Source organism: Parashewanella hymeniacidonis (genome assembly GCF_016900895.1).
Classification (GTDB): domain Bacteria; phylum Pseudomonadota; class Gammaproteobacteria; order Enterobacterales; family Shewanellaceae; genus Parashewanella; species Parashewanella hymeniacidonis.
In genome coordinates this window covers 1-46,141 of record NZ_JAFEUN010000025.1, presented here as the reverse complement: position 1 = coordinate 46,141, position 46,141 = coordinate 1, and the positions used below count along the sequence as shown (strand labels likewise).

Annotated in this window: 43 protein-coding genes and 2 tRNA genes; 16 read left to right on the top strand and 29 right to left on the bottom strand. The window is 39.9% G+C overall.

Going from position 1 to position 46,141, the window contains the following annotated elements; all coding sequences use genetic code 11:
• The first annotated feature begins 128 nt into the window (after positions 1-128).
• Entirely contained in the window at positions 129-542 is a 414-nt protein-coding gene (locus JQC92_RS07200) for a hypothetical protein (RefSeq protein WP_204999013.1), read from the top strand.
• Positions 543-747: 205 nt separating this feature from the next.
• Entirely contained in the window at positions 748-1,860 is a 1,113-nt protein-coding gene (locus tag JQC92_RS07195) for a hypothetical protein (protein WP_204999012.1), read from the top strand.
• A 70-nt stretch (positions 1,861-1,930) separates the two neighbouring features.
• On the opposite strand, the gene JQC92_RS07190 is transcribed toward JQC92_RS07195, so the two are convergent.
• Entirely contained in the window at positions 1,931-2,860 is a 930-nt protein-coding gene (locus JQC92_RS07190; RefSeq protein ID WP_204999011.1) for a flagellar motor protein MotB, read from the bottom strand.
• Between the two features lie 3 nt (positions 2,861-2,863).
• On the bottom strand, positions 2,864-3,631 hold the full coding sequence (gene pomA / locus JQC92_RS07185) for a flagellar motor protein PomA (protein ID WP_129948167.1): 768 nt from the start codon (positions 3,629-3,631) through the stop codon (positions 2,864-2,866).
• Between the two features lie 360 nt (positions 3,632-3,991).
• On the opposite strand from pomA, the gene xseB reads away from it, so the two are divergent.
• From xseB to JQC92_RS07155, 6 genes are all read left to right on the top strand, one after another.
• A complete protein-coding gene (xseB, locus tag JQC92_RS07180; protein ID WP_129948168.1) occupies positions 3,992-4,228 on the top strand; it encodes an exodeoxyribonuclease VII small subunit in 237 nt (78 codons plus the stop codon).
• Positions 4,229-4,233: 5 nt separating this feature from the next.
• Positions 4,234-5,127, top strand: a complete 894-nt coding sequence (gene ispA / locus JQC92_RS07175; protein ID WP_204999010.1) for a (2E,6E)-farnesyl diphosphate synthase — start codon at positions 4,234-4,236, stop codon at positions 5,125-5,127.
• A 20-nt stretch (positions 5,128-5,147) separates the two neighbouring features.
• Positions 5,148-7,013 (top strand): 1-deoxy-D-xylulose-5-phosphate synthase, encoded by a 1,866-nt coding sequence (gene dxs, locus JQC92_RS07170; RefSeq protein WP_204999009.1) that lies wholly within the window; start codon positions 5,148-5,150, stop codon positions 7,011-7,013.
• Between the two features lie 180 nt (positions 7,014-7,193).
• Positions 7,194-7,270, top strand: a tRNA-Ile gene (locus JQC92_RS07165).
• A 360-nt stretch (positions 7,271-7,630) separates the two neighbouring features.
• Positions 7,631-7,870, top strand: a complete 240-nt coding sequence (locus JQC92_RS07160; protein ID WP_204999008.1) for a hypothetical protein — start codon at positions 7,631-7,633, stop codon at positions 7,868-7,870.
• 100 nt (positions 7,871-7,970) lie between these two features.
• Positions 7,971-8,579: a hypothetical protein gene (locus JQC92_RS07155; protein ID WP_204999007.1), complete on the top strand. Its 609-nt coding sequence runs from the start codon at positions 7,971-7,973 to the stop codon at positions 8,577-8,579.
• Positions 8,580-8,615: 36 nt separating this feature from the next.
• Here the strand turns inward: JQC92_RS07155 and JQC92_RS07150 are convergent, their stop codons facing one another.
• From JQC92_RS07150 to rluD, 9 genes are all read right to left on the bottom strand, one after another.
• Entirely contained in the window at positions 8,616-8,858 is a 243-nt protein-coding gene (locus tag JQC92_RS07150) for a hypothetical protein (protein ID WP_204999006.1), read from the bottom strand.
• Positions 8,859-9,335: 477 nt separating this feature from the next.
• Positions 9,336-9,950, bottom strand: a complete 615-nt coding sequence (locus tag JQC92_RS07145; protein WP_338049498.1) for a hypothetical protein — start codon at positions 9,948-9,950, stop codon at positions 9,336-9,338.
• A complete protein-coding gene (locus JQC92_RS07140) occupies positions 9,943-10,167 on the bottom strand; it encodes a hypothetical protein (RefSeq protein WP_204999005.1) in 225 nt (74 codons plus the stop codon). The genes JQC92_RS07145 and JQC92_RS07140 overlap by 8 nt, the downstream gene beginning before the upstream one ends.
• Before the next feature lie 640 nt (positions 10,168-10,807).
• A protein-coding gene (locus JQC92_RS07135; protein WP_420851303.1) for an IS3 family transposase occupies positions 10,808-12,366 on the bottom strand; the annotation gives its coding sequence in 2 pieces (ribosomal slippage) (positions 10,808-11,916 and positions 11,916-12,366; 1,560 coding nt in all).
• Positions 12,367-12,402: 36 nt separating this feature from the next.
• Positions 12,403-13,197, bottom strand: coding sequence for a hypothetical protein (locus tag JQC92_RS07130; protein ID WP_204999003.1), 795 nt, complete (start codon positions 13,195-13,197; stop codon positions 12,403-12,405).
• The gene (locus JQC92_RS07125) at positions 13,157-14,491 is read right to left on the bottom strand and encodes a hypothetical protein (protein ID WP_204999002.1); all 1,335 of its coding nucleotides are present in this window, start codon (positions 14,489-14,491) and stop codon (positions 13,157-13,159) included. Before JQC92_RS07125 ends, JQC92_RS07130 begins: the two co-directional genes overlap by 41 nt.
• 233 nt (positions 14,492-14,724) lie before the next feature.
• Complete coding sequence (locus JQC92_RS07120; protein ID WP_204999001.1) at positions 14,725-16,044, bottom strand: hypothetical protein; 1,320 nt, start codon at positions 16,042-16,044, stop codon at positions 14,725-14,727.
• 154 nt (positions 16,045-16,198) lie between these two features.
• Positions 16,199-16,915, bottom strand: coding sequence for a peptidoglycan editing factor PgeF (pgeF, locus tag JQC92_RS07115; protein WP_204999000.1), 717 nt, complete (start codon positions 16,913-16,915; stop codon positions 16,199-16,201).
• Positions 16,916-16,972: 57 nt separating this feature from the next.
• Positions 16,973-17,944, bottom strand: coding sequence for a 23S rRNA pseudouridine(1911/1915/1917) synthase RluD (gene rluD, locus JQC92_RS07110; protein ID WP_204998999.1), 972 nt, complete (start codon positions 17,942-17,944; stop codon positions 16,973-16,975).
• A 179-nt stretch (positions 17,945-18,123) separates the two neighbouring features.
• Between rluD and JQC92_RS07105 the strand changes: the two genes are divergently transcribed.
• From JQC92_RS07105 to JQC92_RS07085, 5 genes are all read left to right on the top strand, one after another.
• Positions 18,124-18,882 carry an outer membrane protein assembly factor BamD gene (locus tag JQC92_RS07105; protein ID WP_129946772.1) on the top strand — a complete coding sequence of 253 codons (759 nt, stop codon included), beginning with the start codon at positions 18,124-18,126 and terminating at the stop codon, positions 18,880-18,882.
• A gap of 139 nt (positions 18,883-19,021) precedes the next feature.
• Positions 19,022-19,900 carry a hypothetical protein gene (locus JQC92_RS07100; RefSeq protein WP_204998998.1) on the top strand — a complete coding sequence of 293 codons (879 nt, stop codon included), beginning with the start codon at positions 19,022-19,024 and terminating at the stop codon, positions 19,898-19,900.
• A 134-nt stretch (positions 19,901-20,034) separates the two neighbouring features.
• A tRNA-Phe gene (locus tag JQC92_RS07095) sits at positions 20,035-20,110 on the top strand.
• A 520-nt stretch (positions 20,111-20,630) separates the two neighbouring features.
• Positions 20,631-22,049, top strand: coding sequence for a coniferyl aldehyde dehydrogenase (locus tag JQC92_RS07090; RefSeq protein WP_204998997.1), 1,419 nt, complete (start codon positions 20,631-20,633; stop codon positions 22,047-22,049).
• A gap of 74 nt (positions 22,050-22,123) precedes the next feature.
• Positions 22,124-22,537 (top strand): avidin/streptavidin family protein, encoded by a 414-nt coding sequence (locus JQC92_RS07085; RefSeq protein WP_204998996.1) that lies wholly within the window; start codon positions 22,124-22,126, stop codon positions 22,535-22,537.
• Here JQC92_RS07085 and JQC92_RS07080 read toward each other — a convergent pair.
• From JQC92_RS07080 to JQC92_RS07050, 7 genes are all read right to left on the bottom strand, one after another.
• On the bottom strand, positions 22,527-23,879 hold the full coding sequence (locus JQC92_RS07080) for a sensor histidine kinase (RefSeq protein ID WP_204998995.1): 1,353 nt from the start codon (positions 23,877-23,879) through the stop codon (positions 22,527-22,529). The two genes, JQC92_RS07085 and JQC92_RS07080, sit on opposite strands and share 11 nt — an antisense overlap.
• Positions 23,879-25,219 carry a sigma-54-dependent transcriptional regulator gene (locus tag JQC92_RS07075; RefSeq protein ID WP_204998994.1) on the bottom strand — a complete coding sequence of 447 codons (1,341 nt, stop codon included), beginning with the start codon at positions 25,217-25,219 and terminating at the stop codon, positions 23,879-23,881. The genes JQC92_RS07080 and JQC92_RS07075 overlap by 1 nt, the downstream gene beginning before the upstream one ends.
• A 144-nt stretch (positions 25,220-25,363) precedes the next feature.
• Positions 25,364-26,581, bottom strand: coding sequence for an ABC transporter permease (locus JQC92_RS07070; protein ID WP_204998993.1), 1,218 nt, complete (start codon positions 26,579-26,581; stop codon positions 25,364-25,366).
• Positions 26,582-26,594: 13 nt separating this feature from the next.
• The gene (locus JQC92_RS07065; RefSeq protein ID WP_204998992.1) at positions 26,595-27,905 is read right to left on the bottom strand and encodes an ABC transporter permease; all 1,311 of its coding nucleotides are present in this window, start codon (positions 27,903-27,905) and stop codon (positions 26,595-26,597) included.
• Between the two features lie 10 nt (positions 27,906-27,915).
• The gene (locus tag JQC92_RS07060) at positions 27,916-28,650 is read right to left on the bottom strand and encodes an ABC transporter ATP-binding protein (protein WP_204998991.1); all 735 of its coding nucleotides are present in this window, start codon (positions 28,648-28,650) and stop codon (positions 27,916-27,918) included.
• A 15-nt stretch (positions 28,651-28,665) separates the two neighbouring features.
• Positions 28,666-28,848, bottom strand: coding sequence for a hypothetical protein (locus JQC92_RS07055; protein ID WP_204998990.1), 183 nt, complete (start codon positions 28,846-28,848; stop codon positions 28,666-28,668).
• 12 nt (positions 28,849-28,860) lie between these two features.
• Positions 28,861-30,126: an efflux RND transporter periplasmic adaptor subunit gene (locus tag JQC92_RS07050; RefSeq protein ID WP_204998989.1), complete on the bottom strand. Its 1,266-nt coding sequence runs from the start codon at positions 30,124-30,126 to the stop codon at positions 28,861-28,863.
• A 456-nt stretch (positions 30,127-30,582) separates the two neighbouring features.
• Between JQC92_RS07050 and JQC92_RS07045 the strand changes: the two genes are divergently transcribed.
• The gene (locus JQC92_RS07045; protein ID WP_204998988.1) at positions 30,583-31,146 is read left to right on the top strand and encodes a hypothetical protein; all 564 of its coding nucleotides are present in this window, start codon (positions 30,583-30,585) and stop codon (positions 31,144-31,146) included.
• Between the two features lie 201 nt (positions 31,147-31,347).
• Here the strand turns inward: JQC92_RS07045 and JQC92_RS07040 are convergent, their stop codons facing one another.
• From JQC92_RS07040 to cobO, 3 genes are read right to left on the bottom strand one after another with little or no spacing between them, the layout of a single operon-like run.
• Positions 31,348-31,731: an MAPEG family protein gene (locus JQC92_RS07040; RefSeq protein ID WP_204998987.1), complete on the bottom strand. Its 384-nt coding sequence runs from the start codon at positions 31,729-31,731 to the stop codon at positions 31,348-31,350.
• 11 nt (positions 31,732-31,742) lie between these two features.
• Entirely contained in the window at positions 31,743-32,606 is an 864-nt protein-coding gene (locus tag JQC92_RS07035; protein ID WP_420851302.1) for a cobalamin-binding protein, read from the bottom strand.
• Positions 32,606-33,193, bottom strand: coding sequence for a cob(I)yrinic acid a,c-diamide adenosyltransferase (gene cobO, locus JQC92_RS07030; protein ID WP_239480443.1), 588 nt, complete (start codon positions 33,191-33,193; stop codon positions 32,606-32,608). Before cobO ends, JQC92_RS07035 begins: the two co-directional genes overlap by 1 nt.
• A 237-nt stretch (positions 33,194-33,430) precedes the next feature.
• Here cobO and JQC92_RS07025 point away from each other — a divergent pair, with 237 nt between their 5' ends.
• Positions 33,431-34,240, top strand: a complete 810-nt coding sequence (locus JQC92_RS07025) for an RING finger domain-containing protein (protein WP_204998985.1) — start codon at positions 33,431-33,433, stop codon at positions 34,238-34,240.
• Here the strand turns inward: JQC92_RS07025 and JQC92_RS07020 are convergent.
• From JQC92_RS07020 to JQC92_RS06985, 8 genes are all read right to left on the bottom strand, one after another.
• Positions 34,212-35,708: a cobyric acid synthase gene (locus tag JQC92_RS07020; RefSeq protein ID WP_239480442.1), complete on the bottom strand. Its 1,497-nt coding sequence runs from the start codon at positions 35,706-35,708 to the stop codon at positions 34,212-34,214. The two genes, JQC92_RS07025 and JQC92_RS07020, sit on opposite strands and share 29 nt — an antisense overlap.
• The gene (gene cobU, locus JQC92_RS07015) at positions 35,708-36,229 is read right to left on the bottom strand and encodes a bifunctional adenosylcobinamide kinase/adenosylcobinamide-phosphate guanylyltransferase (protein ID WP_204998984.1); all 522 of its coding nucleotides are present in this window, start codon (positions 36,227-36,229) and stop codon (positions 35,708-35,710) included. The genes JQC92_RS07020 and cobU overlap by 1 nt, the downstream gene beginning before the upstream one ends.
• Positions 36,226-37,029, bottom strand: a complete 804-nt coding sequence (locus tag JQC92_RS07010; RefSeq protein ID WP_204998983.1) for an adenosylcobinamide-GDP ribazoletransferase — start codon at positions 37,027-37,029, stop codon at positions 36,226-36,228. Before JQC92_RS07010 ends, cobU begins: the two co-directional genes overlap by 4 nt.
• On the bottom strand, positions 37,016-38,065 hold the full coding sequence (gene cobT, locus JQC92_RS07005; RefSeq protein ID WP_204998982.1) for a nicotinate-nucleotide--dimethylbenzimidazole phosphoribosyltransferase: 1,050 nt from the start codon (positions 38,063-38,065) through the stop codon (positions 37,016-37,018). The genes JQC92_RS07010 and cobT overlap by 14 nt, the downstream gene beginning before the upstream one ends.
• A gap of 1 nt (position 38,066) precedes the next feature.
• On the bottom strand, positions 38,067-39,113 hold the full coding sequence (locus JQC92_RS07000) for a FecCD family ABC transporter permease (RefSeq protein WP_204998981.1): 1,047 nt from the start codon (positions 39,111-39,113) through the stop codon (positions 38,067-38,069).
• Entirely contained in the window at positions 39,110-39,928 is an 819-nt protein-coding gene (locus tag JQC92_RS06995; RefSeq protein ID WP_204998980.1) for an ABC transporter ATP-binding protein, read from the bottom strand. Before JQC92_RS06995 ends, JQC92_RS07000 begins: the two co-directional genes overlap by 4 nt.
• A gap of 19 nt (positions 39,929-39,947) precedes the next feature.
• The gene (locus JQC92_RS06990; RefSeq protein ID WP_204998979.1) at positions 39,948-40,577 is read right to left on the bottom strand and encodes a histidine phosphatase family protein; all 630 of its coding nucleotides are present in this window, start codon (positions 40,575-40,577) and stop codon (positions 39,948-39,950) included.
• 267 nt (positions 40,578-40,844) lie between these two features.
• On the bottom strand, positions 40,845-41,996 hold the full coding sequence (locus JQC92_RS06985) for a hypothetical protein (protein WP_204998978.1): 1,152 nt from the start codon (positions 41,994-41,996) through the stop codon (positions 40,845-40,847).
• Positions 41,997-42,189: 193 nt separating this feature from the next.
• Here JQC92_RS06985 and metH point away from each other — a divergent pair, with 193 nt between their 5' ends.
• Complete coding sequence (metH, locus tag JQC92_RS06980; protein WP_204998977.1) at positions 42,190-45,924, top strand: methionine synthase; 3,735 nt, start codon at positions 42,190-42,192, stop codon at positions 45,922-45,924.
• Positions 45,925-46,141: the final 217 nt, after the last annotated feature.

The window sequence follows — 46,141 nt, the reverse complement described above, 5'->3', positions numbered from 1 at the left end:
TTGTGGAGCATCTTTCTCGAAGCATTTTTTCTTTTTCATGTGTACATAAAAACACCATAAAAAGATCGTTCAAGTAACAATGTTAGATCAAGTGACTTGTTTCACAAAAAACAAGAGGGGCTTGGTGAATGGTTACAAGTGAAGAGCTTAAGGATGTTGAAATAGCATGTCGTGACGTCAAAGGAGCTAAAATACCTTTTCAAGCGTATCAAACTCATTTAGATCAACACATAACTTTTCTACAAACAGACACAGAAAGTGATTCATCTAATAATAGCGTGGCAGCTAAATCACCTTATCAAATAAGAAGAATTGGTCGCGGCGAAGGCTCTGAATATGAGGTAAGCACTTCGCTCCCCCATCCTTATGGACAAGATCACTTACCAATTAGTGACTCAATCGGTCCCGCCCCTGCCATTGATGAACAAGAAACACCATCGGAGAGTGAGTTAATTAACCTGAATAGCGAGGTTACCGAGCAAACCTTAATAGACGCTGCCTCTTTCACTACTCAACATTACTATATGATGTTACGAGGATAATCGTCTGAGTAATAAAAAACCTTAATGAAGGCTTTAACGTAATAAAGCCTTTATTTACTTCGCTAACAAAAGAATTTTATGAGTAGTTATAGATTTACAAGAAGTTAATCTTGCTTAATATAAGGCTTTTTATCAATACACAATTATTTTTATCAGCGATAATAAAGTTAAGTGTTAAGAAGCTAATGAGTTAAGGTGGTAAAGTATGGCTGGATTAACCTTCAATACTAACGAAGCAATTAACTTTCAATTAGGCATCACCAAAGGTAACGTTGAAAAACTCGTATCGTTTGCCGATGAAGCAATCGCTCGTAAAAGTGAGTGGCAAGATGTTACTTTTGAAATGCCAAACGGCAAGGTTAAAAAATTCCAAGTAAAATTTGACGTTGTTGATGGTAAAAAAACCGTATCGACAAGACGCAATTCAAAGCTTGCCACCCTGAGCCGAACATCTTTTATTAATAAGTTCTTTGGGAGATTTAGAAGATCTGATACCAAAGCATTTGATAAAGCAGCTGGTGACGTAATAAAACGTTACACCTTAACTAGACATAGTATTACAAATAACCCAAGCCAAAAAGCAGCCCACGAGCATTTCCTTGGCAAAACTGAATTACAAGCTGTAAAACCTTTTATAAACGAAAATGGATATACTTCAGTTATGGCTCCATCAAACGTTTTAAAAGAGTTAGCCGAAAGTCAACCAAGTGATGAGCATATTGCATTAGTTTTCGATTTAGACAGCACCTTATACACTGAGGGTGACTACATTTTTGATAGCACTCAAAACGTTAAGTCACTAGACCCTGAATTGCCAGAGATGCTAAGAACACTAAAAGAAAAACATAAAAACTTACGTATTTTCATTAATACTCAGACCCCCATAGACGCAGAAGATTTAATGAGTGAGAAGCTCAACAAATGTGGTTATAATCCAGCTCTCTTTGACTTTAAACTTATGAGAGGAGATACGGAACTGAAGTATAATGGGCAACGAGCTCACACTAAATGTGAGCGCTTACTTTCAGCATTTGAGGAATTAAAGAAACAAGGCTGGGAGCCTGCAAAAGTTAAGTTCTTCGATGATAATGATGGAGAATTGAGATGTATGAAAAGTGACCTCGAATCAACGAAAATTCCACTCGACTGTTATCAAGTACACGCTGCTAAACATTTTTCTGATTATGGAAAATTAATATCAAGGAGTGCGCAAGAAACTGTAAAGCGCGGCCATTCAGAAACTCAAGTAAATTGCCAAGACTTAATCAACAAAGCCGAAGCTAAAACTCAGCATTACTATTACATGCTCAGAGGCTAATTTTTATTTCCATTTAAAAAGGCGATATTCAAAACAATATCGCCTTTTCCAATTTTAGAGCAACTGAAACCTAAGGCTCAATCCAAATCTCATCACTTTCATGTGGTTTACCTTGCTCAATAGCAATTTCCACACGGCGATTTCGAGCACGATTAATTGGATTGGTATTTGGAACCAGCGGTGCTGTTGAAGCTAACCCCACAACCTTCAAACGTTGCTCATCAAAACCATCTGCTTTTATCATCTCATGTGCAACAGAAAGCGCACGTTTACTCGAAAGCTCCCAGTTTGAACTGTAGAGTTCATTACTTACTCGATAGTCATCCGTATGACCCGAAACCGTAATAATGCCAGGTACATCCTTCAACAACGAGCCAACCTTTCGCATTATGGGTCTAAATCTTGGTTGTAGAAAACCAGAGCCAGAAGCAAAAGCACCTTTTTCACGAATACGAATAATGATCTGCTGACCAAGCGATTCAAGTTCAATAGCACCATCTTCAATTTGCTGTTCGAGTTGCTTAGCGAGTTTCTTTAACTGCTCATTTATTTGTTCTTGATTCGCAGCTGAATCAGCCGTTTCTTTCTTTTCCGCTTCTTGTTGCGCTGTAGATGATGCATCACCACCACGGCGTTCGCCACGTTGATCTTGCACACCACCAGCGCTGTCTGATTCCCCCTCTTGGAAGTTCAGCATCGGCTCAGTCATTTCGCTGGTTTGTTGGTTAATCACTTCAATTGGAGTTGGATCAGGTCTCCCCGGACGAAATTCAAGCGCAATGACCGAAGTACCTTTAGGTATGTCTTTTACTTCAATTTTATTTTGCACACCAAAAGCATATTTCATAGAACCAGAGAGCTGCTTAAACTTAAGCACGTCCATCTCTGAAAACGCTAATAGCAGTACGAAAAAGCACATCAGTAGCGACATTAAGTCTGCAAATGTTGCCAACCACATTGGAGCGCCCGGTGGCGGGCAGTCGCACCCTTTTTTAGCCATGGGTTACTCCTCAGCGCTGCCTTCGCCGCGTTTTTTCTCTGCCAGATAGCTCTTAAGGAAACCTTCTATCACACGTGGGTTTTGACCATCTTGAATAGCAAGTACCGCATCCATGATCAGGCTGCGATTACGCATTTCTTCGTTCATACGTAAAGCAAGCTTATCAGCAATAGGAATCGCAACCATGTTTGCCACCATTGCACCATAAAGCGTCGTTAGAAGTGCTACCGCCATTGAAGGACCAATGGACTTTGGGTCATCCATATTTTGTAACATGGCCACTAAGCCGACGAGGGTACCAATCATTCCCATCGCAGGTGCGACATCACCTAAGGCGGTGAAAATTTTAACGCCTGATTTATGGCGTTCTTCGGTAAGTGCAATATCTTTTTCTAATGCAGCACGTACCACTTCACCGTCATGACCATCGACCAACATATCGACGGCTTTTTGCATAAATGGGTTTGTGATTGTCGCTTCTTCTAAAGCTAAAAATCCCCCTTTACGAGCAGCATCAGCCATCGTTACTGATTGTTCTATCAGATCTTCAGGTTTATCCAACTTGAAAATAAAGGCTTTAATTGCAATTTTAATTGCGCCCAAAAATTGCCCTAAATTGAACTTCATCATTACCACGAATAATGAACCAAATAGAACAATTAGAATTGACGCTACATCTACAAACGCCCCAATGCCACTTTCAGTGGTCGCCATTGAGCCTAAAACAAAACCAAATGCGCCTAAAATTCCAATTAGTGTTGCTAAATCCACAACTTATCCTCGCCAAAAACTGCGTGATTTCCTTTTGCCTTACTTACGTTAGACTGGTAGAACCACAAAAAACTGCAGCGTATTGTACTTAAAAGCTCGCTGCGAGTCTCAACTAAAAAACAACTCCATGTTCACAATTTGTGCAAACAGTTTACAAATCACGCGACTATTATTGTTATTACTAATTACACCTATCAATCTTTTTATCGGTCAAAATAACCTCAAGTTTAGGTAAAAATCATTAAAACAGCTTTTTTTTCTTTTTTACCTCATTTTGTGATTAAAATTTCTTCGGCTAAATTTGACCCTAAGCACTCGCTGATATACTTTGTGCATCGCATACCATAAGGAAACTTCATCGTGGCAAAGAAAACAGAAAACTTAAGTTTTGAAGAGTCTATTTCTGCACTTGAGCAAATAGTTGCTGAACTAGAAAAAGGCGATATTCCACTCGATAAAGCTCTGTCCCAATTTGAACAAGGTATTGCGCTTGTTCGTCAAAGTCAAAGCAAGCTCGAACAAGCACAACAAAAGGTATCTGTTCTGCTTCAGGAAGATGGCAAAGCTAAATTAAAGCCATTTATCGAAGAGGAATAATTTGAGTGGCTGACACAGAATTAAAAGTTTCACTGGCATCTTACCAACAACGTGTAAATCAGATCATTGAATCTCATATCGATGCGTTACCTAATCATGCGCCAAGACTAAAAGAAGCAATGAAGTATTGCACCGTGCTTGGCGGCAAACGCATTCGTCCTTTTTTGGTATACAGCATTGGTGAAATGTTGAATGTTAAGCTCGAACAGCTTGACGCCTGTGCTGCTGCAATTGAATGCATTCATGCCTATTCACTTGTGCACGATGATTTACCTGCAATGGACGATGACGACTTAAGACGTGGTCAACCAACTGTTCATATTGCGTATGATGAAGCAACAGCAATTCTAGTCGGCGATGCATTACAGTCACTCGCCTTTGAAGCGCTTACCCATGATGACAGTGGGCTTTCAGCGTCTCAACAACTTAGTATGCTAAAAGTTTTATCCAAGGCTGCTGGCTATTCGGGTATGTGTGGTGGCCAGGCCATCGATCTAGCCTCAACCAATAAACGTATTGATTTAGATGAACTTTCTGAACTGCACGCATTAAAAACCGGCGCTTTGATCTCGTGTGCTGTAGAACTGGCCTTAATCGCATCAGACGCAGAAAAAAATACCAAAGAATCACTGAGAACTTTTGCTAAAAAAATAGGGTTAGCTTTCCAAGTACAAGATGATATTTTAGATATCACATCAACAACAGAAGAGCTGGGTAAACCTCAAGGTTCTGACACTGACGCAAATAAAAGTACCTTTCCGTCACTATTAGGTTTAGAACAAGCAAAACTGACAGCAGAACAATTAATTAATGACGCACTATCAGCGTTGGCTGATTTACCCTACAATAGCAAAATTATTGAAGATTTTGCCCAATATCTCGTGGCGCGTCGAGTATAAAAAAGTCAAAGACCCTTTATATGAGTGTGGATATCAATCAATTTCCAGTATTAGCAAAAGCGAATACTCCAGAAGAATTAAGACAGCTTCCTAAAACGCAGCTGCCACAACTTGCGGATGAATTACGTGAGTTTTTATTAAAATCTGTGGGTAAATCCAGTGGTCATTTTGCCTCAGGTCTTGGAACCGTCGAGCTGACTGTTGCTTTGCACTACGTTTACAAAACACCTTTCGATCGCCTAATTTGGGATGTGGGGCATCAAGCATACCCACACAAAATCCTTACCGGTCGCAGAGATAGAATGCACACCATTCGTCAAAAAGATGGTTTGCATCCTTTTCCTTTCCGCGAAGAAAGCGAATACGATACCTTTAGTGTTGGCCATTCAAGCACTTCTATCAGTGCCGCTTTGGGAATGGCCATCGCAGCCGAAAAAGAACAAGCAGGACGCAAAGTCGTTTCTGTTATTGGTGACGGTGCGATTACGGGTGGCATGGCGTTTGAAGCCATGAACCACGCAGGTTCGTTACACAACGATATGTTAGTTGTGTTAAATGACAATGAGATGTCAATTTCGGAAAACGTTGGTGCGCTCAACAATCACCTTGCGCAAATCATGTCTGGTCGTTTTTATGCCAATATTCGCGAAGGCGGCAAAAAAGCCCTTCAAGGCATGCCAATGGTCAAAGAAATGGTTCGCCGTACTGAAGAGCACCTCAAAGGTATGGTGGTTCCGGGGACATTATTCGAAGAGCTTGGCTTTAACTATATAGGCCCAATTGACGGTCATGATGTTGAAGCGTTAGTTGACACCCTCAGTAACATGCGCAACCTCAAAGGCCCTCAGTTCTTACATATCATGACTAAAAAAGGTCGTGGTTATGAGCCCGCAGAGAAAGACCCTATCGGTTGGCATGCTGTACCGAAGTTTGACCCAAGCGAATTTAAAAAACCAGCGTCAGCACCTTCAAACCCAACTTTCTCGCAAGTTTTCGGTAAATGGTTGTGTGATGTTGCTGAAAAAGATGAAAAGCTATTAGCGATTACTCCAGCGATGCGTGAAGGTTCTGGCATGGTTGAGTTCTCTCAACGCTTTCCTAAACAGTACTTCGATGCTGCAATTGCTGAACAACATGCCGTAACTCTAGGTGCAGGATTTGCCACTGAAGGATATGGAGCGGTTGTTGCCATATACTCTTCCTTCCTGCAGCGTGGTTATGATCAGCTCATTCATGATGTAGCAATTCAGAATTTACCTGTTTTATTTGCCATCGATCGTGGTGGTATTGTTGGGGCAGACGGTGAAACCCATCAAGGTGCATTCGACTTAAGCTATCTGCGCTGTATTCCAAACATGGTTATCATGACACCATCGGACGAAAACGAGTGTCGTCAAATGCTTTACACTGGCCACCAATACACTGGTGGACCTACTGCTGTACGCTATCCAAGAGGCAGTGCTACAGGTGCAGAGCAAGTAGAGGAAATGACAAGGTTACCCATAGGAAAAGGCCAGATTGTTCGAGAAGGCCAAAAGATTGCGATTTTAAACTTCGGCACAATCTTAGCCTCCGCTAAAACTGCTGCTGAAGCCTTAAACGCTACTGTTGCTGATATGCGTTTTGTAAAACCACTAGATGAAGAGCTGATTACGCAGCTTGCATCAGAGCATGACGTATTAGTCACCATTGAAGAAAACGCCATCGCTGGCGGCGCAGGTTCGGCTGTTTTAGAGTTTTTAAATAAAAATAAAATTCTAAAGCCAGTATTACAAATTGGTATTCCAGACGAGTTTATTAAGCACGGTGCAACCAATCTAGTGTTAGAAGAGTTAAAATTAGATGCAAAAGGCATTGAGCAACAAATCACTGATTATTTAGCTTAAGTTAATCTATAAAAATGCCTAGGCATTGATTCTAGGCTTTTTTATTTCTAATTTTGAACAAATACTGACTACCTCGTAAGCAGTTGATTCTATATGCTGAAAATCTCGCCAATTCAGGGATGACAACTTAAAGTAAACTTCGTATACTTCAACTCGCTTCGGTAATTCATTATCAAAGTAGGCCCCTTAGCTCAGTTGGTTAGAGCATACGACTCATAATCGTCAGGTCCACAGTTCAAGTCTGTGAGGGGCCACCATTAATTCAATACATAAGAGCCTGCAATAGCAGGCTTTTTTGTTTCTAAAACCTTTCAAATAGTTCACAAGTTCAATAGCCGTTTTTGCTCTGTGCTACCTCTGTGCTACCAATTAATTTAGCACAAATGATCTTCAGAGCACTACCACTCTTTAAAACTCTAATTTTTATCAGCACCAATACTATAAAGTTGTGATTTCTTATGATACTTTCTTGATAAGAATTAGCACGATAGAGTGCTTTAAATAAAATCAGCGTTTCATTACTGCTGATAAAACGAAACTGAGTATTCAGTTAATTCACCCAAGGGGCATATTCCTCTTGGGATGAATATGCCTTAGATACACTAAGGAGTTTTAGAGTGAATAAATCAAGAAAAGTCGAGGCTGTTGGACAATACGTATCATCTGCCTTTCGAGTTTTAGGAATTGGGATATCTTGCATTCCGTTTCTTGCAACACTAATAGAACCAACAAAAGAGTGGGAGAGCCTTGCTGTGCCACCTATTGCACTATGGACTGTTGGTCTTTCCTTAGTCATTTTAGGTAGTTTTATTAGATATAAAACTCTCAGAAGTATCGAAACTGATATTGAAGGTTAATCTTGCCTAATCAGTTTTCTTAACTCAACAATCTCAAAGCCTAGTTTAACTAGGCTTTTTAATCCGTTAGCGAAAAGCAAAAACTAAATGATGAGAATATATGGACTGGTTATTGACAGTAAAATTCATTGCCGCTGCTATAGGTATTTTTACAGCATGGAAGTCTCTACAAGATATTTTTAATAATAAAAAGAGTAATCTAAGAGAGGAATATAAGTTTGCAAAAGCGTTCTTTGAAGACCTAAAAGCAGATGATTTACATCCTTACGTTTTAACTAAAGGTTATCAAGCTATAGCTGGTACTACATCACTTACAAATGCTGAAATAGAGTACATTTTGTCTTTAAAAAATCCTTTACAGTGTCTTAGAGATTTTAATTTGTCCAAGAATATATTTGAAAAGCTAGAAACTACAGGAGACTTAAGCTTGATTTACAAGCCAAAGTACTCAAAAAAATCATCTAGAACTTGGCGCAAAATAATGTACATTTCTCTGTACGGTATTCTAGGTTTTGGTGCCATGTCGCCATTCTTATTTGCAAATTTAACAGAAAGGACATTACAAGAAATTGTATCTCTAATTCTATTCGTTTCACCTATCTGTGCCTTTAATGCTTGGCTAGCCATAAAAGCTTACTTCAAACTGGAACGAGCTGAGTATCTTTTTAGCAATAGAACTCATCACTCGCCCAAAATAATTGTGAATTGAAAACTGACTTTTTTTAGTTTTCAATCTGCATTTAGGTCAAACCGTCACAACAAAACTGGAGCCTCTTCTTTGCAATACCGGATAAGCAATATCATTTCTTAAAACCCATAATTGAAACCGATCACCTGATTTTACTAAGCAGGGTTTATCTGTTGGTGCCACTGTATTCAAGACAATATCGTATTCTCTATTTGTCTCTCTTATTAAATTACAGAAATCAACAACCTTCGCTTTATCTATTAGCTTTGCTAGTTTTGAATCATTAATGCTTTGAGTCATTTCTTTTCCTTTTCGCTTGTGGTGAACAAACGTCTTCAAGCATTCATGCTTGGAGATGTGCGCTTTACCACTACCGACAACGCATTACGAGGGAACAAGGGTGTCAAATAATAAATCGCCCGAAGGGTCGCAAAGCGAGGGGGCCCCATAACATGGGGTTCCGATTTATTATTTGATAGCATTGGTGCGAGTGATTGCTTTTTTGCTCTCACCGTAGATAAGTTAATGTTATCTCTGGCCTAAAATGCCCCATTTCTTGAGAAACAACTTCGAGTGCTGTTAGCTTAACTAGCCCTAGATTTTGAAGTTCGGTCATTCTTTTTTGTGCATAAGAGTGCCGTAAACCGTGAGCTCCTGTAGACCAGCCTAATGCTCTATTTGAAGCTGAACTGAATGAATTTGACCACTTCTGCCCGCCGCCTATGTGATATCGTTATAAGTAATTCACATTCCTATCAACAACTGTAATAGGCGCACTTAATCTATTGACTTCAAGCTGTTCGGATAAAGCTTGGATAATAGAACTTCTCTAATCAATCCTCCCTTTCCATGAACGGTATAGATGACACCTTCTCTCCCCTTCCACTTGCTTGATGATGAAGGGCGTTTTGAAGCTGGCCTTTCTTCAACTTTAGCTAAAGTCAGCAGCTCATGAGCCCTTAATCCTGCATGAAGGGCTATTTCAGTCGCTAATGAATGTTTGGCTGTTTGTGCCTCTGAAATAAGCTGTGATTGTTTATATGTGTATGCTCGACTATTCAAAGACTGGCTTTTCTCTGAACGTATAACCGTAAGCTTCTGTTTATTTTGAAGCTTGCTTGTCACATGAGTCATCATGGCTTGAATTGCTTGGCGCTCCATATCCAGTGCTTTTTGGCCAATAAGTTGACCTCTATATTCTAAATATGTAATAGCCTGATCAGCACTCAAACCAATAAGCCCTCCTTTAACCTGATTTTGCTTACAGTATTCGGCTACTCGATTAAGTGCTTGCTCGTAATTTCTGACTGTACCTACAGAACGTAAATGCTTCCCCTGAAGCTTCTTTATTACAGCGGTAGCTTGAGACTTCGATGATGCGAACTTAGCCATTTTTCTGTACCCAACGGACAACGGTAGAATATGCGACCTTTACTCGCTTACTCCTTAACCACCTATGAAGCTCTGCTAACTTAGCACCTTCATTCAAAAGCGCCTTAAGCTCTCCTCTGTGCTTATCTAACCTTGATTTTCTATAACTGGTTTTACGTATAGTTCGTGTCTGTACTTTTAATTTTGCTAACTCTTGTTTTGCCAAAAACTCTTTCATCTTCTCTTTACCTATTCATAGTTTGTAACCAGAGGCTTCAGTGCCACAATCCAACATCTTTTTGATTTCAATATGATAATAAGGTTTGTTATATCGTGTGTGTTTTGCCACAAAGCTCGACCAATAAGTTTCAAAGATAGACTTAAAGCGCAACAGCTTATTTTTGATACCTTTAAATAGCATGACAACAACACAGATGAATTAATGCTTGATAAACACACTAACGCAGTAGATTAAGCAAGCCAAGAAAAACCATGCAAATCCAGCTAGAGCAAGCATCTCAGGAGGAATTTCCTAGGTGGAAGAACAAACTGGCTGAAAATTCAGCTCAGCGGCAATAGCATATTCGCCCTGTTCACCTTAAAAGGCATGGCTCGGACTGATCTCGCCGTATAGGAATTCGCAAATGCGTATTTTAGGCAGCAGAAATGCGCCTATTTTCAAGAAATGATCTTTGGAAATGCTAGATCGAAGCATCAAATTATGAATTTTTAGATTATTTTGAAGACGTATTGAAGGCAGCAAAGTAGCGCCTATTTTGATATTTATCCCGAAAGGGAATATGCAATATATTCAATCACAAACAATGAGTTGTGACAACCGGCGTTTTTCAAGACAGGTGTCACCCTTTGATTAAAACTTAAGCTACATTATTTGTCGATTTTTCTGTTGTATTTTCATTATCTGGATTTAACATTACATCACCAACGGGTTCGCAGTTTCTGATCTCACCTGACCACCTCATTGGCTTTTTAGCTCTTGCTTCTTCGAGTACCTTTTTACGGTTCATGAGCAGCACATTATCTTGTTTTTTATGCCGTTCTTGAGGAGTCACGAAATTAAGCCGACTGTGCTTATGTTCGTTGTTGTACCAAGTCACAAAATTCTCAACCCAATCTTGGGTTTCTTCTAAACTTGAAAACCCTTTTTTAGGCCAGTCAGGTCGATACTTTAATGTCCTAAAAAGTGATTCAGAGTAAGGATTGTCGTTACTCACACTTGGGCGGCTCAATGATGCCGTTACACCTAGTTCTTCCAACTTTGCTTTCATGGTGTACGATTTCATTGGAGCACCATTATCAGAGTGTAAAACCAACGGCGTATTGAAGCACTGCTCTTTCAGCATGCAACGCTGGATTAGCTCTGCGGCCTTTTGACCGCACTCTTGTTCATGGACTTCATAGCCAACAATTTTACGGCTATAAATATCTTCAAACAGATACAGATAGTAAAACTTCCCTTTGATGACCGAGGCGCAATATGTGATATCCCAAGACCAAACCTGATTAGGCGCTGAAGCCCTGTAACTCTTAGGTTTACTTCTCTTTTGTGGTGTTTTTTCTCGCCCACGACGATTAAGCTGACCGTGCCCCTTTAATACTCGATAAAAGCTCGATTCTGAGGCAATGTATATCCCTTTATCAAGTAATGACGGAACGATTTGCGTTGGTGGCAAGCTCGAATATTCATTTTGATTACACGTATCTAAAATTTGCTGCCGCTCCCTCTCAGTAAGCTTATTCGCTGGCTCTGGCCGTTTAATTTCGGGACGCAAATCGGCTTGTACTTGCCCATCTTTAAACCACAGTCGATAAGTTCGTTTACTTAACGGGATTTCTTTACAGGCGTTATCTAACCTTGCACCACTGTTGCAAGCTTCTTGGATTAACCCTATCAACTGTTGTCTTAAAGGCAGTGGCGTTAATTCTCCTCGTGTTCGTTCTCCCACAAGGCGTTGAGCTTTTTTCTTAACACCAGTAAAGCCGTTGTTTCCGCCAACGCCTTTTCCTTTCTTCTTAAATCGGTTTTAAGTGACTTAATTTCTGCCTTATCGAGCCTAGCCTGCTTTTTAGCTTCTTTTTTTTGAGCGCCACTTGATTGAAAACCCGTAAGGCAATCTCGTTTCCATTGCTGAACTTGCTCTTTAAAAATGCCTTTTTCACGACAATACTGATTGAGTTGAGACTCTGACATTGCTGCGGTTTCAATGATTACGGCTAATTTGGTTTCTGCTGACCAATTATCGGATGAAGCTTTACCGGGCACGACTTTTCCTGCTTGTTTTTCTTTATTGCGCCAACTATACAATGTTTGAACATGAATTCCTTCTTCTCTTGAAATAGCTGCGATACTCATATTTTGTGGCGGAAGCATTTTACTGAGTACAGCTTGTTTTCTTTCGTCTGAATAGTGTGTCATTAGGTTGCCTTTCCTGCCCCCTTAAGCGGTTAATAATTAGTTAAATATTAAGAGTGACAACCATCCTTCTTGCCAACAGCATACATTCCTTGGATTACAAATGATTTTAGCTGCCAAGTCTCTGATTCTCCCTTCATCCTTGTTACATTGGTCAAAACTTTCTTTTGTTACATTACTCTTCAACTTTCCAGGCATTTCGAATGCTCCGTGTTTATCACTAGAACTACTTTCTGATAAAGCGATCACTAGTTTAATACAATCTTCTCCTGATAATTTTTTAAACACCTTTGCTACCGTAATTTCATCACTTATTGTTTTTTCATAGCCTTTACTTCCTAATGTTCGAGTATATTCTTCTCTCTTTTTTGCTTGCTCTTCCTGTTTCAATTTCAGAGCCTGTTCTCTCTTATTAGCTATGGGTAATAAAGACGATAAGCTTACACTTTTACCTTTTCGGTTTTCTTTCGAAAAAACGTGCTGAGATCGCTGATTAGTACTTCCAAAAGCCACAGGCAATGATAACCTCCTAGACCCATTACTAGATCTCTGTGGACGTGAACCTTGTTCAGTTGTTCTCGATTGTTCATTTCCTCCACTGGTGATCAGCCTAGCTCTAGGTATTAATGATCCTGGAACACGTGTTAGTTGAATTTCACCGTCTTTACAGGAACTGAATTTATAAGCTTTATCACCTTCACTTTTTTGCGGTTGTGGAACGAGTGAACCTTCTGAATCTCTAGTGGTTTTCTTAACAGGTATTCTCGAATGGTTTAATCCTGCGCTCTCTTCTTTAATCGCAGCTAAATTGACTGTGAGAAGTAAACTGGCCACTTTCAAGAGTCAACTTTTCTGGCGACTTCGATGCTCGAACATGTGGAGTAAAACTACTTGTTCTAGGCATAAAACCTCTAGTATGATCGGATTTAAGATTCTCCATAAATGCATCTTTAGTTTCTAAGTCGAATGAGTTAACACCATATAAATTGGTTGGCAGACTCAGTGTACTACTGTGAATACCATGTGGACTTGTTGACTCAACTACTTGGCTCCCAACTACTAACGAGAGGTTTGGAGTAACTGTATCTTGTGAAGTTAAGTTTGCTCTACCTTGTAATTCATCTTCCGTTTCAAATAAACATTCTTGGGATCCTCCCCTCTTGTGAATACTCTCGGTAGACACAAAATTTAAAGGATTAGGTGAACTCTGCGAATGAGAATGAATTGTTTGTCCTGTTGGTGAATAAACTGGCTCAGGGGGCAAATGAACAATAGCACTGTTTTCAGGAGGATTGCTTGGAGATGAATTAGAAGCCTGAGTATTTTTTTGATTTATTGCCCTTTGCACCTCAACAGCCTGATGTTTAATCCCTATCAAATCGCCAGTATGTTTTGATAAAAAAACCTTTAATTGCTCTTTAGCTGCATCATATTTTTTATCATTACATTCTGGAAAGACATACTCATCTGGGGTCGCAACACCGACTTTGTAGAGTGCGGATATCAGCTCTTTCCAACTGATACCTTCGAACTTCGAATTTGAGTGCTCCATTATCAAATCAGCTACTGCGTCTTCTGTTATGTCGTTTGTTAATCGCTCAGCGGGAACACCTAAATAGCCTGCAACAAGTCTACTTTTATCACCTAACAGTGTATATGCGCTCCTCAAGGCGGTGCATAAACTACCCCGTTCAGCTATGGATATAGCCCCAGCTTTTACATCGGGGAGAGTTTCTTTTCTATCTTCCCCATTCGGAAAAAGCTTTACAATTCGCTCATTTTGGCTAGAAATACCAGAATCATTTAGCTCAGCATATAAGCTTCTCATGGTTAGACATTTTTGATTTTGTACGACTTGTTTTATCCAAAGCTCTGCCAACTGTTCTTTTGAAAGCTGTTTGTTATAGTCTTCGGCTCCTGAATAGACCAATAATGTATTAATCTCATCTCTGGGTAATTGCTCAAAAATCAATGCTACATCCGGCCAATCTTTAACGCTTAACTGTCTGAATGAAATTTTTTCTATTTCATTGGGGTCGATACTATTTTTTGAAGCTTGAGTAAAAGGGCATGATGTTGCGCTTGTAGGACTTGTAGGACTTGTAGGAATTGCAGATTCACAGCTCACATTTCCACCTAACCACTTTGAAATTAAACTCAATTTTGCCTTCAAACAGAACAAAATCCAGTTAAAATTATTTAATGTGTAATTAATACTGAATTAACAAAAGATAACTTTATTACTCTTATGTGTTTTATATAAAAATCAGATTAAAGCCCCTTAACATCCTCATTGGTTAACAAGTAGTTTGAATATGTAACAGTACATTACTTTCTTAATAACTGACTGTAATACAAAAGTTATCTTGGTTGCCCGTATAAAGCTTTCACGCTATTCATCAAACTTTGTTCATTTATTTTAGCTAGAGCAGAAGCTATCTGATTTGGCGAAACATTATTTCCCTTCAAAGTTATCAACGAAAAAAAATATTCAATAGGCCTTAATCCTAAAGCTTCTCTTTGCTGAATACTTTCAACATGCTGCTCTGTTGTAATAGAACTTCCTGACTGAATAAATTTTTTACCAGAATCCATCTCAAGCTGTTCGATAAGTTTAAGCACTTGGGAAGAATTTATTTCTTGAAGAAGAACCTGTAAATCAGACTTAGATAAAATATGTATTCTAGAATCCCAATACTTTGGGTTCTCCCATGCCTGCTTTAACCTAACAGAATCAATTCTCTTGAAATGTTGTTGATGTTTTTTATCCGACAACCAGAGCATTTTTCCTTGTGGCTGCTCAGACAATTCAACTTTATCCCAAGACTGCATAGTATCTTTAGCTCGTTGTTCTGATGGGTTGAGAGCTTTTATCCTCCCAAAAGAACAATCACTACTTTCTGGTAGCAATCTTAAGTGATACTCGATTTTTGTATTATCTTGTTGACCTTCTCTCAACACAGCTAAAGGTTTTTGGGAGTATGGTAATTTAGCTTCAGCTACTTGCGGCATACCAATAAATGTAGGTAATGAATGTCTGCGCTGATCTTTCGAAGCTTGTTCGCTAACTTTAACTTCAGATACGGGTGTAGCTGCACCTGCATCTTTATTATGAGTTTCTTGATCTTCTACAATTGATTCAACCCACCGTGTTGTGAGACCGACGACTTTTAGCTGCCATTGTTTTTGATTCGAAGACGTTGATTCTGCAGTCCAACTGTGACGTCTACCGTGAAACTGCTCGACTAAATGATTCGAAGGTTTCGAAGGCTTTCTTTCGTAGGTTAATGTTTTCCTTGAAGATGCCTGCGGCAGGTTAACTTTCGAAGAAATGTTTGGATAATCATGTTGAAGTTGATTTGCCCGAGACACTAAACCGACGTTTAGCAACGCCCTAGACAAGTCTTGCATGGTTTTCGCTTTCGAAAGTATTTCACGCCCTCTTAGCCATTCTCGTGCAACTGCAATATCTGAAGAGTCTGCATAATTTTCAACATTTAGAGCAGGATAAAGGCAACTTTTTTCAGTCGTGGACAGCTTTTTAAAAACATGCTCAACCAAACACACACCTAATTCATTGTCTAATGAAGATATATCTGTCATAGAGACAATGTCATCTTTTTCTGCATTTGTTAGAGTAAAATTAAAATGGGCAGGAGATATATTAACTTCTCTTAGCATAGTTATAGCCTCTATGAACTAACTCATTGAAATAAGTGTCGATTGAGCTATCCTAATTCGGATTTAGAACATTGTTCAGTTAATTTTTTTTAATTTCAGTTTTAACTAAAGTTAATAATTTAAAAGTCAGAGCCGTTCAGAGTAACTTTTAAAATCATTCATCTAACCAAATTAATGACGCTTGGCGCCCAGTTCGATTATTACGACGATAAGAAAAATAGTTTGAATTTGAAACAGTACATTCATTTGCTGAATATACTTGGGTAACGCCAAGATGATTGAGTCTTTGAATCGCTAAACCATAAATATCTGCTAAATACTTTTTACCTGAAATTTGAAAATATTGCTCAGCTTGCACACTTTCATTTATAAACGCCTCTCTAACTTCTACACCAACTTCAAAAGCTTTTGGGCCGATAGCAGGACCAAGATAAGCAGTCAGTTCATTAGATGCTGATTTAAACTTCGCAACTCCAGCTTCAAGAACACCGTTACAAAGCCCACGCCAGCCTGCATGTATAGCTGCAACCTCAGTTCCTGCCTGATTACATAACAAAACAGGTAAGCAATCTGCCGTCATTACTACGCAAACATTACCAGTTTGATTACTATACGAGCCATCAGCTTGATTATTTTGAGAGTTTGATAAGTCAGCTACATGAATACCGTGAACCTGCTCTAACCAAAACGGTTCCGCAGACAGGTTTAGCTGCCGTTTTAAAGAAGCACGATTAGCCAATACATCAGTATCGACATCACCAACATGCAAGCCCAAGTTAAGACTATCGTATGGCGGCTTACTGATGCCGTCATGACGGTCTGTAAAAGCAATATTTACATTTTTAGGTACAGGCCAATCGTGTTTGAACATTAAAACCTCGAATAAATAAAACCACTGGACACCTGCCTTCGCAGGTGTAACAAGAACTTAGTAATCAGCTGGATTGAGTTCAGTGTCTTTTCTCAATGCTTTAGTTAGCTTTTGCATATCTTCAGGAATCGGCGCAGTCCATGACATTAACATTCCTGAAATCGGGTGATACAACTCAAGTCTTACCGCATGCAGAGCCTGGCGTTTAAATGCTTTCAAGGTTTCTATAAACTCTGCTGATGCGGCTTTTGGTAAACGCGGACGTCCCCCATACACTGGATCACCAACAAGAATATGACCAATGTAAGCCATATGGACACGAATTTGATGAGTACGACCCGTTTCCAAACGCAAACGTAAACGAGTATGCGCACGAAATTTTTCAGCAACTCGATAATGAGTAACGGCAGGCTTTCCGTTTGGAACAACAGCCATATGGGTACGTTTAGTTTGGTGACGACCAATCGGTTGATCAACGTTACCACCAGCTGTCATGGTACCAATAGCTATTGCTTCATACTCACGTGTAATTTCACGAGCCTGCAGTGAAGTAACCAAGTGCGTTTGTGCTTCAACGGTTTTTGCCACAATCATTAAACCTGTTGTGTCTTTATCTAACCGGTGCACGATACCTGCTCTTGGCACATGTTCAATGCTCGGGCAGTGATGTAAAAGAGCGTTCATCAATGTACCATCAGCATTACCTGCACCAGGATGAACCACAAGACCAGCTTGTTTATTGATCACCAAAATATCATCATCCTCATAGATGATATCTAAATCGATTTGTTGAGCTTCTGCAGTAACTTCTTCCTGAATTTCTGTGACAACAGTGACTTTCTGAGTTTCAAGAACTTTCACTCTTGGTTTATCAATCACTTCGCCATCAATGGTTACTGCGCCAGATAAAATCCATTCTTTTATGCGAGTACGTGAGTAATCAGGGAACAATTCTGCTAACGCTTGATCTAATCTCAAACCAGATTGAGTTGCGTTGATCTCACTTTTTAGATTAATCTCTTGAGCCATAGGAACCTTAACCCGCTTTTCGGGTCAATAAGTTGGGATACCTGGACATCAATGGCAAGATAATGATTATCTGGACACTTTGAACTAAATCCGGTATCTCTGTTACAATCGGATAACCTCCATTTTATCGTGAAATGGAAAAATTCTTAACTACAACTTAAAAAGAATTGAATTCAAGTATGAATAGAGTTTCAAAAGGTATTGCCCTAGCCCTGTTATCATTAGCCATTAGTGCGTGTAGTAGCAGCCCTGACAAACGACTTGATGTACCTAAATCGTCGCCTGAATCCTTGTACTCTCAAGCAAGAACATCAATGGAATTAGGTAACTACGGTAAAGCCACTCGATTACTTGAAGCATTAGACTCTCGTTATCCATTCGGTGCATATAAAACTCAAGTGCAACTCGATTTGATTTTTGCTTATTACAAGCAAGATGATACGGCTAATGCGTTAGCCAATATTGACCGTTTTATTCGCTTAAATCCAACACATAAAAACGTAGATTATGTTTATTTTATGCGTGGACTCGTTAATATGCAGGCTGATGAGTATCTATTTCATGACTTATTAAGCATTGACAGAACGGACAGAGATCCCACTCATTCTGAAGATGCTTTCCAAGATTTTTCTAAATTAATTAAGCAATTTCCTAACAGCAAATATGCTTCAGATGCCAAGCAACGTATGCAATCAATTAAAGATCGCCTTGCTCGTTACTCAATTCACGTTGCAGAGTACTACATAAAAATGAATGCTTGGAGTGCTGCGGCTAGTCGCGCTCAATATGTTCTTGAGTCCTTCTCTGGAACACCCTCTACAGAAAAGGCCTTAGAGATAATGGCTGAAGCCTATGGAGAACTAGGCCAGAAAAAACTGAAAGATCATGTATTGATGGTTATGAAAGCTAATTATCCAAAAAATGATTTAGTTAATTAATGTTTATCAGGCAGGAATCATTTATTTCTGCCTTTCCCTCATAATTCATACCATTTTTCATCTCTGCCAATAAAAAAACTTAACTACATAACATCAAAAAAAGTCTAACATTTAACTAAGAACAGTTTTAGTGAGCTGAATGATGGCTGCGATTAATCCAAATAATCTATGTTTGCAGGAAGAAGTTAGTCACCAACTATGGACCTCTTATGACAAACCAGTCATTTATTTAGGTGAACGAAAGTACGAGTATCAAGCAATGAGTACTTCCGAAAAAATATTTAATCCTAGAGCGAAGTGGAAAGTAATTCCTTTTCATAATGAGCAAGGTACTCAAAAAGCTTGTCAGATTGATGACTCAAAAGAAGCTAAGCGGGAAGCTAAATTAATCACATACATATTAAAGCAGGAAAATATTGAGCCTTTTGAGGGTACACTAACATTCGAATCGTTTGATCAAGGCGTCAAATTGGAATACTCAAATCCATTATTTTCTGGAGAATCATCAAACCTTGAGACTGAAAAAAAAGATGCTCTTGACACTTTCACTAAAGTTGAAGTCAATGAAGCAATGCGAAATATATCTCCTGCTTATTCTAACTTAAGTTATTTTTTAAAGTGTAATTCTGAAAGGATACACGCTTCCGCTCTTGTTGAGCATATGTACTCAAGTATTCCTGTAGCAGAGAGGAGTATTACCTTTCCAAATAGCTTTTTTAATCCTCATAAATGCCCTTTTACAAAAGAGCAGCTCACAGCAGAAAATGCAATTCAAATCAATTTAAAACAATTATACCCTATATCCTCTTCAGAAGCTGATATTGGCTGGATTACAGTATCAAGAGCCGGTGTGCGACGCTATTTGAAGGATGGAGCTAAAGCATTCCCCAAATTGGCGACATGTTATGAATCCAGGTCTCTAACAACAAATGATTTAAGAGAGGTTTCTGCTAAAAACTATGATCCGAGTAAAAAGCCTGATCTCTTTTTTGCTAGTGGTATGAATGTAGCGATGTAAGCAACCATATTGAATCTGTGAAAATGAAACTTGCATCCATTGTGTAGTTTTTTCCATCACTTAGCTTCATTTCTTTATATAAACAAAAAAAAATATTGACTATACCTCTGAAAAACCGTTTAATTGCCGCCGTTGCCCGAATAGCTCAGTCGGTAGAGCAGAGGATTGAAAATCCTCGTGTCCCTGGTTCGATTCCGGGTTCGGGCACCACTTCTTAACTTCTTTCTTTATTTTTATATTCCATCTGTTCAACTGGCGCTCCATTTACTTCGATAAATGCCACCACTAGACCATCATTTGGTGAATTTGGTGAATTTGGTGAATTTGGTGAATTTGGTGAATTTGGTTTGATAATAACTTTTTGACCTTTAATTGCGGCAGTTAAATCATCAACTTCAAAAGCTACATGCGGTACAGTTTTAACAAGTTCAGGATATGGTGCATCTTGCCAATACCTCTGCCATTGAATACCAAACGGATTATTTTTATGGTCTTAAACCGTCATTTTTAAGTGTGGCAAATCTATCTCATCATCAAAGCTATTCGTTGTCGAAATACCGACATGATTGAACCTCATCATCAACCTCTCATCAAGCAGATTAAAAATTTGATAAGTAATTTCAAAAATAACATCGTCTTTTTAAGTAATTCGTTAACAAATCACTACGACATATAAATTATGATAGATTAAAGTGTCATCAACGATAAACTATCACGACAAGGGCATCTAATGAGCGATAATATCGAACAACAAAAAGCTCGCTTAAAAAAGGCTTTTACCACTCTTAAAGCAAGTTTTAACCAGCAACCATTTCCAGAGTATCAATCCCGTAACAGCAAGCTAAAAAAATTAAAGCAAGCCATTCTAAAGCAACAAGATAAACTGATCTCTTCTGTTGATGCTGACTATAACGGGCGCTCCAAAGATGACACGATCATTGGTGATATTCTTCCTAGTATTAACCACATAAATTACACTTCAAAACATCTAAGAAAATGGATGAAGCCGAAACGTCGGCATGTTGGTATGGCACTAGCGCCAGCAAGTTTAAAAGTTCATTATCAACCTAAAGGTGTCATTGGCATCATTGTGCCTTGGAACTTTCCTATCATGCTAACTTTAGCACCTCTTGCCACAGCTATTGCGGCTGGTAACAAAGTTATGCTTAAACTTTCTGAGTTTACTCCAGAAACAAACGCTGCTATCAAGTCGATGCTTAATGACCTATTTTCTGATAATGATGTTGTGATTATCGAAGGTGAAGCTGAGATTGCAGCTGAATTTTCATCACTCCCCTTCGATCACCTTCTATTCACTGGTTCAACAGGTGTTGGTAAATATGTGATGAGAGCAGCATCTGAAAACCTGACGCCTGTGACTCTGGAATTAGGTGGAAAATCCCCAGTCATCGTTGCCGATGATATGGATATAGCAACAGCTGTTGAACGTTTAATTTATGGTAAATGTTTAAATGCAGGGCAAATTTGTGTGTCACCAGATTATGTACTTTGCCCGAATAATAAAATTGACGATTTCGTTGCCGCTTATCAAACGAAATTTAAGAATATGTATCAAAAAGTAGAAGGAAACCATGATTATGGAGCCATCATTAATCAACGCCAATTCGAACGCCTAAAAGGCTTACTTGAAGATGCCAAAGCGAAAAATGCAACCATTATTTCAGCATCAGGTGAAGAAGTTGGGAAACAGAAAAAATTTGCCACTCAACTTATCCTAAACACCACGGATGATATGAAAGTTATGCAAGAAGAGATCTTTGGCCCTATCTTACCCATTGTTGGATATGACAAGTTGAATGATGCGATCGGTTACATCAACGGGCATCCACGACCACTTGCGCTTTATATTATGAGTTTTGATAGCTCCACTCAGCAGCAAATACTCTCTCAAACTCATTCCGGTGGCGTATGTATTAACGATACAGTTATGCATGTTGCAGCTGATGATGCGCCATTTGGTGGAATTGGGCCATCTGGCATGGGCCACTATCACGGTTTAGAAGGCTTTCAAACATTCAGTCATGCTAAAACGGTTCTTAAAAAAGGCTGGTTTGATGCAGGCAAGTTTATCCACCCGCCCTACGGTACAAAAATACAGCAGCTATTATTTAAGTTATTCTTAAGGTAGAAAGCGTTAAACCCAGAGTGTAATGCTTTGGGTTTAACTTGTATGAATTCATAACATTAACGAGGTTTATTGATATGAAATACACTCAATCTTTGATTTATCTATTTTTCTGTTTATTTTCTGTAAATGCATCACTTGCCCACGAAGTCGCTCATAATCCGATAAGTGCGAATGGTAGTTGGTCGAATAAAAGTGGTTCAACACTGAATATCAAGCGAAGCAAAAACAATGTGCTATCCGGAACCTTCACCCCAACCCAATCAGTTCATAAACCCTGCATTGGTGTGCCAGTTCCAATAACCGGCTTTATTAACGGCAATGGGATCAGCATAAGTATGAATTTTGAAACTTGTGGTTCCCCCAACACTGTTAGCCTATTAGGTAAAATCGACGGGAAAAACATGCATATAATGCTGTTAGAGCAATCAGGGGATAACTACCGTTGGAATGATAAAACAATCGCAAGTGATATCCTTATTAAGAATTAGCGGCTGGGAGCCACACCTGAACGGTCAGGCCTTTGGAGTGCCTGTGATGCAGACTGATTTGTCCATCATGGGCTTCAATGATCTCACGGCACAGTGGTAACCCGAGCCCTGTACCTGTCTGTTTCGTTGAGTAGAAAGGGAGTAAAGCTTGTTGCATCACTTCTGCAGACATTCCCATCCCTTTATCACTGACTTCAATTAAGCAACCAAGCTTACCCTTCAGCGTGATTGAAGCAATTTTCATGGAAATGTTTTCGACTTCAGAGCCTGACTCGTGAGCATTTTTTAATAAGTTCAACAACACCTGCTCTAATTGAATATGGTCGAAATACCCCGGTTGGGATGGTAACGGTCCATCTAATGAGAATGGATAATGTTGTGCCAATTGCTGCGTTATTATTTCCCAGCTGACAGAGGACTTTTGCGGTAATGGTAATTTTGCAAATCGAGCATAATTAAAAATAAATTGATTCAAATGATCACAGCGACTTTCAATCGTATTAAAAATCAACTCCAACTGCGGAGAAGACGTATCTTTGGTTAGCTTTCGACCTGAGTTGACCATTGAGGAAATGGGTGCGAGTGAATTATTAAGTTCGTGACTGATTAAACGAATCACTTTTTTCCAAACCGCAACTTCTTGCCGATTCAGTTCTTTGGTCATTTGCTTAATAAGCAGTAAATCATGTTGCTGATTATTAAGTGCAAAAGTGCCACGACTGATATGCCAGCTCTCGGCCTCCCCACCTGCGGAGGTGAACAATCCTTCACGCTTATTTTTAATGTTATCCGCTAACTCTGAGTCAATATTACTCAGTAATTCAGGTAAAAATGCGCCCGCAATACGGCGACCGTCGTAAAACAGGTACCTTGCAGCATCATTAGCATAAATGATCTGCTGCTTCGGAGTCAGTAACAACATGACATTTGGCGAGCTTTGAATCACTTTATCAAGCAGTAATTCACGCTGATAAATATATTGTTTCTCTTCACGGAGGATTTCAGACACATCATTGAAAAGCTCAACCAGATGACTGGTTTCTGATTGTCTCGTTTTCGGTAAACTCACGCTAAAATCATTATCTTTGAAGTTAAGTAACCCAACCTCAATGGCTTGTAAACTATCAGTAAGACCTTTATTTAACCAACTAACAATATTGGCAGAAGCCAATGTAATGAGTGCAATACACAACCAAGCCACGTCAAACCCGAGCCACTCTTTAGCGGTTTGCCACCAGGTTTCAGGCTGTTGACTCCAATTAAGTATGAAGTAGATGGCTACTGCACTCAGGCCAACACAAAGACCAGTGTTGAGAGAAAGCTTTTTTTTGAAAGACAGCATTATCGAGTAATCCCAAACTTATCTAGACGGCGATATAGCGCCTGACGACTCAAACCAACAGATTTTGCGACTCTGGCAATGACACCATCATGCGCTTTCATCGCAGCAACAATCTCATCTTTACTGATGTCGTCATGATTTGGCGCTGAGACTCTGATCTCATCAACGGCATCCGATAATCCAAAATCTACCGCAGCTAACTTATTCTCTCTTGCTAACAAAACCGCACGTTTACACGCATTTTGTAATTCACGAACATTACCAGGCCATAAATGTGAGTTAAGTGCTTTTTGAGTCGTTTTTGACAGGCTGAACTCGGGGCCAATAAAGTGCTGAGTTAACGGCACAATATCATCCACTCTGTCACACAGTGCTGGCACTCTAAGCTCAATAACATTGAGTCGATAATATAAATCTTCCCTGAACGTCCCTTCAGCAATATCGGCTTTTAAATCGGCGTTAGTAGCACTGATCAATCGCACGTTGCATTTACGTGTTTGACTGCTACCCAAACGCTCATATTCTCCCGTTTGCAGTACTCGCAATAATTTTACTTGGCCTGACAACGGTAAATTACCAATTTCATCAAGAAACAGTGTCCCACCATTGGCGGCTTCAAAACGACCAACTCGCGCTTTAGTCGCTCCTGTAAAAGCTCCCACTTCTGCACCAAATAACTCGGCCTCCATTAACTCACTGGGTAGTGCTCCGATATTCACTTTTATCAGCGGCTTATCTCTGAGTGGAGAGTTCGCATGTAGGATGTCAGCTATTTTATCTTTACCAGCACCATTGGGGCCTGTAACTAAAACAGATACATCTGAATTGGCGAGTTGCAGTGTGAGATCTACTATCCTTTGCATGGTACCACTGGCATATACCAAACCACACAAATCAGCATCAACGATAGCAACATTGCGTTCAGCTTCTGCTTTCACTAACTTCTTATTTGATTGCGTAAGTTTATGCAAAGAAATCAAATTACCAATACTGGTCAACAATTTATCATCGTCCCAAGGCTTAGACATATAATCTGCACTGCCCTGCTTCACTAACTCGACAGCCATTTCCAGTTGTGTCCAAGCGGTGATCAAGATGATGGGTAAACCTGGCTGAATATCTCGAAGGGCAAAAAACAAGCGCTTGCCTTCAGTACCTGACGTGGTGTCGGCGCTGAAATTCATATCTTGAATCACTAAGGAAATATCTTGCTGTGCAACAATGTTTTTTGCATCTACTTCTGTATGACAATAAAGGGCATGATATCCATTGAGTTCAAGCATTAACGCTAATGCTTGGCAAATTGCAACGTTATCGTCGACAACCAGTACATTATCCATGTGTTTATGATTTTTCCGTTTTAATAATTTAAAAGCGTTAAAGGCGCTGGATGCCCGTTTTCACGGGCATGACGTTTAAGGATTTCGTCGCTCCCGTGAAAACGGGAGCCTAGTGACTTTTATGTCTTACGCATTGTAAGAATACTATACGCTTCGAGTTGCAGTCGCAGGTGAAATACTTGCCGCTTTTCTCGCAGGCAGAAGCACAGCAATCGTGGTTACGATAAATAATCCAAACACTGTAGCAAATGCATAACTAATATCCAACATAGGTAGATCATAATGCTTCATCAATTGGCGCCCAAGTTGAACCGCTAATAAGCCACCTAACACTCCTGCCGATAAACAGATCAGGTAGTTTTCAATAAGAAACTGATTGATGATATCAATTTTTCTCGCCCCTAATGCACGGCGGGTGCCGATTTGCTTAGTGCGGCGCTGAACGTTAAACATCACCATACCTGACAAGCCTAGTGCGCTGACCAGCAATAACAATGCAATTACGATTGTTAGAATACTGACCATCAAAGCATCATTTTGATAAGATCTCTCCCTGTACTCTTTGATTGTCATAAAACCTGGAAATACACGTTCAGGATTTTCAGCTAAAAGCACATCTTTAATTTGCTGCTTTAGTTCAGGGATAGCTTTAGCATCCGCACGGACCATATACATGCCATTACTGTTCATACTGGCAAAATCTTGGTTGAACAAAATACTGTTATTGAGTTGATCTGAGTGAACCCAAGCACCTTGTAACTTACCAACGACACCAATGACCTCAATAGGATCTTCTGAGCCATGATATAAAATCTTGCCCACCGCTGATTCACCTTCCCAAAATGCATCAGCAACGGTTTTGGTAATAAGCACTTTTAAGCTGGTTGAATAACGATCATTCAAAATTTCCTCAGGGTAAAAATTACGCCCTTCGATAACTTTTACCCCTAATGTTTCAACAAAATTCGGGCCTGCCATATATTGCGCTGACTGTGGCGTACGCCTCACTCCCTCAGCATCTGGATCGGGCTTATCCACTAATCCTGTTGACCAACCGCCACCACTCAATGGAAACATATTGGTAGAAGTAACACTGATCACACCGGGTAAATCACGAATTAACTGCATATCACGTTTGTTTTGAACAATCGGATCCATTGCATCATCGAAATTATTCACTCGAAAAGCCAAAACCTGAGCTTCATCGATGCCGGATTCCCGGCTCATCAGTTTCAATCTTTCATTGATGATAAAGCTTGCGTTAGCAATAATTGCTACAGAAAGCACCATCTGAATAAACAATAAAACTGGACCACTCTTACTGCGTAATAAACTGCTTATAATCGGTTTAATGTGTAACATATCGGCGCCCTCCTTATTGGCTTTTCAGATATACACTAGGTTTTGTTCGACACACTACCCATGCTGGATATAGGCCTGCCAATAATGCCGTTCCCACGGCAATGACTGGCGTAATGATCCACATACTGTTATCTAACTGAGTTAACGCTGCATCGGTACCAAACCGATTACCAAGCACTAATAATGAGCCCCATGCTAAAAGCAGCCCTATTGCGCCACCAAATAGTCCAATAACGCCTACTTCAACCATGTATTGACTGAATATTTGTCTGCGCCCTGCACCAATTGCTCTACGGACACCCACTTCAGGGGCACGCTTTAAGAACTTTGTCAGCAACAAACCGAGAATATTAACCAGACAAACCGAAAGAAAGAGAAAGCCAAGGCCGACTAAAATTTTGTTATCTTCTTCTACTACTTGCCTCAACTCCAACCACTCTTCGACGTTCGACAGCCTCACCGATTCTTCAGGTGTTTTGTCATCAGTAAAGCGGCCTAATGCTTTTTGTTGCTCAACATAGCCAGTAAGCTGTCGCTTATATTCTTCAATTTGCTCAGGCGTATGCAGTTCAGCCCAGAACATGGTCCATGTCTTTTCAGAGTTGATTCTGTCTTGGAATGTATCTAACTTTTCATATTTCCAGCCATTCGTATTACCCCAAGTATCTTGCTCTTCAATTGGCAATAACGAGAACGGCATAAACATAAGCTCTGCATCATTAAATGCACCATTGCTGACATCATAATACTTAGGTTGTGGGTTCCAATCTCCAATGATTCCGACGATTTGATAAGGCTTTTTATTCACATAAACCGTCTTTCCGACGTTGTCGCCACCACCAAATAATTTTTGATTTAATTCATCTGCGATAATAACGTGATAAGCCGCATTGACATCTACATCAGCATTCCAAGACGTACCATAGAGAAATGGCACCTCAAACATTTCAAAAAAGTCGCTATCTACCGAACGAATACTTTGCATAAATGCATCTTGCTTAGGATCATCGGTTTGCACAACACCGCCAGTACCATGCATGGCCGTTTGCCTCACTTGAGGCTTAATGTTCCTCAAGTTCTGAATATCTTGATAAGCCAAAAGCGGCGGGATTTCCTCCCAAGAGTTTGGCCCTTGGCTCCAAAGTTGAACTCTCAATAACTGTGAACTTTTTTCGCCAGCTGGGTTATGCGCCATCATTTTGTAAACATTTAATGTGGTAATGGTGATACCGATGCCGATAGCAATGGCAGAGATCATCAATAAAGATAACCCAGGGGTTTTGCGAATGCTTCGTAATGCTAAATCTAAATAATGTAAAAACATGCTCTGCTCCTTAAGCCGTTGCTTCTTCTAATGCTTCACTTTTTTCTTCAACAACGGCTTCAGCTTGCGGCTGATACATAGTGAAATCACACACTTGACCATCAACAATTTGGATATTGCGCTCTGCACGACGTGCTAGCTCTGGATCATGAGTCACCATAATAATGGTGGTTCCTTGGCGATTAATATCTTCTAGCAATTCCATCACTTGACGTGCCATTAAACTGTCTAAGTTACCTGTTGGCTCATCGGCAAGTAAGAAACGAGGGCTACCCGCTAAAGCTCTAGCGATTGCTACACGCTGCTGTTGACCACCCGAAAGTTGCGACGGTAAATGCTTTTGACGAGAGGCTAAGCCGACTTTTTCGAGTGCATCGTTCACTCGTTGTTTGCGCTCTGCACTGCTCACTCCACGGTAACGTAATGGCACTTCTACGTTTTCAGCAAGATTAAGGTCTGGAATTAAGTTAAATCCTTGAAAAATAAAGCCGATTTTCTCATTACGAATTTTAGCTAGTTGGTTATCACTTAATTTAGCAACATCAATACCATCAAGCAGAAACTCACCGTCAGTGAATGACTCCAATAACCCTGCGATATTTAGAAAAGTGGTTTTACCTGAACCAGAAGGCCCAGTAACGGCAACGAACTCACCTTCTTTTACGTGCAAATCAAACTCTCTTAATGCATGAGTTTCGACTAAATCCGTTTTAAATACTTTGTTGATTTTCTTCATTGACAACATAGGTATATCCCTTCTTTAAAATATAAATTCGATAATTGTGTAAACAAAAATTGGTAAATCTGTAACTTGATTAATCCGCTCTGTTAGCTCTACGGCATTGGCTCCGAAGGCAAACCAGTTATTAAAGTCAGGTAATGCTGAATCAATGGCTAAGGCGAAAACTCCAAGTGCCACTAGACTCATTATTTTTTCTTTCATGTTCGTATACCTTTACTGTCTGACTCGAAGTGTGTCAGCATCCTTAAAGCTTTCTAAATCGGAAACAATCCACACATCGCCCTCTTTCGCACCTGATGTCACTTCGATATGGCTCATGCTACGAGCACCTAATTTGATTGGAATTTGTTTCGCTAACTCATCCTCAACTTTGTAGGTATAACGGCCACCTGTTGAGTTGATAAATGCGCCTTTTTTCACCATTAATACGTTAGGCTTATTTTCGAGCAATACCCGAGCTGATAAACGCTGGTTCTGACGAAGTTTAATGGACTGGTTATGTTCGAAACGGACACGTGTTGTGACTTCACGATTACGTACTTCAGGAGAAATGGATGACAGCTTACCCATCATTTTGCTGCCTGCAATATTAAGCTCAACATCCATACCTAAGCCAAGCTCATCTGCATAAGATTCAGAAACCGAGAGCTCAGCTTCAAAGGCGCTTAGGTCAACAACTGTCAATACTGGCTGGCTAGCCGCAATACGTGCCTTTTGTTCTACTAGCCAGTTACCAATAATGCCGTCAACGGGCGCTTTAATTTCGAGATCTGCAAGCTGTCTTTCGAGTTCTGAAACAACTAGAGCTTGTCTGTCAACTTCTAAGGTTTTGTTTTTGACTTCAAAAGCTAAGCGATCTTCCATCAACTCTGCTTCTTTTTCTGCATGAGCATGTGACAGTTTTGCTTTTTCCAAGTCATCCTTACTTTTCTCAAAATCGATTTTAGAAATAAGGTTGTCTTCAATCAGTAAATCACTGCGGCGACTTTCTCTGTCCGCAGCGGACAGTTCAACTTTAGCCATGTCTAGACTGCGATTTGCGGTGAGTTGATCGCGCCTTGCATCCAGTTTTGCTCGCTCTAATTCGCTCTGCATACCAGCAAGCAATGCTTGCTGTTGTTGTAAGCGACTTTGAAGGTTAGGACTTCTTATGATGGCAAGAATCTCACCCTTTGACACTGAGTCACCAGGTTTTTTCTCAAGAGTAACGATACCTTCCTCAGTTGAATACAAAACAGGGGCATTGGCAGCAACAATTTTACCTGTCGCTGCGATATCTCTAATTAGCGTGCCACGGGTCACGGTAGATAAACGTAAATCGGATTTGTTCACTGATTTAGATGCAGATTCACCACTAAACGTAAACCATGCTGCAGAGCCAATGGCTAAAGCAATCACTGCAAACATGACTAACTTCTTGTGTTTCGCGGCATTGCCTGGTTGAACTTTGACGTCCTGTGCGCTGGTGTCCTTGATCATTGTATTTATCCGATTAACTAAGTCTAATCTGATTAATACAAATGTCGTGCCAAACAATAAAAACCTTTAAATTCAACGCATTAGGCGAATCAATAAGTTTAGATATTATCAATGAAGTGTCCGCGGACACTCTATATTCTGTCCGTACATTGCAAGTGTCCGCATGATACACAAAGGGAGAGTAAAATGTTGATAGCGAGATTTACCATTCACCCATAAAAATCTTTAATATGATCGCTTTCATGAAAGTATCGTCAATGACCATGAGAAAGTGTGGATATATTCTTATCTAAACTATGATAGTTCGATAAATGCTTTTTGTTAAAGCCACTGCCGTATTTCAAAAGACGTATCTGCTGAAACTTAAAAACATCTTTGTTTGTAAGGAAATTAATAATAGGAGTATTAATCAGGTGTTTTAACAGCAGCCCTTCCTCATCTCTAAGGAGATCAACAATGTTGAAACACATGATTTATACCAGTGTTGCGTTAGCTATTGCCTCAACGTCACTAGTAGCAAGAGCTTCTGAAAGCAACATCGTGAACCCGCAAACTCCATCGTCTAATATTAACCAACAGTCCGATATTAATAGTCAACAATCAAGTATTCCAGCTAAAAATATTGTGCCAGCTAAGGCAATTGATGCCTATGAAGGGCTAGAGATGGGCTACCGAGGAACCATAAATGCCCATCTTAGATACTGCAGGTTAATGAACAACTCCGATATTCCTCAAATGATACAATTTAGAAAGGTATTCTTTTCTAGTGATAAAGGCTCAAAGGTGACTCTTGACCCATTTGGTAATGCCCAAACGGTGTATCATTTTAACAACTCAAATGAAGTATATAATTCAGATCTTGATCGAATTCGAGTAAAACGTTTTATAGAAATTGGAAAAAACTATTCAAGAGTCGTTATTAGAACCGCTAAAGATAATGGCAGCGAAGGAAAAATAAAACCAGTTTGGAGTACATTTGAATATAAATGCAATAATCGTAGTGTTCACTTTCTTAGATAAGAAAAATTGGAGAGCTTATGCTCTCCAATACTTAAGCTAGGGTGTGTCGATCTTTCAGGGTTAAATTTGAGCATTTATCTGTTTAAGGCGTGAGTAATGAAGTTTAGCCATCTAAAGTAAGTTGCTCACAACACAGAACAAGGAGCGGTTAAAAACATCAAAAAAAGAGCGCGCGAAAATAAGCTGACAGATCAACACGCCCTAAAGAGTTTGCAAAAAAATACCAATTGAACAACCAATAGCAACAAACCAAGAAAGTGAACGTGACGTCGATAAGTCCATCAGATACAGAATATGATAAACAACTCTTGCCACTACATGGGCTATTGCCATTATAACTACCGCTTCATTGACGTTATTTGTTGCGATTACCGTTAATACGGCAACAGCAAACACCAACAAAGATTCAAACGCATTTTGGTGTGCAGCAAGCGCCCTAGCACCAAAACCTGTTAACCGTGCCTGCTGTGCTCTTGGGTGGTGATTGTCGTAACCATCAAGTTTTGCCATTGCATAAGCGACTGGGGCTTTAGCTAAGTAAGGTAAAATTAACGTGATGAATAAACAGAGTAATAGTGTGCTCATATGAAATCCTTTTAATTTCTCGCTTTATCTAATGCATGACAAACGGCTTTGATACCTAAAATAGCTCTTGGAGTGGGCCTGTGCAATAAGTCGGCATCCAATTGATAAATATGATGCATCTTTACCGCTGGAATCGTTGACCATTTACTCCAGTCAACACCAATGACATTGCCTTTATCTTGACTTTGCAAGATCACTCGAGGCTCAGTAAGCAACACATTTTCAATACTTACCTGCGGATAATCGCTGCTGGCATTGTAAAATACATTATCACCATTACAGGCAGAAATCAGTTGCTGAATCCAACTGTTCTTGGCAACGGTCATTAACGGGTTTGACCATAACTGATAAAACACTTTTATTTTGGTTTTATCAGCATTGTCAGTTCTAATTTGCTTAAGTTTCTGTTGGTATTTTTCAGCTACAGTATGAGCTTGCTGTGAATGTCCTGTGAGTTTTCCAAGTTGGAATAGATCGTTCGCCACATCATCTAACGTACTAGGTGAGCTATCATAAAGATTTAATCCCAGCTCTTTTAATCGCTTGATGTCATCGGGTTTATTACCTTTTCCCCAGACTACAATCAAATCAGGATTTAGCTCTAACACCCGTTCAATTTGAATACCGTGGTAACCACCAATCGATGGAATAGATTTCGCCTGCTCAGGGAAGTCAGCGTGATCTACTGCAGCAACAATTTGATCACCAGCACCAATCGCAAATAACTGCTCAACCGCATGAGGAGATAAGGCAATAATTCGCTTAGCAGGTTTGGCGGTAGCAACATTTACCAATGAAAGAGTACAGAAAAAAAATAGGAAGACACTGGATACCTGCCTTCGCTGGTATGACGGCATAAAAGCAAAAGTTTTCATTAGTAATCAAACCCTACCTGAGCTTTAATACCCGCTTCAAAAGCGTGTTTAATCGGCTTCACTTCACTTACCGTATCTGCCAAATCAATCAATTTACGATGACAAGCACGCCCAGTAATAATCACATGCTGCATTTTAGGACGGTTATTTAAGGCTTGAATGACTCTCTCAACATCCAAATAGTGGTAACTCACCATATAAGTTAATTCATCAAGCAAAACGCAATCAATTGATTCGTCAGATAGTAACTTTTCAGCAGATTCCCATGCGCTCAATGCCGCAGCGGTATCTTTTTCTTTGTCTTGAGTCTCCCATGTAAAACCTGTGCCCATTACATGAAACTCAACGCCAACGTTTTCAAGCAAGTTACGCTCACCACAAGCCCAAGTACCCTTAATAAACTGAACAACAGCAGCCTTATTACCATGACCTACAGCTCTAGCAACCGTACCAAATCCAGATGTGGATTTACCCTTGCCGTTTCCAGTGAGTACCAACAAAACTCCCTTCTCTTCTTGTGCAGCTTCAATTTTTGCATCGACGGTTTCTTTTAACTTTTGCTGACGCTGTTTATGTTTCTCACTCATAACTCTCTCCCAGTCATGATTTAGACTCTTGCAATATAAAATAAACTTAATCACGACTACAGTCATTTAAGCTAAAACAGAAAATTCAACGTTAATTTATAAAACAAGAAGCTAAAACACTTATAAAATTAGTTAGTTATTTTAAGTTATGTTAGTGACAAACTAAACAATAATTAACTGGTTGTTTTGAGTTAGAAAACTGACAATAAAGCAACTCTTTAAGATTGGATATAAATTATGACTGTTTTGTATAAGTATACTCCAGCAACTCTATATGAATGCGGTAAATTTACCGAGTTTTCCCATGAACAAATTGAGAATGATTCAGCTCTAAGTGAAGCTATTAAAGAAAGCTGCCCGATTTGTTTAGTCGAATTAAATAAAGAAACATATGCAATTGCAGCAAATTGTTGCAAGAAATCATTTCACACAAGCTGCTTACTTACTTGGCTTAATCGTCATCAATATATAGCAAATTGCCCGCAATGCCGAGTTCAGATGATTGAACTAAAGGATTCGTTCAAAACTTCATTGACAGATGTTTACAATGCTTCAGTTCCTGAAAATTTTAAGGTTCTGGCCACTGTTAGAAAGAATGTTACGGCTGAGGAAGTGCAAATAAATCAATTACAACAACTCGATGTTAATGAAAGTGTAATTGACCTTGATCATGAACTTGCACACCAATTGGAATGGCATGAATTACTTGAACACCAGAACAGAGCACCATTTCGAGGAGAACCAGTTGCTCAACAAGAGTTACAAGCGGAGAATGATGGTGAACAACCAAATTTAGCCCCTGACGCTGCAATTGCAAACCCTGTTGTCAGGGAGGTTTTACCAGCCATTAATCAACCACTACAGGTTGGCGATCCTGAGCAAAGACAGATTCCGGGGCAAAGAGCTAGATTCACACTTCAAAATGTCAAAGTATTTTTTGTAAAAACAGGACATTGTTTTTCCTGTGCGACAAAGCTATTCTTTAATTCTCTGACTACGCTCAATAGAACCGCACCTATTATGCCGGTAAATCGTACACTTGTTTAATATCGCAATGTTTGCTTAAAACATCAGCCAATCTTTCTATTTGCTGCTCTCTAATTTCAAAAATATCAATCGTTTGTTCAGTTTTTAGCCCAGTCCACTTCAATAGAAGCTTTAGGCTTTCAGGCTTATCAAATAATCCATGTACATAAGTCGCTAAGGTTTGGTTATCGCTAGAAATTACACCATCAACCTTAACGCTACTATCGCATTCAAGTTCAATGGCGTGTTGGCAGCTTTCAGTATATTCCGATTCACCACAATGAATTTCATATCCTTTAACTTCAACTTTATCTTGCTCCAAGATTAAATGCCCAGTGACGTTTTTCAGATGTTTTACAGGATTGAGCTTAGTGGTAATTGGCAAATATCCTAAACCCGTTTCGTGAGTGATACTTCCTTCGACAGCAAATTGGTCAGCAATGTCTTGTCCGAGCATTTGATAACCGCCACAGATTCCTATCAGCTTGCCGCCATAGCGTAAGTGCTTTTGAATCGCAGCCTGCCACTTAGACAATTTCAGTGCCCTTAAATCCTCAATCACATTTTTGCTTCCAGGTAGAATAATCAAGTCGGCCTTATATCGATTGGGGTCATCAGTTAAGCGTGCATAATTAAACTCAACGTCAGGGTGTAATCGCAATGGTTCGAAATCAGTGTGGTTGCTGATCCTTGGTAAAACGATCACGACGACTTTAAGCTTGGTCGGTTGTTTCTGAATTTGATGTTGTGGAATCGCATCTTCCGCATCAAGATGTAAACCGTCTAAATAAGGTAACACGCCTAAAACAGGCTTACCTGTATATTCTTCAAGCCAATCTAAACCAGATTGCAATAAACTGATATCACCACGAAAGCGGTTTATCACAAAGCCTTTAACTCTAGCTTGCTCAGATTCAGATAATAGCGCTAACGTTCCAACTAAATGAGCAAACACACCGCCTTTATCAATATCAGCAATAATAATAACAGGACAATCAGCGGCTTCAGCAAAGCCCATATTGGCGATATCGCCTTCTCTTAGGTTGATTTCAGCAGGACTCCCTGCACCTTCAACCACCACATAATCAAATTCAGAGGTTAGGCGGTTATATGACTCAAGCACGGCCTTCATTGCCTTGGCTTTGTAATTAAGTCCTTGCTTCCCCCAAAACTCACTCGCTTCAAGTGTTGTTAACGCTTTGCCATGTACTATTACCTGCGCTCGCCTGTCTGAGCTAGGTTTTAATAAAATGGGATTAAAGTCGATTCTAAGCGGCTGCTCAGCAGCAACGGCCTGCAATGCTTGGGCTCGACCAATTTCACCACCGTCTTCTGTAACCGCACTGTTCAATGCCATATTTTGTGGTTTAAATGGTGCAACCTTATGGCCTTTTTTAGCCAATACTCGGCATAAACCAGCAACTAGTGTACTTTTACCTGCATCGGATGTTGTGCCTTGCACCATTAAAGTTTTAGCCACTTTTTGCATTAGCTCTTTAACTCCAGAGGAAGGCCGGCAATAACTAAAGTGACGTTATCAGCTATCGTTGCAATCGCTTGATTTAACCAGCCTGCTTCATCAACAAACTTACGGGAAAGCTCACCGAGTGGCACTATGCCGCTACCTACTTCATTAGAGACTAAGACAATATTTTGCTGAGATTGAGACAGGAAACTTAATAACTCAGGTTTACGCTGCTGCCAAGTCGATTCATCATTGAGGAGTTCATTGGTCAATAACAGGGTAAGACAGTCAACAAGAATAACAGCATCTTCAGGCAAGCTTTTTAGTGATGAAGTTAGATCTAGCGGACACTCAATCAAGTTCCAATTGATTCCAGCTTCATCTCGCTGAAACTGATGATGCTTAATGCGGTGTGCCATCTCATCATCTTTTGCTTGAGCGGTTGCGATATAAACAGGTGCTGCACCAGCTGAAATTTGAGCGATGATTGATTCAGCATAACGACTTTTGCCACTCCTTGCTCCACCTAAAACCAAATGAATCATCCGTGGGCTCCCAACAGTAATAGCGCTGTATAAATGACAACTTCGCTGATTTGTTGCGCTGCACCTAATGTATCACCCGTGTAGCCACCAATTTGTTTGCGAAACCATAGTACAGTAAGAAAACGTGTTATCGAAAGCAGTACCAATAAACAAATGGCTGTGGACCCATCAAGAGTGAACAAAATTACTAATCCAGTGGTCATTAAGATGAGCAACTCATTCCAGCTTTGCTCATTTGCCAATGGCTTAGATTTAGAATCGTCCGATTCACGAACGTACTCTTCAGTAAAAATAATGCTCGCCGCGAATACACGACTTAAGCCGTGACTGGCGATGATAGCAATCACGGCATAATTAGGATCATAAAGCGCTAACTCCACCAGCAACTGCCACTTCATGCCAATAGCCAAAATTAACGCTAAAGTGCCATAACTCCCTAAACGGGAATCTTTCATAATTTTTAGCTTGTCATCGGATTTCCAGCCTCCGCCGAAACCGTCTGCGGTATCTGCAAGCCCGTCTTCATGGAATGCTCCTGTAATTAGTACACTGGCGATGATTGATAAAATAACAGCAATCGATGGAGGTAAATAAAGCTGCGCACACCAAAAAACACAGGACGATAACGTGCCAATCACCAAGCCCACGACACCAAAGTAGCGGCTGGCCTGATTTAATTTAGTCGCATCTACATCAACCCAAGCAGGCATAGGAATACGAGAAAAAAAGCCTAAAGCAATAAAGAATAAATCCAGTTGTAGATGCCAATTTTTTTTGTGCTGTGCTTTATTCAACGACATTGTCGACTTTTGCCTCTTCAAAACTCGCCATTTGATGATAAAACGCTAAGGCAGATTCAATTAATGGAAGTGCCAATACCGCTCCTGTTCCCTCACCTAAACGTAATCCTATATCTAACAAAGGCGTAGCGGAAAGTTCATTCAGTAATACTTCATGAGCTTGCTCTTGTGACTTATGAGAAAAAATCATGTAGTCACGAGACTCTGGCGCAATGTGATAGGCAAATAAAGCGGCAACAGACACGATAAAACCGTCGATAACGACTAACTTTTTTTGCTCAGCGGCGGAGAGAATTGCACCAACCAATTGTACGATTTCAAAGCCACCTAAACAGACGAGAATCGAAATAGGATCGTTAAGATGCGCTTTATGCAAAGCTAAGGCTTCATCAATGTATGCTACCTTGTCGCTTAAGCTTTCATTATCAATACCAGTGCCTAAGCCAACGGTTTTTTCAGCAGGTAATTTCAGCAATGCCGACATTAATGCCGAAGCACTACTGGTGTTTCCGATCCCCATTTCACCAAAAGCAAAAATATTTTTACCACTGTCAACACAGGCATTGACCAATGTTTTAGCGTAAAGAAAACCTTGTTTAACTTGTTCACTGGTCATCGCCGCTTGCTGATGAAAGGGATTTGTACCACTTCCTAACCTTTGATTGACTAAACTTGGATTGCCTAGATTTGGCACATAATTGAGTTCAGCTTTTAAGCCACAATCAACGACCTGAAGCGGGTAGTTATGCTGGTTACAAAACACGTTGATACCAGCGCCTCCTACGGCAAAATTGGCGACCATTTGTTGAGTAACAACACTCGGTGCAATGGACACACCAAAGTCAGCAATGCCGTGCTCTGCCGCAAAAACAATAACTTGTGGTTTGAGCTTTTGGGTGTTCTCACCCAAGACTTTCACGACTTGAAAAGCAGTGGTTTCAAGCAGGCCTAATGCCCCCAAAGGCTTGGTTTTATTATTAATGTGATGCTGAATAATCGAATCATTTTCAGCCGATAGCTTTGTAATATTAAACAAGTTAAGACCTTTTTTGCCTTGAAAGCAGGAAAATAAAAAACACACTACCAATAGCGGCAGTAATAATGCCTACAGGTAATTCTTGATTCGCTAACAAGGTTCGCGCCAATACATCAACCCAAACCATAAAACTTGCCCCTAAAAAGGCCGTTAAAAAGAATGGTGATTGGTTTGGAAACAACATTCTCACCGCATGCGGGATCATCAAGCCGACAAAGCCAATCCCCCCACATGCCGCAACAAGTGTCGCAGTTAGCAAGCTGCAAACCAGTAAAATACCTAAACGCACTTTAGCGACATTAATCCCCAATGTATGCGCCGTTTCATCACCTAATTGCAAAGCTGCCGTTAAACGTCTGAATAGCCACAGGCAAATAAAACATAACGCAACGATAACAAATGGCATTGTCAGGTTATCCCAAGAGGCTTTTGTAAAGCTCCCTAGGCTCCAAAATAGCACAGCGGCTGCAGCACGAGGATCTGCAAAATACAACATCAAGCTGCTCAGTGCACCAAACATGAATGATACCGCCACGCCGGCCAGCAACATTCTTTCAGCTAGCTGCGCTAGTCCTCTTCCAGAGAGCGCAATCACAATCACCACTGACAAGCTAGCACCAATAAAGGCTGCCATTGAAAGCCCGATGTGACCAAAGCTACTTAACACAGCAACTTGGCTGCTAAATAGGGTCAAATATGTGATGGCACCAAGTGAAGCTCCTGAGCTGATACCAAATAAAAATGGGTCAGCTAATGGGTTTCGTAATACGGTTTGTAATGCATGCCCTGCAATCGCTAATCCGCTACCTGCCAATGCTGCCAATAAGACTCTGGGCAATCGCAATTCGATGATAATTCGGTCAATGATGTTAACTTGATGACTGCTATTCAAAGCATGTAATAAAGCATTAAAAGCTTGAGAAAACGAGACATCAGCCGCACCAAAACCCAAAGAGAAAACAATGCTCACCAATAACAAAAACAAGCTAATGAACAAAGGTATACGGACTGTTGATGCCTTGGCTACTGAAGAAGTTGTTGAGGTCATGACACTTCCTCGGCATATATTTGGACACTTTCTTTTGGCGTGTACCCATAAAAATATTGGATTAGAGGGCGACCATTTTGGGGATGCTCAGTCACTGCGCTACACACACCAAACACGTCAGCAATTCTTTTTTCTGTCAATACTTGTTTCGGTCTGCCTGAAGCTGATACTCGCCCCTCTTCAAGCATCAGTAAATTATCACATAAGCTGCTGGCAAGGTTTAAATCATGAATCGACGCAATTACCGTTATATCAAGACTTTTAACCAGCTCTAAAATCTGAATTTGATAACGGATATCTAGGTGGTTCGTAGGTTCATCCAAAACCAACAATTTGGGTTGCTGCACTATGGCACGCGCAATTAATGCTCTTTGCTTTTCACCACCAGAAAGAAATTTAAAGTTCTGCTTCGCTTTATGGCTGAGTTCTACTTTAGCCAGTGCAGAACTCACGTTCTCATGATCCTTTTTGCTTGTCATTGAAAGAAGACTTTTGTGAGGTGTAAGTCCTAACATCACTAATTGCTCAGTAGTAATATCTAAATTACTCGGTGTATCTTGCTGTACCACAGCTAGACACTTAGCTAATTCATTTGCAGAGTAATTTTTTATCGACCGACCAAAAAGTTGAATTACCCCACTATCTGCTTTAATAAAGCCATAAAGGCAACGAAGTAAGCTGGATTTACCAGAACCGTTTGGACCGATAAGCCCAAGCATTTGACTCTCAGCTAACTCAAGATCGATTTCTGACAATATTTGGTTGCCATCTATCGACCAATTGAGATTTGAAACAGTAAGGGCCGCGTTCTTCAAAATGACTATCTGATTAGATTTAATGTGATTTTGGCCATTGTAACCTTAAATGACGCCGACCGTGATCATCTTCAATCACATTGATTTCAACTACGGCTGCATAAGGTAAATCAAACTCACGAAATAAGTTATGCCCTTTATCTAAACCGAGCGCTAATGCTATTGCCTGACGAATGACACCTGCATGAGTGATCACTAATGCCGTAGGATGCTTTTCTTCATCAATCACTTCGGTATTGGCAAGTAAATCGTCGATGATTTGAGTAATTGCTCCGGTCACTCTCATTTCAAAGACTTCCATTGGCTCACCATTTGGTGGTGGAGTCCTCCAAGGATCATCCCAAAAGGCAGAAAAGGCTTCTGGTTCTTGCTCAAAAATCGCTTTAAATTCTTTGCCGTCCCAATCACCAAAATCGAACTCAGCCAGTGATGGCATCACGATGCCATTATTGTCGTATTTCTCAGCAAAATAAAAACAACGCTTGAGTGGTGAGGTATATACAGAAAGCTCATTTACATCAAAGCGAGAAACAGCATCCCACATTTGCTGCTCACCTTTTGTTGATAAAAGAACATTGGCCAAACCGCGTAGGATTTGGCCACCTTCACATTCACCATGACGTAAAAAAATCAACTTTGCGTTTTTCATTAACCGACCAAAAGTAGTATTCAAAGATATTTCAAATTATAGCCATATAAACATTTATAGTATCAACAATCCAAATTAATTATCTGATCAACCTAAAACGAATTTACTGACTATTTATTTAGAAATTAACTTTTATGAGTTAACCAAACGAAAATATAAAAAGAAAATGTCGAGCCAAAATAAACGACGGACGAATTTGCTCTTCACAAAAATAGATAGCATTCAATTTATTTAAAAAACTGTCATTTACTTGTAACTTACAGTGATTCAGCTTTCACAGCGAATTTTTTTCTCTACCATATGTATCAATGATAAAACTGATTGTTCCATTTCAGATCGCATTTCTTGAAAGTTATTTAGTGATTCAGATTCGTGCACACCATGTGCTAAATCAACAAATTTGACATGTAAGATGGCTTCTCCTTGCTCATTTTTAGTTGGAATTAATAGTAAGCTCGAATCAACTCCAACGATAGACTGGTTTAATAATACGCTTTTTAACTCTTCTAACTCATTTTTAAAACTTATTAATTGGTCAACAGTTAATTGATTTAATTCTCTTTCTATTATTCTTTGAGTATTTCTGAAGTTTGAAAGTCGAGATAAACTTTTTTGAGAATTGTTTGAATAAACGAATGGAACACTAGAAAGGTTGAAAGCCATGTCTTTTACTTTGAGAGTAACTCTACTGGCTTTAGAATACCCATGTAGTATCTTTTCTTCCTTATTATACCTTAAGCTTTTACTTGCAAACTTTAGATCAATAATTGGACCTCTAGAACTTTCATTTGCATATTGTTTACGAACATCTCTCATTATTATTTTTATGCTTCTACAACCTAAGAATTGAGACATATTTCTTACTGTTTCTAACGATTTTAGTTTTGGTAATAAATCATTCCCATTTTCATCCAGCACGGCAAGAAGCTCAGGCATAAAGTTATATAATGAAGGATGATGACTTTCACTATCAAGAAGAGCTCTAACATACATCACTGCTTCATTGTTATTTTGAATAGTTTTAGCAATACAATCTATAACATTTCCAGAAGAATCTATATGACAAGCATTAAGTTGGTCACTTCGCCCAGCTCGTTGATGATTGCATGCCTGTCCAATTTGTATTTTCCCTGTTGCACACTGATGAGGAGCAATGACAGCCATACTTAATCGCTGCTGAATATAACCTTTCAAAACTTCAGCGCTCTTGCCACTATGAGTAAAAGTTAAGCAACCCAGAAATCTCGAGAATGCTGATGAACGATTGCAGTATGCTACTTTCCCATTAATAACTTTAACTTTGTAATTTCTTACCCAGCCATGACTACCTGCTACTGAAAAAATAAAGCCTCCAGTAGTTACTCTCTCGTTGACGAGTATATCTATTTGAGCTTTGGTTTCTGCAGAAATTACAGCCATACATAACCTTAAACGCTTTAAAATCAATTATTACTTTAGGAGAAAACATCAACACAGAACATACCCAATTGTTTAATTTTTTATTACTTTTTATTAATCTATTTTTGATTTAAATACCAAACACATCTGGACACCTAGACGTCCACAGTGTAATTTAACAACAATTCAGTATTTAAGTTTGGTATTGCAACGCATGGATTTAAATTCACAACAGGCTGCTCAATTACATCTACAACTAAAAGATGATCTCCATGATAGAATTCTGCTTCTTGATGGTGCGATGGGAACCATGATCCAGCAACACCAATTGGAAGAAGAGCATTACCGTGGTCAACGTTTTGCAGACTGGTCATGTCCAGTAAAAGGCAACAATGATTTATTAGTTCTTAGTCAGCCAGAAATCATCAAACAAATCCATATTGACTATTTGAATGCTGGCGCAGATATTATTGAAACCAACACTTTCAATGCCACCAGCATTGCCATGGCTGACTATCAAATGGAATCGTTGGTTTATGAAATTAATCACGTTGCCGCTCAGTTAGCCAAACAAGCTGCAAATCAAGTTGAGAGTAAAACTGGAAAGAAACGCTATGTTGCTGGTGTGTTAGGGCCCACTAACCGTACCTGTTCAATCAGCCCAGATGTAAACGATCCCAGCTTTCGAAATGTACACTTTGATGAGTTAGTCGAAGCCTATATTGAAGCTTGCAATGGTTTAATTGATGGCGGCAGTGATATCTTGTTAGTCGAAACTATTTTCGACACGCTCAATGCTAAAGCAGCTTTATTTGCGATAGATAAAGTACTGACGGAACGTTTTTCAACTCACCCTGAACAGCGATTACCGGTGATGATATCAGGCACCATTACCGATGCCTCTGGCAGAACGTTAACAGGACAAACTACCGAAGCATTTTATAACTCTCTTCGACACATAAAACCGATTGCTATTGGCCTTAACTGTGCACTTGGTCCCAAAGAACTTGAGCCTTACGTTCAAGAGTTAACCCGAATTTGTGAATGTCATGTCTCAGTTCATCCGAATGCTGGGCTGCCTAATGAGTTTGGTGGCTATGATGAAACACCAAAACAGATGGCTGATATTATCGAACAATGGGCACAAGCAGGTTACTTGAATATTGTTGGCGGTTGTTGCGGAACAACGCCTGATCATATCGCTGCATTTGCATCAGCGGTTCAACCTCACTCACCGAGAGAACTTCCTAAATTAGCACCTGAATGTCGACTATCAGGCCTAGAAGCAGTAACCATAAAGCCCGAATCACTGTTCGTCAATGTGGGGGAGCGTACTAATGTTACAGGTTCAGCTCGCTTTTTACGTCTGATAAAAGAAGAAGAATACGAAACTGCGCTAGATGTAGCCCGTGTTCAAGTAGAAAACGGAGCTCAGATCATTGATATCAACATGGATGAAGGGATGCTGGATGGCGTTTTTGCCATGCAAAAATTCTTAAATTCAATTGCTTCTGAGCCTGATATCAGCAAAGTTCCTATCATGATCGATTCTTCGAAATGGGGCGTGTTAGAAGCAGGACTTAAATGTATTCAAGGTAAAGGCATCGTTAATTCGATTTCGTTAAAAGAAGGTGAAGCCGCTTTCATTGAGCACGCTCAGTTGATCAAACGTTACGGCGCAGCTGTGATCGTCATGGCATTTGATGAACAAGGGCAAGCTGATACCAAAGCTAGGAAAGTAGAGATCTGCCAGCGAGCTTACGACGTTTTAGTCAATAAAGTTGGTTTCGCTGCTGAAGATATTATCTTTGATCCCAACATCTTTGCTATCGCAACTGGCATTGAAGAACACGATAACTATGCCGTTGATTTTATCGAAGCTACTCGAGAAATAAAACGCACCTGCCCTTATTCGATGATCTCAGGTGGTGTTTCCAATGTCTCATTTTCTTTCCGAGGTAATAATCCTGTTCGTGAAGCCATCCATGCCGTATTCCTCTATTACGCCATTAATGCCGGTATGGATATGGGGATTGTTAATGCTGGTCAATTGGCCATTTTCGATGATATCGACCCTGAACTAAAAAGCTGTGTTGAACGAGTAGTACTCAACCAGCCTTGCCCTAACCCTGACAGTAACAATACTGAGTTATTGCTTGAAGTTGCAGAGCAGTATCGAGGAACAAAAAGCTCAGATGCTGACCACGCTCAAGCCGAATGGCGGAGCTTACCTGTTAATGAACGTTTAGCACACGCATTGGTAAAAGGCATTACCGAATACATTGATGAAGACTCTGAAGAAGCTCGATTAAATGCGGATATACCTCTGGAAGTGATAGAAGGCCCGCTAATGGATGGTATGAACATCGTTGGTGACTTATTCGGTAGCGGAAAAATGTTCCTGCCACAAGTCGTTAAATCTGCAAGAGTAATGAAAAAAGCTGTCGCTTACCTTAACCCTTATATTGAAGCTGAAAAAGTTGAAGGGAAATCCAACGGTAAAATTTTGATGGTTACCGTCAAAGGCGATGTGCATGATATTGGCAAAAATATTGTCGGTGTCGTACTGGCCTGTAATGGCTATCAAGTTATCGATTTAGGCGTAATGGTACCTGTTGAGAAAATTATCAAGGTCGCACAAGAAGAAAACGTCGATATTATTGGTATGTCTGGCTTAATCACCCCAAGCCTTGATGAAATGGTTCACAACGTTAAAGCATTCGAAAAAGCAGGCTTAACCATTCCAGCCATCATTGGCGGTGCTACAACATCAAAAATTCATACAGCAGTCAAAATTGCTCCAAACTACCCTTTTGGTGCCATTTACATCACCGATGCATCTAGAGCTGTACCCATGGTCAGCAAATTAATTAAAGATACCTCTCGTCAAAATGAAATAGATACTATTTACCAAGAATATGACCAATTAAGATTAAAACGTTTATCGCAAGGTAAACGAAAATCCATTGCACCCATCGAACAAGCCAGAGCCAACAAAACGGATATTGATTGGAACAATTATCACCCCATTAAGCCGAAAAAACTTGGGATAACGGTTTTTAATGATTACCCGCTCGATGACTTAGTTGAACGTATCGACTGGACACCCTTTTTTAGAAGCTGGGAGCTTCATGGGCATTTCCCTCGTATTTTAGATGATGAAGTGGTGGGAGAAGAGGCCAGAAAACTCTACGCTGATGGACAAAAAATGCTGAAACAAATCATCGATGAAAAGTGGCTAACCGCAAAAGCGGTGATTGGCTTATTCCCAGCCAGTACCGTAAATCATGATGATATCGAGCTGTATCAAGATGAAAGTCGAACTCAAGTGTTAAAAACTTGCCACCACCTACGGATGCAGATTGAGCGCTTAGGGAATCACAATTTCTGTTTGGCTGATTTCGTTGCCCCTAAAGAAAGCCAAGTTGAAGATTATATGGGCGGATTTTCCGTTACCGCTGGCCATGGTATTGATGAATATGTGAATCGCTTTGAGGCTGACCACGACGATTATAGTGCGATTATGCTTAAGTGCTTAGCCGATCGCTTAGCTGAAGCATTCGCAGAAAGAATGCATGAACGCGTACGCAAAGAGTTTTGGGGCTATGCCAGTAACGAAACCTTAAATAATGAAGCATTGATTAAAGAAAAGTATCAAGGTATTCGCCCTGCTCCAGGGTATCCGGCTTGCCCAGACCACACTGAAAAAGCCACACTGTGGGAGTTACTCAAACCAGATGAGACCATTGGGCTCAATATTACTGAAAACTTTGCCATGTACCCTACTGCGGCCGTGAGTGGTTGGTATTTTTCACACCCCAAATCTCGATATTTTGGGGTAACAAATATCGAAAAAGATCAAGTTGAGAGTTATGCTACTCGTAAAGGAATGAGTATTGAAGAAGCAGAAAAGTGGTTAGCACCTGTTTTGGATTATAATATTGATTAATTTGTTAAATATTGTACTTTGGTGAAAATGATATTGTGAAAGGAATCGATTAATGAAAAGTTATCTTTTTTAGTTGTTGTAGCAATACAAACATCGGAACCCATCAAACATGGGTAACAAATTAAGAAGAAAAATCTGAGGAGAAAAGCTTTATTTTTGAGATAATAAGTCAACCACGACAACTATCAAAATAAAATGGCGATTCTGAACAAAACAC

Excerpts from the sequence above, each read along its gene's own strand:
- JQC92_RS07080 (WP_204998995.1), bottom strand. The coding sequence starts at position 23,879 with ATGCTGTCTTTCAAAAAAAAGCTTTCTCTCAACACTGGTCTTTGTGTT.
- JQC92_RS07000 (WP_204998981.1), bottom strand. The coding sequence starts at position 39,113 with ATGACCTCAACAACTTCTTCAGTAGCCAAGGCATCAACAGTCCGTATA.
- pgeF (WP_204999000.1), bottom strand. The coding sequence starts at position 16,915 with ATGTTCAAACACGATTGGCCTGTACCTAAAAATGTAAATATTGCTTTT.
- JQC92_RS07045 (WP_204998988.1), top strand. The coding sequence starts at position 30,583 with ATGTTGAAACACATGATTTATACCAGTGTTGCGTTAGCTATTGCCTCA.
- JQC92_RS06990 (WP_204998979.1), bottom strand. The coding sequence starts at position 40,577 with ATGAAAAACGCAAAGTTGATTTTTTTACGTCATGGTGAATGTGAAGGT.
- JQC92_RS07105 (WP_129946772.1), top strand. The coding sequence starts at position 18,124 with ATGAATAGAGTTTCAAAAGGTATTGCCCTAGCCCTGTTATCATTAGCC.
- JQC92_RS07145 (WP_338049498.1), bottom strand. The coding sequence starts at position 9,950 with ATGGCTAAGTTCGCATCATCGAAGTCTCAAGCTACCGCTGTAATAAAG.
- JQC92_RS07200 (WP_204999013.1), top strand. The coding sequence starts at position 129 with ATGGTTACAAGTGAAGAGCTTAAGGATGTTGAAATAGCATGTCGTGAC.
- JQC92_RS07195 (WP_204999012.1), top strand. The coding sequence starts at position 748 with ATGGCTGGATTAACCTTCAATACTAACGAAGCAATTAACTTTCAATTA.
- JQC92_RS07050 (WP_204998989.1), bottom strand. The coding sequence starts at position 30,126 with ATGATCAAGGACACCAGCGCACAGGACGTCAAAGTTCAACCAGGCAAT.
- JQC92_RS07010 (WP_204998983.1), bottom strand. The coding sequence starts at position 37,029 with ATGTCGTTGAATAAAGCACAGCACAAAAAAAATTGGCATCTACAACTG.
- JQC92_RS07190 (WP_204999011.1), bottom strand. The coding sequence starts at position 2,860 with ATGGCTAAAAAAGGGTGCGACTGCCCGCCACCGGGCGCTCCAATGTGG.
- JQC92_RS07120 (WP_204999001.1), bottom strand. The coding sequence starts at position 16,044 with ATGCTAAGAGAAGTTAATATATCTCCTGCCCATTTTAATTTTACTCTA.
- JQC92_RS07020 (WP_239480442.1), bottom strand. The coding sequence starts at position 35,708 with ATGCAAAAAGTGGCTAAAACTTTAATGGTGCAAGGCACAACATCCGAT.
- JQC92_RS07090 (WP_204998997.1), top strand. The coding sequence starts at position 20,631 with ATGAGCGATAATATCGAACAACAAAAAGCTCGCTTAAAAAAGGCTTTT.
- JQC92_RS07070 (WP_204998993.1), bottom strand. The coding sequence starts at position 26,581 with ATGTTACACATTAAACCGATTATAAGCAGTTTATTACGCAGTAAGAGT.
- metH (WP_204998977.1), top strand. The coding sequence starts at position 42,190 with ATGGATTTAAATTCACAACAGGCTGCTCAATTACATCTACAACTAAAA.
- JQC92_RS07025 (WP_204998985.1), top strand. The coding sequence starts at position 33,431 with ATGACTGTTTTGTATAAGTATACTCCAGCAACTCTATATGAATGCGGT.
- JQC92_RS07075 (WP_204998994.1), bottom strand. The coding sequence starts at position 25,219 with ATGGATAATGTACTGGTTGTCGACGATAACGTTGCAATTTGCCAAGCA.
- JQC92_RS07035 (WP_420851302.1), bottom strand. The coding sequence starts at position 32,606 with ATGAAAACTTTTGCTTTTATGCCGTCATACCAGCGAAGGCAGGTATCC.
- cobU (WP_204998984.1), bottom strand. The coding sequence starts at position 36,229 with ATGATTCATTTGGTTTTAGGTGGAGCAAGGAGTGGCAAAAGTCGTTAT.
- JQC92_RS07100 (WP_204998998.1), top strand. The coding sequence starts at position 19,022 with ATGATGGCTGCGATTAATCCAAATAATCTATGTTTGCAGGAAGAAGTT.
- JQC92_RS07040 (WP_204998987.1), bottom strand. The coding sequence starts at position 31,731 with ATGAGCACACTATTACTCTGTTTATTCATCACGTTAATTTTACCTTAC.
- dxs (WP_204999009.1), top strand. The coding sequence starts at position 5,148 with ATGAGTGTGGATATCAATCAATTTCCAGTATTAGCAAAAGCGAATACT.
- JQC92_RS07060 (WP_204998991.1), bottom strand. The coding sequence starts at position 28,650 with ATGTTGTCAATGAAGAAAATCAACAAAGTATTTAAAACGGATTTAGTC.
- JQC92_RS07085 (WP_204998996.1), top strand. The coding sequence starts at position 22,124 with ATGAAATACACTCAATCTTTGATTTATCTATTTTTCTGTTTATTTTCT.
- JQC92_RS07155 (WP_204999007.1), top strand. The coding sequence starts at position 7,971 with ATGGACTGGTTATTGACAGTAAAATTCATTGCCGCTGCTATAGGTATT.
- JQC92_RS07065 (WP_204998992.1), bottom strand. The coding sequence starts at position 27,905 with ATGTTTTTACATTATTTAGATTTAGCATTACGAAGCATTCGCAAAACC.
- JQC92_RS06985 (WP_204998978.1), bottom strand. The coding sequence starts at position 41,996 with ATGGCTGTAATTTCTGCAGAAACCAAAGCTCAAATAGATATACTCGTC.
- JQC92_RS07150 (WP_204999006.1), bottom strand. The coding sequence starts at position 8,858 with ATGACTCAAAGCATTAATGATTCAAAACTAGCAAAGCTAATAGATAAA.
- JQC92_RS07055 (WP_204998990.1), bottom strand. The coding sequence starts at position 28,848 with ATGAAAGAAAAAATAATGAGTCTAGTGGCACTTGGAGTTTTCGCCTTA.
- rluD (WP_204998999.1), bottom strand. The coding sequence starts at position 17,944 with ATGGCTCAAGAGATTAATCTAAAAAGTGAGATCAACGCAACTCAATCT.
- cobO (WP_239480443.1), bottom strand. The coding sequence starts at position 33,193 with ATGAGTGAGAAACATAAACAGCGTCAGCAAAAGTTAAAAGAAACCGTC.
- JQC92_RS07140 (WP_204999005.1), bottom strand. The coding sequence starts at position 10,167 with ATGAAAGAGTTTTTGGCAAAACAAGAGTTAGCAAAATTAAAAGTACAG.